We start from the raw sequence: 43,397 nt of genomic DNA, 5'->3' as shown, positions 1-43,397 counted from the left end.
AACCAGCGCCATGGTCAGCGAGCCATCGGGCGGCTCGATGGTCGACCATAATCCGTGTTCGTGCAGTCTCTTCCAACTCGCTGGCCACGAACGCGCCCAGCCGTCGTCGGGCAGATTGGGATACAGTGATCCAAGTAAGTCTCGCGTCGCCTGCCGCAATAGCGCGATTTCTTCGGCCAGCTGGTCAGTGCCCTGGTTTTGCGTCTCGCCGGGCACGCTCATAGTGTGATCGCGATCTTGATGCGTTGTGGCGTTGGGCGACAGGCTAGCTCGAACGCGGCTGCGACATCGCCGACTGCAAAGGTGTGGGTCAGGAAGTTGTGAAGAAGTTCGGGGTGTTCGCGGGCAAACTCGTCGGCGCGGCGCAGCACTCGCATCCGATCGAACGTAAGACCTGATTTCACGGTCAGATTGTTGCGCAGCATGGTGCGCATGCTGATTGGGTAGTACTCATCGTCGGCCACACCGAAGTAAAAAATCGTGCCACTGGGGGCCGCCGCTGCGACGGCGTGGCTGAGGGTCGCGACCTGATGGCCGACGGCTTCAATCACGATGTTGGGTCTGGCTCGGGTCTCGAGGGTACGCAGCCAGCGGTCGCTGGTGGCACGCACGATGGTGTCGACGCCGAACAAGGGTCCGATCTCCATGCGGTCGATCGGGTCGACGCCGGTGACCCGAGCCGCGCCCATAGCCTTGGCCGCGTATGAGAACAGCAAGCCGATTGGCCCCTGACCGATGACGGCGACGTGACTGCCCGCGATGTTAGGGATTTGTTCGAGTGCATACAGAACGCATGCCAGCGGTTGAAGTCCTACGGCCAGTGCGGGGCTGAGCACCGGGTCGTATTTAGCCAGCCCATTTCCGTCGGATACGACGTGGGCCATCAGGCCATCAAATCCCGATGCCCAGCCGACGACCTTATCTCCGGGCCGGTGTTCACTGTGACGACTCGCGACCACTTCGCCAACGATCTCGTGAATGGGATATCCGTCTATCTCGGCGGCGTTAACTCCGGTGTCGGCGGTGAGTTTGCTCGCGATGCCTTTGAATCCCGGTAGGTCGGTACCGCAGATGCCTGCGGCCAGGAACCTCATCAGCACCTGGTCGTCCGCAAGCGATTCGGGTGACTTCGTAGGGATCTCATTGCATTCGAAGGTGTAGGGCGCGACAAGCCGGTAGGACCACACGGTCAGACCTGCACGGGGATACTGTTCCAGCCCCATTGGAAGCTGGAAGGTGGCCGCGACGCGCACTCGGTGACAATCCTGAAGTCAGAGACTCGCTTAAGCCATTCCTGGATCATGATGGTGATTTCCAATCTGGCTAAGTGCACCCCAAGGCAAAAGTGCTGTCCTCGACCGAACGCCAGCAATCGCTGAATGGGCCGATTCCAGATGAAGTCGTCTGGGTGCTCGTACTCACGCTCGTCACGGGCCGCCGAGGCCAGCAATGTGATGACGCGCTGACCGGGCTGAAGGGTGGTGCCGTGAATCTCGAAGAGCTTCCGGACTGTTCGCGCGAACCATTGCGCGGGAGCGCAATAGCGAATGATCTCTTCCCGGGCTACCGGCACGGTGGTATCGAGATCGGCACGCACCGCGGCCATTTGGTCGGGCCGCAAACTGAGTTCCCATAGCCCTTGGGCAGTGATTTTCGGCACCGTCTCAGTACCGCCGATGAACACGCCGAGCATCTGGGTGGCCGCCTCAATGTCGGAGAACGTCGATCCGTCCGGCAGTTGGTAATCGATCAAAGCGTCAGGTATGGGCGCGGCCCCGTCCGCGCCTTGGGCGCGCCGACGTTCGATGACAGGGGCCAGGTAGGACAGATAACCCGGCCGGGCATTGCCTACCTCGACGCCGGCACCGGGTTGGGCGAGGCTACCGGCATTCACGGTGGCCAAAACGTCAGCCGCAAGGTCGGTTGGCAAACCAATCAACTCACAGACGATCGAGGCCGCAACGATGCCTCCGTAGTCCTGGGTAAGGTCAAAGCTGCCCCGCGGGATGAGCTCGTCGAGTCTCTCGTTGGCCAGAATTCGGATTCTCTCGGCGAGCTTGAGCACCGACTTGGGGCGCAGCGGCATGGAAGTGCACCGGCGGACGTCCTCGTACAGCGGCGAGTCGAAGTTGGCGTGGAACGGCATGGGGTGTAGCGGCGGATCGGGGACGGGTCCCTCATTTCGCTTCTCTAGGACGGCCGCTGCTGGCAGCGTCCCTTCCGATGCCACGAAGGTGCCGTCGTTGATTTGCAGCAGTTGCCAGATGTCCTCGAATCGCGACAGCGCATAGATGTCCCATTTCGCGATGTAGTAAAGCGGGTGTTCGTCGCGCAGAACCCGGTAGTAGGGCAAAGGGTTACTCATCACTTGCGGGTCGAACGGATCGTAGGTGAATTGTTGGGCCGTCACGCTTTTCAAGGGTGTGTTCCAATCGCGTTGCGCTGCTGCGCATGCACCAGGTGAAGCCTGTCATGACTGCACCGGTCGTTTCGCGGCGCTGGCCGGGCGGCGATCCTCACGGCTTCGCTACTCCTCGAGCCGCAACGCGGCAGCGGGACACTGGGTGACGGCTTGCCCCATGCGTCCACGATCGGACTCGGGCCGTTCGGCTGCGAGAATCTGTACACTTCCGTTGTCTTGCACCTCGAATACATCGTCGGCGATCGACTCGCAGATTCCGTGTCCGGTGCATTTGGCGAGATCAACTTCCACCCTCATGATGTCTCCAATCGGGCCGGGCTACTGGACGTGAGCGGGCAGGCGCTTCACGCCGTGGACAAAGTTGCTGTAGAGGAATTCGGGTTCGCCGAAATCAACGGTATTCAGCCGAGTCAACAACTCGCGGAACAGGTTTCGTAGCTCGGTTTTCGCCAGCTGATTGCCCAGGCAAAAGTGCGGCCCGCCGCCACCGAAGCCGAGGTGTGGATTTGGCGAGCGCTTCACATTGAAGCACTCGGGTTCGTCGAATACCGACTGATCACGGTTGGCTGAGCAGTAGAACAGGCCCACCTTCTCGCCGGCGTTGATGTGTTGGCCGGCGATCTCGACGTCTTCGGTGGCGAACCGCGCGAATTGCATCACCGGCGAGGCCCAACGCACAAACTCTTCGATAGCCACGCCGATTCGGTCTTCATAGTCTTCCATCAACCACGCGCGTTGACCCGGGTTCTGCGTCAGCGCCATCATCGCGTGTGTGGTCGTCTGCTTGGTGGTGTCGTTTCCCGCAGACGACAACAGAACAAGGAACGCACCCACCTCGTCATCGGTGAGCCGGTGCCCGTCCACTTCGGCGGCTACGATGCTGGTCATCAGGTCGTCTCCCGGGTGCGCGCGGCGGAATTTGGCCAATTCCACGCCAGTTCCACTGAGCAGTAGCATCTCGTTGATGGTGTCTTGAGCGCGCTCGTCCAATGAGCTGTACTCGTCATCGCTCATGCTGAAGAGCTTCTCTGCGGCCTTTGCCACCGCGGGCTGATCAGACGGCGGCACACCGAGCATGTCCATGATCGTCATCATCGGCAGCCGAGCCGAACAGGCGGCCACGAAATCCACGTCGCCCGCGCCCATCAGATCGTCGACGATTTTCACCGCATTGTCATGGATCTGTTGTTCGATTCTTCGGACGTTGCGCGGGGTGAACGCCGCGCTGATCAACCTGCGGTAGACCGTGTGCCGTGGCGGATCCATGGTCAAAAAGAATGTCGCCAATCGCTGCACTTCGGCGGGCATCGGATCCAGAGCAACGCCCTGGGCCGATGTGAACAGGTCCGGGCGCTGGCTGGCGAAGACGATATCTTCGCGTCGGGTCAACGCCCAGAATCCATTCTCCTCCATCGGGAACAGGGTGGACAGCGGCCGATGCCAGCTGATTCCCTCATTCGCGCGCAGGTGAGCAAACGTGTTATCGCGCTGGGCGAATGGTTGGCTCCAGAAGTCGTGTGACGTGATGTCGAGGCTGTTGTATTCGTGCTCGTATAGCGCGCTGTCAACCGTCGCCACCTTCGCCTCCCTCCCGGATTCCATACCACACGCTCTAATGATCCAGCGTGACACTTTATGCATAATTTGTAAAGCTCCCTAGTGGCAGCAACACGGTCCGGCGAGCAACGGCTCCAGGCGCACAGGTGCGCTCGGTCTTGCTGAGAAGTCCACCACTACACCGTGTTACGAAGACGCCGGTGCAACGCGGCCACCGGGCGAAGGGCGCGGGGCGGCAGCTCCGACACCACTGGGGCCGAATCGGTCGAGATGCTGCGCGCCGCAGCAGGCACCCTCAGCGCTTGGCGCCACCGTGAACACGGAACCGTGAAGGCCGTCAGCTCGCCTCCGATGCTGATGCGCCGCGATGACCCGGTACTTCTGGTCGCTCTTACCGACGTCACGGAATGGCACCTGGCCCGCCAAGGCCTGCCCGTCCCATCGACCTCCACGATTCGACGCATCCTCGACCACCACGGCCTAATCACCCCGCAGCCACGCAAACGCCCCAAAAGCTCCTACATCCGATTTGAGGCCGCCCAACCCAACCAATGCTGGCAATCCGACTTCACCCACTGGTCGCTGGCCGACGGCGCCGAGTTAGAGATCCTCAACTGGCTCGACGATCACTCTCGCTACCTGCTCGCCTGCACCGCCTACCCCGCCTTACCGGCCCCGACGTCGTGGCCAGCTTCACCACCACCGCCACGATCTACGGCCTGCCCGCAGCCACCCTGACCGACAACGCCGCGGTCTAGACCTCACGATTCACCCACGGCCACAACGACTTCGAACGCCTGCTAGCCAGCCTCGGAGTCACCCAAAAAAACGGCCACCCCGGCCACCCACAAACTCAAGGCAAAATCGAACGCTTCCACCAAACCCTCAAACGCTGGCTCACCGCACGACCACACCCCACCGACCTACAAACCCTGAACCGCCCCGGGATGTCCGGAGCCGACGGGCGGGGCTGATCGCCCTAGACTCGACAGCACGCACCGTGCGATCGGTTCCCGTGCCCAACACCGCCTTGTGCTCCGGCAGCCACGAGATCCAGTGCGTCAACGGCTACACAATTCAACGGGATGACGGTGGATAGTCGTCATCATCCGCGAAGCGTGGTCGCTTAACCCACTACCCTGACTCACTACGGCGTTGTGTCACCGACTTCCGTTCTTTGGGCTTTGAGCTGAAGACTGGGTTCTCCAGGCGCGGGTAGACGATGCCGCGAAGGCGGAAGTGCGGAAGCTTTTCGGTCGCCCCGGACGCAGCCCTTGCGGAAACCGAGTCGTTCGTATCCATTCGCCTGCTCGATCAGAAAAGCAAACCCCCGGAACCCGCACGTGAAAATCCACCCTCGAACTGAATTCGGCTCGCATCGCTAGCGAGCCTTCGCTGGTGCCGTCGTCTACCCCGCTTCGTCAATGCCGAGCGCTGGAAATGGGTAGGTATTCCAGGCATTCTCAAGAATAATGTTCGGTCTGTTGCCGTGCAGACGAACATCGTGAATGGGTAATGCGGTCCCGACAGTGTGGTCCCGAAGGACCTCGAGGAGACGATCTTCGATTGCGGCGCCATGTGTCACCCACGCTTCCAGATCGCGCGCGCTAATCGCCGCCACCGGCACGTTCCGCAGATGACCAGCCGACAGCGTGGCACCGTGCTTCTCGACGAGGTAAGCGTTCCCGCCATAGATTGGCTCGGCAGACACGATTATTGCGAGTATTGGCCTATCTGACGGAATGTGGCTGAACTCAGGAGTTTTGGTAGCCAATTGCTCGACTGAACGCCCAAGCTGGTCGTATGCCTTGCCCACCGCGCGGGTGAGTTCAGGAAACAGGGCGGAGCCGCCTGCGCGGGCTGCAAGACTGAGACGTTTGAGTTTGCACTCAATAATGAGCACCAGACCTGGCAAAACGACGAACCAGTCGACGCTCTTCTTGTCCCGACGCGGGCCGTAGGTGAGCTCGGGATGTACTTCGGCACCGTCGATCAAACGTAGATGCCGACCGACATAATGCTCGAACAGATGACCTAGGTCGGTCGTAAACGCCTCGTCGTAGCGCTCCAAACCTGGATAGTAAAGCCCGCCTGGCGTTACCGTCCTCATAATCAGGCGCGGCGCCGGCGCCACGGTGACGCCGTTTGCGAGCTCCACGAACGGCGTTCGCACCAGCGGGTTGTAGTCGAACTTCACGAGCTCCTTAATTCCGTGCGACCGCTTGGCGAAGTCGTCCCGAAACTCCGCCTGTGTCGCGGTAAGACGACCTGCTGCCGCCTCGATGTTGCCGCGCGGATAAAGCTCAAGCACATCCTTAAAGTTGTCCTGGTCAAGCCATGATCTGTTGTATAGCCCGCCGTTCTGGTTGGCACCCACCTGTAAGACGAACGTTGCGACGATGGCGTCCCCCAGCGGCACGCCACCGAGTACCTCCGCCAACGCGAACTCGGAAATCACCTTTGTGTCGACGTCGTTAAGTCCCTCAATCATGAGGGCATGGGACCGCGCCAGCTCTTCGAAAATGGACTCCTGCCATGGGAACTGCTCGTAGAGAATCGGGGTAACGAGAGATACCAGAACCCCTGGATCTCCTCGGGCGGGCTGTCGCGGAACGTCCGCATCGAAGAACTTCCGCAGGAGAACGACAATCCCATCGTCCGTGACAGGCTTATCCCGGTGCTCGTTGCCGTACAGAAGGGATTCGCGCGCAATTGCCGCGAGACCCCACGGCGGGCATCGGCGCTTCACGTCGTCGGCGTACGGTGGCTCCCCCAAGGCCGCGGAGATCCGTGCGATCGTCGGAACGAGCTGGCTCGGTCGATAAGCGCGACAAGATTGCACGAACTCGTTGAAGTTTCTACTCCACCGCGAAGGTGCCATCGAGTCAGAGTAATTAGCGATGCCGACGTATCGGACAACGAGCCGTCTCATACTGTTACTGAGCTCAGCAGTACCGGCTTTGATCCAAGGGGCGCTAAAGCTCAACGTCTAATCCGGAGACTCGCTTAATCGTGGATAACCGCTTGTTATTCATGCGGGTCAGGCAACGACTGCAGACGTCGGCGACGGTCGCTTGGAAAGCAATCTGAAGCGATCCTGTTAGCCGAGCGCCGATCCGATGGCGTCGGCGGCGGCTTGTGCGCTTCGCCGATCGAGGTGGCCGTACACACCAATTGTGGTCTGTATTGATTCGTGCCCGAGATGCTGCTGGATCACCGGCAGCGGCACCCCGGCGTGGATCATCCACGACGCGCAGGTGTGCCGGAGGTCGTGTACCCGTGGAGATTTCCTCAGTCCCGCCTTCATCGCCGCGTCGCGACCTGGCTTCCAGCCACCGTTGAAAAACTCCTGTGCACGAACCGGATTCCCGGCGCCGTTGGTGAACAGGAAGCCTGGCGCTGTGAGGTCGATGACCTCTAGCGCCGCCGGCGGCACGCTGATGGTGCGGATCGATTTCTTCGTCTTGGGCGGCCCGATCTCGGGCCGGTAATCACCGGAGTACTTCCATGCCTTGTTGATTCGGCACGTCTTCGCTTTGATGTCGATGTCCGCGGCGCTCAGCGCGGTCGCCTCCGAGAAGCGCATGCCGGTGGTCACTAGCCAGGTGGCCAGGTTCTTCCACCGCTCGCGTTCGATGTGGTCACGCAGCAGCCGGAACTCGTCCGGTGTGAGGAAGACCGTCTCCTCGACGCGCGTGTGCGGCAACCGTCGCCCCTGGCACGGATTGGACGGAACAACCCCAGCTCGCACCGCGGCGTTGAACGCCCCCGACAGGAACCCGTGTTTGTTCGCGATCGTCTTGCCGCTGCCGCCGAGCTGCTTGACCCACTTCGCGATGGTGGTTTCGGTGACCGCCGAGACCGGCATGGACCCAAACACCGGATCCACATCGCGGGTGACGTACGTGCGGTACCGCCCGAGGGTCGCGGGCTGGACCCCGGTCAAGTTGTCGATGTGAGTCTTGAGCCACTCGGTGACCGTCGGGACGTGACGACCGATCTCGTCGAGCTCAATAATGCGCAACGCCTCATCCGGCCCGTGGTCCTCCAACAGCGTCTTGAAACGCTCTGCGGCCGGGAGGTTTTCGAAAGTCAGCGAGCGCTGACGACCGTCCCGGCGCCACAGCACACGGTAGGTGTTCCCTGCGCGGTTTTTCTGGGCGTGGATGCTTGCCACAACCGTCGATGTTACGTGATCTGTTACGTCAATCCCGACGCAACTTCAGAAATGCCATCTGAACTGCCGGTTCTCAGTGGAGCTAAGGGGATTCGAACCCCTGACCTACTCGATGCGAACGAGTCGCGCTACCAACTGCGCCATAGCCCCTGATCGGTAGCAGGCTACCAGTCCTGGCACCAACCGCCGAACCAGAAGTGCTGCTGCCGAGGGCCAGAGCAGGTCCCAGTAGCCTCACGGCCATGACCGACAGTTCGACCGAGGCGCAGTGAGCGTCGCAGGGTTGGTACTTGGGATAATCGCCACGGCGCTGGCGGTGGCGTCGCTCACCTGGCAGGTGGTGTTGCGGCTACCGGGGCCACGTCCGCAGCTGACGCCCGTGGTCGGACTGCTGACACCCGGAGGCCTGGTAACCACCGACGGCAGCCGCGACGCCCGCGAGTTCCTGTTACCAGCCGCGGGGCAGTGGGTCGGTCAACTGATCGTCGGTGTCAAAGTCGTCAACGTCGCGCGTGCTCCCTTGCGCGTGGCCGACTGGGCCATCCGCACCGATCCCGAGAGCATGTCACTGGCGCCCGCACCGATCGGGGGCACCGAGATTCCCCGCGACATACCGCCGCGCGCGAGTGCGGTCTTCGTCACCAAGTTGGAGAACGCCCAACGCTTCGCAGAGGCCGCGGCACGCGTCGACGGTGCGCCGCCGCAGATTGTGCTAACCGTGTCGTCGGGCTCACGCAGCTACGTCACCAAACCCGTTGCACCTGAATTGCTTTCGCTGGAACCGCGATAGCGCCGGCTACTGGCCGACCGCCCGCGGAAGGTCCCGGGGCCAACTGTAATTACGCATCGGCATGGCGTAGTCGAGGTGCTCGAAGATCGGATCCTCGTCGTCGATCTCCAGGACCACCGCACCGGGACGCCGCAGCCGCGACGGGACCAGATCGTATTCGCGGTCGTAGGCGTTTTCCACGCCCAGCCGCGCCCGCGCCATCCGCTGCACCCGACGCCGCCGCACCCTCTCCTCGATCCGGGTCTGCCGGCGCAGGTAGGCGAGGTAGAGCATGGTCATCGCGGTGGCGCTACCGCAGACCCACCAGGCGGTGCGAGTCACCTCGAACGCGGCGGCGGCCGAACCAACCAAGACCACCGCCATCACCATCAGCACGCGCTTGCGGAAGGTGTATTTGCGGGCGCTGACCGCCACGGCCGTCTTCGTGTCGTAGCGACGCTTTCTTGAGCCTGGCGCGGGGACCGGTGCGGCAAACCCCTCTTCGTCGTCGTCGGCCTCGGGCTCCAAACCCGAAGAGTCCTCGACGTATCCGTACCGATCGTCGTCGACCTCGTCGACGTCCTCCGCCTCGGCTTCGGGCTCGTCGGCATCGTCCGCCGGCTCGGGTGCCAGGGCGCTCACACCCGCGGGGAGGGCGCCCGAATCCTCGACCACGTCGACATCCAGGTAGTCGGGCTCGGAGGACTCGGCGACCGGAATCCTCATCACCACCGGACGCGAGCCTTGCCCGTCGTCGGCCTCGACGCACTGCTCTTGCTCCTTGTCGTCCCGGGCGAGGTCCTGTTCGGCGTCCGCGTCGGCGAAATGACCGTCGGTCGGTTCGTCATCCCACTCCTCCTCCGGCCGCCAGTCCGGGTCGCTGCGGTGACCCGCGGCCGGACCGCCCCGCTTGAGCAGGCGCGCGCCGGCACTCCCGTTGAGCACCCGGGTCGCCAACGCCACATCGCTGGTGCGGCGGACCGCGTCACGTTTGCTGATGAGCATCGGAACCAGCACGAACAGCCAGAGCACCACGAGCGAGATCCACAACAACGACTGCGGGATGCTGGGCATGACGACCTGCTCTCTTCGGTTCCGCTTCCGCGAGGCCAATCGCTGGCCGACGCGGCCGGGTCACTGTGACCAGGGCAATTACACACCTGTAATTTGCCTCTTTCAAGCATCACACGCCACACATGTCACGTTAGCCACAGATTTATTGCGACTTCCTCAAGCTTGGCGAGCCGTAGCCCGCCGAGATTGCCGCCATGGTCGTGATTGGGCGCTGATCACAGCCCTGGCGGCAATCTCGACGCAGGCCACGACGCACGCCAGGCCGAGGCCGGCGCAGGCCGAGGCCGACCCCGGCGCGGCGGGCCTTCACATCCAACTGGCGTGTCCGGCGCGGACCAGCGCCGACGCGACGGAGCCGTACACCTCTTCGACGGTCAGGGCCACCAACAGGTGGTCCCGCCAGGCCCGGTCAACTTCGAGATAGCGGCGCAGCAGCCCCTCCTCGCGGAATCCGACCTTAGCCAGCACCGCGCGACTCGCCGCATTCTCCGGCCGCACGGTGGCCTCCACGCGATGCAGCCTGACCGGACCGAAGCAGTGGTCGAGCCCCAGCGCCAACGCTCCGGTGGCCACGCCGCCGCCGGTCGCCGAGCTCGCCACCCAATACCCGATCCAGGCCGACCGCAATGCGCCGTGCGTGACGTTGCCGATGGTCAACTGACCGCAGAACTCCCCGTCGAGTTCGATGACGTAGGGCAGCATTCGACCGTTGCGGGCCTCCGAACGCAGGCCCGAACACACCCCGGCCCACGCGGCAACGCTGTGCCGGACAGTCCAGTCGCCATCGGTGCTGGGCTCCCAAGGCTCAAGGTGCTGGCGGTCGGCCAACCGCGTGCGACTCCACTGGGCGCCGTCACGAATCCGCACCGCCCGCAGGCGCACCACGCCCGCGGCCACCCGTAGCGGCCCGGCGCCCTGTGGCCACCCCGGATGACGGGAACTGGAGCGCAGGAGTTTCACGAGAAGGTGCCGTAGTCGTGCTCAGCCGTGCTGGGCCAGGAACGCGACGTCGACGATCTCACCGGTACGAATCTGCTCGGCCCCGGTGGGAACCACGACCAGACAGTTCGCTTCGGCCAGCGTCGCCAACAAGTGCGAGGACGCCCCGGGGGCTCCGCCCAGGGCCTGCACCAAATATTCACCGGTCTCCTGATCGCGCATCAGCTGACCACGCAGATACCCCTTGCGGCCGGCCACCGAGGTGATCGGCGAGAGCGTGCGGGCCTGCACGATCCGGCGCATCGGCTGGCGCTTTCCCAGCGACAACCGGATCAGCGGCCGCACCATCACCTCGAAGACCACCAGGGCGCTCACCGGGTTGGCCGGCAGCAGAAACGTCGGCACGCCCTCGCGTCCCAGCTGGCCGAAACCCTGGACCGAACCGGGGTGCATGCCGACGCGAACGACCTCCATCTCGCCCAGGCTGGACAGCACCGAGCGAACCGCCTCGGCGGCGGCGCCCCCTACTCCCCCGGCGATGACCACGACCTCGGCGCGATTGATCTGGCCCTCGACGATTTCACCGAGCTCTTTGGGGTCATTGCTGACGATGCCCACACGGTTCACCTCCGCGCCGGCGTCACGACCGGCGGCCGCCAGGGCATAGGAGTTGACGTCATACACCTGACCGTTGCCCGGGCTGCGGGAGATGTCGACCAGCTCGCCACCGACGGCCATCACCGACAGTCGCGGGCGCGGGTGGACCAGCACCCGCTCGCGTCCGACCGCCGCCAGCAACCCCACCTGAGCAGCACCGATGATCGTCCCGGAGCGCACCGCGACGTCACCGGGCTGCACGTCGTCACCCGCACGGCGAACGTAGGCGCCCGAGGGCGCCCCACGCAGCACCCGCACCCGGGACATCCCGCCGTCGGTCCACCGCAGCGGCAGCACGGCATCGGCCAGCGTCGGTAGGGGGGCCCCGGTCTGCACCCGCGCGGCCTGCCGCGGCTGCAGCCTGCTGGGCGTGCGGGCACCGGCTTCGATGGTGCCCATCACCGGCAGGATCACCCCGCGCCCTTCGGCCCCCTCGGCCTCATCGGCTGGGACGACCGGGTCGGCTGGGTCGGCGACCGGCGGCTCGCCGACACCGGCCACATCCACGCTGCGCACCGCATACCCATCGATCGCAGCCTGGTCGAAACCGGGCAGGGGCCGCTCGGTCACCACTTCCTCGGCGCACATCAATCCCTGCGCCTCGGCTATGGCAACACGTATCGGCCGCGGGGCTACCGCAGCGGCCGATATCCGAGCTTGCTGTTCCTCCACAGAACGCACACGCGCGCCTTTCTGCCGTCAAGCCCGGCTTCTGGTCGCCCGGCTAATGCTCGGTCAGGCCCAATCGCGCCACCAACCACCGCCGCAATTCCGGGCCGTAGTCGTCACGATCCAATGCAAAGTCAACCGCAGCCTTGAGGTAGCCGCCGGGATTTCCCAAGTCGTGTCGAGATCCGCGGTGCACAACGACATGCACCGGGTGGCCCTCGGTGATCAGCAGCGCGATCGCATCGGTGAGCTGTATTTCGCCGCCGGCGCCGCGGTCGACGCGGCCCAGCGCGTCGAAGATGGCCCGGTCAAGCACGTAACGACCCGCCGCGGCGTACATCGACGGAGCGTCTTCCCGCTTGGGCTTTTCCACCATGCCGTTGACCCTGAGCACATCGGGATTCTCAATGCCCGGCACCGGCTCGACATCGAAGACGCCGTACGCGCTGATCTCCTCGGGCGCCACCTCGATGGCGCACAACACCGAGCCACCGTGCTGGGCCCGCACCTTCGACATCGTCTCCAGGACGCCCGTCGGCAGCACCAGGTCGTCCGGGAGCAACACCATGACGGCATCCTCGTCGGCCGCCAGCGTGGGCTCCACGCATCCGATGGCGTGCCCGAGGCCGAGCGGCTCGGCCTGCACGACCGACTCGACTTTGATCAGCGCCGGGGCGCGCCGCACCTTGGCCAGCATCGCTTGCTTGCCACGCGCCTCCAGCGTGCCCTCCAGGACCAGGTCCTCGACGAAGTGCGCGACGACGCCATCCTTGCCCTCGGAGGTGATGATCACCAGGCGTTCGGCGCCGGCCCCGGCGGCCTCGGCGGCCACCAGCTCGATGCCCGGTGTGTCGACCACGGGCAGCAGCTCCTTGGGCACCGTCTTGGTAGCGGGCAAAAAGCGCGTGCCCAGGCCGGCCGCGGGAACGATCGCCGTGAACGGGATCGGGACTTCCGGGCCTGCAGAGCTAACCGGGCTCGAGAGACTTGACATCGAACACAACCTTAACCTGCATCCGGTTTGGCCGAGTCGATCGAGGCGAGAAAGCCCGAGCTGTCATCGTGGAAGGCGTGGCCACCCCCGATAAGTCCGCGTTGCGGCGAGAACTGCTGGCCGCCCGCGCCCGCGTTGCCGACGACGTTCGGCGTGCCGAGGCCGAAATGCTCACCGCGCAGCTAGCCGCGCTGGTGAACCGTGACAGCACGATCTGCGCGTATGTGCCGGTGGGCACCGAACCCGGGTCCACCGGCATGCTCGACGTTTTGCTGCAGCGCGCCGGGCGGGTGCTGCTGCCGGTCGCGCGGACCTCGGCCGACGACACCCCGTTGCCGCTGCGCTGGGCCGAATACCGGCCGGGTGGCCTGGTCCGCGGGCGCTGGGGACTGCTCGAGCCGTCGGAGCCGTGGCTGCCGGAGTCCGCGCTGGCCGAGGCCAACTTCGTACTGGTGCCTGCCCTGGCGGTTGACCGCACGGGCGTGCGGCTGGGTCGGGGTCGCGGCTTCTACGACCGCTCGCTGGGCCAGCGGCACCCGCAGGCACGGTTGGTCGCGGTGGTGCGTGACGTCGAGTTGGTCGACGAGCTTCCGTTCGAGCCGCACGACGTGCGGATGACGCACGCCCTTACTTCACAGCGCGGCCTGGTGGCCCTGCCCAGGCGGGAATGAGTGAGCTCACCTGGCGGTTCTAGCACTTGAAACGGTAGAGTGCTAACGAGGCTGGCGTTCTTCAGTCGAGATCCGGAGGTTTTTGTGCCGACCTATAGCTACGAGTGCACCGACTGCGGCAATCGTTTCGACGCCGTGCAGTCGTTCACCGACGATGCGCTCACCACCTGCGAGAAGTGCTTCGGTCGACTGCGCAAGCTCTTCAATTCCGTGGGCGTCGTCTTCAAGGGCAGCGGCTTCTACCGCACCGACAGCCGCGCCGCGGACGACAAGTCGAAGAGCTCGACCAACGGCTCGTCGACGAGCGACTCGGCAAAAAGCTCGGAGGGCTCGGGCTCCAGCGACAGCAAGTCGCCGGCGTCGACCGAGAAGTCAAGCAGCTCCACGGCATCCACCGCCGCCGCTTCCAGCTAAGCGGGTTATCCACAGCCGGCTTTCCCACCGACACCGTCGGCAGCGTGCCGCGCCTACCGTTGCGGCGTGGGTGAATCATCGCTGAATCCAAGCCTTTTGAGCCGGTTGGCGACGTCGTTACGCCCAGACTGGACTCGGACGGTACTGGCTCGGCGCGTGGTCGCGGGCGCACTCGTCGTGCTGGCCGGCGTGGCGACGCTGCGGTCCAACCCGGACGGCGACCGCGCCGACGTGGTAGTGGCCACGCATGACCTGCACCCCGGCGCCGAGGTGAGCGCCGAGGACGTACGGATCGAAAGGCGTTCCACCGCAACGGTTCCCGACGGATCGCAAGCCGAGCTGAGCGCGGTCGTCGGAGCCACGTTGGCCAGCCCGACGCGGCGCGGTGAAGTGCTGACCGACGTCCGGTTGCTGGGTAGCCGGCTGGCCGAAGCGACCGCGGGGCCGGGCGCGCGGATTGTGCCGCTGCACCTGGCCGATAGCGCGCTTCTCGATCTCATCCGGGTCGGCGATGTGGTCGACGTGTTGGCCGCACCGGACACTGGCCCGGGCGGCGCGTCGCCGGTCGCCTCCCCCGTCTCCAAGGTGGTGGCCACGGACGCGGTGGTTGTGCTGGTGTCTGCCAAGCAGAAGATCCAGGCGGCCGACGACGACCGCGTAGTCTTGGTTGCGCTGCCGGGTCGGGTGGCGAACGCGGTGGCCGGCTCGGCGCTTGGTCAGACGGTGACCCTCACCCTGCACTGAGCGGAGATGTCGGGTGGAGAAAGGGAGGTCCACATGCTCAAAGGGTTCAAGGAATTTCTCTCGCGGGGCAATATCGTTGACCTGGCCGTCGCGGTCGTCATCGGCACGGCGTTCACCGCGCTGGTGAAAAGCTTTACCGACAGCATCATCCAACCGCTGATCGAGCGGATCGGCGTCAAGCCGGATTCGCACTTCAACAGTTTGAGTATCGATATCGGCGGTCCGAAGCCCATCGACCTGAATCTCCTGCTGTCGGCAGCGATCTACTTCGTCCTGGTCGCGGCGGTAGTGTACTTCTTTGTCGTGCTGCCGTATAACACGTTTCGCAAGAGGGGTGAGGTCGAGCAGGCCGACGACGCCCAGATCGTGCTACTCACCGAGATCCGCGACCTGCTCGCCCAGACCAATGGGGAGTCGTCGGGCAAACACGTCGGGAGCGCACCTACCCCGGATCACGGGCCGCGCGCGGAGGCCGAAGAAGCCCAACGCTAACCCGCCCTCGCTACTCGCGAGCGTGCGTGTCCGCACGCCGACACGCCGCGAAAGGTGTGCATCTGCGCACGCTCGCGCCAACGAAGCGGCTTAGATCTCCAAACTTGACAACTGGCCAATGATCTGGGCCGCCAACGGATTCAGCGTCGCCATGCCGTCGCGCACCGCGTAGCGCGAACCCGCGAGGTTCACCACCAAGGTGCTGCCGGACACGCCGGCCAGACCGCGTGACAAGCCGGCATCGGTGATGCCCGCGGACAGCCCCGAGGCGCGGATGGCTTCGGCGATGCCGAGGATCTCCCGGTCCAGGATGTCGCGGGTGGCCTCGGGGGTGACATCGCGCGGGGTCACGCCGGTGCCGCCAACCGACACCACCAGGTCCACCCCACCGATCACCGCGGTGTTCAGCGCGTTGCGGATCTCGACCTCGTCGGCCGCGACCGCCACCACGCCGTCGACCACGAACCCGGCCTCGGTCAACAGCTCGGTGACCAACGGCCCGCTGTGGTCCTCGTCGCCGTGCGCGGTGCGATCGTCGACAACGACGACCAGCGCCCGGCCAACTACCAACTCCGCGCCCTTTTCCATGGGTGCCACCGTATATCCGAGCTCATCGACTCTCATCACTAATCCGCCTTGCCGAGGGTGACTTGCACTGTGCGACTTCCACCGTTGTCCTGAAAGGTCAGCGAAACCTTGTCGCCGGGCGCCTTGGACCGCACGGCGGCTACCAAAGCGTCGGCACTGTTGATCGGGCGGTCGTCGACCTTGGTGACGATTACCCCTTTGGGCACACCGGCATTGGCTGCCGCGCCACCCTGGACCACATCCATGACCTTGGCGCCCGGTGTGCCCTTGTCCGTTGTCACCTGCACGCCCAGTGAGGCGTGCGTGGCCTTGCCGGAGCTGATCAACTCGTCGGCGATCCGCTTGGCCTGGTCGACCGGAATGGCGAAGCCCAGACCGATCGAGCCGCTCTGCGCATCCTGCGAATCCGCGCCCAGGGTCGCGATGGCGGAGTTGACCCCAACCAACTGCCCACTCATGTTGACCAGCGCGCCGCCGGAGTTACCCGGATTGATCGCGGCATCGGTCTGAATCGCGTCGAGGACGGTGTTCTGGTTGCCCGACTCCCCCGTCGTGGAGACCGGCCGGTTGAGCGCGCTGACGATGCCGGTGGTCACCGTGCCCGCCAAACCCAGCGGCGACCCGACCGCCACCACCGACTGGCCGACCCGCAGATCCGACGAGGACCCCATTGCGATCGGGGTGAGGCCAGAGACGCCCTGGACCCTCACCACGGCGATGTCGCTGGTGGGATCGGCGCCGACGACCGTGAACGTCGCGGTCCGACCGTCCGAGAACGTCACCGTCGTCTTTGGTGCCGCGGAGCCGGCAGGCGGTTTGGCGGCGGCGGCGATGACGTGGTTGTTGGTCAAGATCAGCCCGTCAGGCGAAAGGATGATGCCGGAGCCCTCCTCGGAGGCTCGGCCCAGGTCGGTCTCCAGCATGACCACGCTGGGCACCACTTTTGCTGCGACCTGCTCGACGGAGCCCTGCGGCATGTTCGCTGTCGGGACGCTGGACGCGGCCCCGGTCACCAGACCGCCGATGCCGCCGGCGCCGGAGTGGTGACCCAGCTCGACCACCGTCGCCGCCGCGCCACCGATACCGGCCGACACCACCGCGATCGTCAGCGCGCCGATGGCCAACATGCCTGCGCGAGGCCGCCTTTCGCGTACGACGGGGGGATAGGGAGACAGCGGCGGCAGCATTCCGGGAATCGGACGCGCTCCGGTGCCCGCGGGAATGGGTCCCGGTCCGGTGCCCCCGGGTATCCGACCGAGCCCCGCGCCTCCGGGCATCGGGCCGGGCGCGGTGCCACCCACCGTCTCGTACGACGGACGGTACGGGCTTTGCTGCGTATGTGGTTGCGGCGCCTGCTGCGGGTGCGGCTGTTGATACCGCCAGTCGAACTGGCTGTAAGTCGGCTGCCCGGCATAGGCAGGGGGCACGGGCTGATTAGGCGCGCGGTATCCCGGCTGCTGCGGCGGTGGCGAATACCCCGGGTGATTCGTCATGTCGCTAGGTCGCTCTTTCTCTACTTCTGCCTTTGGCTGGCTGCTTGTCAGCTCAGTTCCCCTAGGCAGTTAACAGTAACCGTCAACTACCTTGCCCGCGCGGACTGAGAATCCACTGAGATAACGTTCGTTGAAGCCCGAGAGTTCGAGCCGTCAACCGCCGCCTCGGCCGCGCCCCACGGATGTGGGGCGCTTGGCATCCGGCGACCGGGTAGCAGCACATAGATCGAGGTTCCCGGCGGCTGACCGCCGGGCACGGTGTCTTCGACGCGCAGCGAGCCGCCGTGGTTGAGCACCACCTGTTTGACGATCGCCAGCCCCAAGCCCGAACCCGGCATGGCCCGTGCCGCCGCCGCGCGGTAGAACCGTTCGAACACCAGCCGTCGATCCTGAGGCGGAATGCCAGGGCCCTGGTCGGAAACCACGAGCTCGGCGTGCGACGGATCCAGCTGTCTCAGGGTGACACCGACGTGACCGCCGGGCGGACTCCACTTGGCCGCGTTGTCCATGAGGTTCAGCGCGGCCCGCGACAACCCCGCGGCGTCGCCGTAGACCTGCCAGGGAGTTACCTCGACGTCGAAGCGAATGTCGTTGCGCCGCCGCCTAACCCGCTCGAGGCTGCGGTCGATGACCTCGGACATGTCCACCGGCTCATGCACCACCTGGCCCACGTCGTCGCGGGTGAGATCCACCAAATCGCCTACCAGCGTGGACAATTCCTCGATCTGGGCCAGCACGTCGGCCCGCAGGTCGACCATCTCCTGCTCCGGCAGCCGCGGGGCACCGGGCTCCATGGAGGCCATCAGCAATTCCACGTTGGTGCGCAGTGAGGTCAGCGGGGTGCGTAGTTCGTGTCCTGCATCGGTGACCAGCCGCGCTTGCCGTTCCCGCGACTCGGCCAGTGCCCGCAGCATCAAGTTGAAGGCCTCGGTGAGCCGGGCCAATTCGTCGCTGCCGAACACCGGGATGGGCCGCAGGTCGTCGGTGCGTGCCACCCGCTCAGCTGCCTCGGTGAGCCGACCCACCGGACGCAGGCCCGCCCGGGTGACCATGCCCCCGGCCACGGCGGCGACCGCGACCCCAATGCCGCCGACGATCAACAGGACCGCGCGCAGCTTGGTCATCACGGCCTCGGTCGGCCGCAGACTCTTGGAGATGATCAGCGAACAGCCGTTGGGCAAGTGGATGGCAAGTATCCGCTGGTCCGACGCGGTGCGCCGGGACATGAACAGATCGCCCCGGATCACCGCCTTTTCGGCCGAACCCACCGGAAGCGTCTGGCCGGGCTGTTGGGCGGTGTAGATCGAATGGCCAGGGTTCACCAGCATCGCGTTGACGTCCGAATAGGCGGTGCCCTCGATGGCCTTCCCTGGGTCGGCGGCCAGCGAGCCACTGGTGATCAGCAGCTGCGCGCGGCTTTGTAGCTGGTTGTCGATGTCGCTGTAGAGGGCCGCAGAGATCACCGCGTAGACGGCGAAGGCCATCAGTACCACGACCATCGCCACCATGGACATCGCCAGCAGCATCACCCGCCATCGCAGGGACAGCGAGCTGGTAGCCCGGAGCGGAGGTCGCCCCCGGCTACCGAACCGGCGAAACGAGACCATCAGGGTGGTGTCTCGCGTAGCACGTAGCCCACACCGCGCACCGTGTGAATCAGCCGCGGCTCGCCGTCCGCCTCGGTCTTGCGGCGCAGATACCCGACGTAGACCTCCAGCGCATTGCCCGAGGTCGGAAAGTCGAATCCCCACACCTCCTCGAGGATGCGGCTGCGGGTAAGGACCCGGCGTGGGTTGGCGATCAGCATCTCCAGCAACGCGAATTCGGTGCGGGTCAGGCTGATTCGGCGCTGCCCGCGGGTGACTTCGCGGGTCACCGGGTCCAGGGCCAGGTCGGAGAACGTCATGGCCACCGACTCGGCTTCGTCATCGGGCTTGGTGCGGCGCAGCAGCGCGCGCACTCGGGCGAGGAGCTCCTCGAGGGCAAACGGCTTCGGCAGATAGTCGTCAGCGCCCGCGTCCAGCCCCGCGACCCGTTCGGAGACGGAGTCGCGGGCGGTCAGCACCAGAATTGGTAGGTCATCGCCGGTGCTGCGGAGCTGACGGCACACCTCCAGGCCGTCCAGCCGCGGCATCATAACGTCCAGGACCAGCGCATCGGGCCGATCACCGGCAATCATCTGCAGCGCCTCGACCCCGTCGTGAGCCAATTCGACGGAGTAGCCGTTGAAGGAAAGTGACCTGCGCAGCGACTCGCGCACTGCGCGATCGTCGTCGACGACAAGTATTCGCACGCTGACTAGTTTCGTACCAGCGCCTGAGAGCGGCCTGAGAGGCGCGCCGTGTATTCGATTAGCGCTTGTCGAGGTCGATCAGGCCGAGGCGGGCCGCCTTGAGCAGCCGGCGCGGCACTTTGTGCTGCTGGCCGGCTACGGTCACGCCGACCAGCTCGGTTTTGCTGGCCTTCCACTGCGAGCGCCGGCTTCGGGTATTCGCGCGCGACATCCTGCGCTTGGGTGTGGCCATGGTCGGGCCTTACTCCTCGTTCGGGGTTCTCGTCCGGCGTGTCGCACAGCCTGCTGGGCCGGTCAGCGACTTGTTGTGGTCAAGGATAGTCGCTGACCTGCTGGTCACCAAAACGCGGCTGGTCCACCAGCGTAGCGGTACTGCGAGATCCGGCGGCGTCCCTTCACTGTGGCGTTACGCCCGCGACGCCCACCGGGGCGTTGCGCCCGCTACGCCCACCGAGGCCGGGTATTCACGCCGCTCTCGACATCCGACTATGCTGACCTACCGGTTGGTTGGTGCGCCGCCAGGAATCCCAGCGGAGGGAGGCTCGCTGTGTCCGATGCCGTCCTCATCGGCAACTGCTCGGGTTTCTACGGCGACCGGCTCTCGGCCATGCGGGAAATGCTGACCGGCGGTGAGCTGGACTACGTCACGGGCGACTACCTGGCCGAGCTGACCATGCTGATCCTCGGCCGCGACAAGATGAAACACCCCGACCGCGGTTATGCCAAGACTTTTCTGACCCAACTCGAAGACTGCCTGGGCCTGGCACTCGACCGGGGGGTGCGCATCGTCGCCAACGCCGGCGGCCTGAATCCCGCCGGGCTGGCCGACGCGGTACGAGCCTTGGCCGAGCGGCTGGATATCTCGGCGCGCATTGCCCACGTCGAGGGTGACGACGTGGCGCCCCGCGCCGCCGAACTCGGGCTCGGGACGCCGCTGACCGCGAACGCCTACCTGGGTGCCTGGGGCATCGTCGACTGCCTCAATGCCGGAGCCGACGTCGTGGTCACGGGCCGGGTCACCGATGCCTCGGTGATCGTGGGGTCCGCGGCTGCGCACTTCGGCTGGGGGCGCACCGATTACGACCAGCTGGCCGGCGCGGTGGTCGCCGGGCATGTCATCGAATGCGGGGTTCAGGCCAGCGGCGGCAACTACGCCTTCTTCACGGAAGTGCCGGACCTCAGCCACGCCGGTTTCCCGCTGGCCGAGGTCCACGCCGACGGCTCGTCGGTGATCACCAAGCACACCGGCACCGGCGGCCTGGTCAGCGTCGACACCGTCACCGCACAACTGCTCTATGAGATCACCGGCGCCCGGTACGCCAACCCCGACGTGACGGCCCGGATGGACACGATCGAACTGTCCTCCGACGGAGCGGACCGGGTGCGCGTCAGCGGCGTGCTCGGCGAGCCACCGCCGCCCACGCTCAAGGTGTCGCTGAATAGCATCGGCGGCTTCCGCAATGCCATGACCTTTGTGCTGACCGGGCTGGACATCGAGGCCAAGGCCGCCCTGGTGCGAGGTCAGCTGGAGTCCGCACTGACCGTCAAGCCCGCCGAACTCGAATGGACCCTGGCTCGCACCGACCACCCCGACGCCGACAGCGAGCAAGCCGCCAGCGCGCTGCTGACTTGCGTGGTCCGCGATCCCGACCCCGCCAACGTGGGTCGCCAATTCTCCTCGGCTGCAGTCGAATTGGCCCTGGCAAGCTATCCGGGCTTCCATCCGACCGCCCCGCCGGGCGACGGCCAGGTCTACGGTGTGTTCACTCCCGGCTATGTGGATGCCGCCCAGGTGCCACACATCGCGGTGCACGCCGACGGCACCCGCACCCAGATCCCCTCTGCCACCGAGACTTTAGCGCTGGCACCCGTCGAGTCCCCGGTCCTGCCCGATCCGTTACCGAAAGGCCCGACGCGACGAGTGCCGCTGGGTGTCATCGCCGGCGCCCGCAGCGGCGACAAGGGCGGCTCGGCCAACGTCGGGGTATGGGTGCGCACCGAGGAGCAATGGCGTTGGCTGGCCAACACGCTGACCGTCGAACTACTCAACGAACTGCTGCCCGAGACGGCCGACTTCGGGGTCACCCGCTATCTGCTGCCCAACCTGCGCGCGGTCAACTTCGTCATCCAAGGCATCCTCGGCCAGGGCGTGGCCTACCAGGCGCGCTTCGACCCGCAGGCCAAGGGGTTGGGCGAGTGGCTGCGCAGCCGCCACGTCGACATTCCGGAAAGGTTGCTGTGAACATCTGGACCACACCGGAGCGTGAACAATTGCGAAAGACGGTGCGCTCCTTCGCCGAACGCGAGATCCTGCCCCATATCGAGGAGTGGGAGCGCAGCGGGGACCTGCCCCGCGAATTGCACCGGCGCGCCGGGGCCGCCGGATTGCTGGGTGCCGGCTTTCCCGAGGCGGTCGGTGGTGGCGGCGGAGACGGCGCCGACGCCGTGGTGATCTGCGAGGAGATGCATCAGGCCGGCGCGCCGGGCGGGGTGTTCGCGTCGCTGTTCACCTGCGGCATCGCGGTGCCCCACATGATCGCATCGGGCGATCAGCGGTTGATCGGGGAGTTTGTGCGGCCGACGCTGGCGGGCGACAAGATCGGCGCGCTGGCCATCACCGAGCCCGGTGGCGGCTCGGACGTCGGGCACTTGAGGACCACAGCCGTGCGGGACGGCGATCACTACGTCGTCAACGGCGCCAAGACCTACATCACCTCCGGGGTGCGCGCGGACTTCGTCGTCACCGCCGTGCGCACCGGGGGGCCCGGCGCAGGCGGGGTTTCGCTGCTGGTAGTGGAGCGGGGCACTCCTGGCTTTGAAGTCACCCGCAAGCTGGACAAGATGGGGTGGCGCTCGTCGGACACCGCCGAACTGTCCTACACCGATGTGCGCGTACCGGCGGCGAACCTCGTCGGCGCCGAGCACAGCGGATTCGCCCAAATCGCCCAGGCGTTCGTCTCCGAGCGCATCGCCCTTGCCACGCAAGCGTATTCGAGTGCGCAGCGGTGTCTGGACATCACCGCGCAGTGGTGCCGCGACCGGGAGACCTTCGGCCGTGCATTGATTTCGCGGCAATCGGTGCAAAACACGCTCGCAGAAATGGCCCGCCGCATCGACGTCGCGCGGGTCTATGCGCGCAATGTCGTGGAGCGCCAGCTGGCCGGCGAAACCAACCTGATTCCGCAGGTGTGTTTCGCTAAGAACACCGCCGTCGAGGCCGGCGAATGGGTTGCCCATCAAGCGGTTCAGCTGTTCGGCGGCATGGGTTACATGGCCGAATCCGAAGTCGAACGTCAATATCGGGACATGAGGATACTGGGGATAGGCGGGGGAACCACCGAAATCCTGACCGCACTGGCCGCCAAACTCCTGGGGTACCAATCGTGATTACAGCGCCTGTTCCCGGTACGCGGGAGATACCGCCTCATCGCTGCGCTCTGCATCGTCGGCGGTGGTCATGACCGCGCTGCAATCGACGCTCGACCCGCACTCTGCCGCCTATGCCGAGGCGGCGTCGGCGGCGGCGACCAAGCTCGACGAGATTGCCGCTGAGCTCACCAAGGCGCTGCAAGGCGGCGGGCCCAAGTATGTTGAACGCCACCACGCGCGGGGCAAACTGACTGCGCGGGAGCGCCTCGAGTTGCTCGTCGACCCGGACTCGCCGTTCCTCGAGCTGAGTCCGCTGGCCGCATGGGGCAGCGCATTCACGGTCGGTGCCAGCACGGTCACCGGCATCGGTGCGGTCTGTGGCGTGGAATGCATGATCGTCGCCAACGATCCGACGGTCAAGGGCGGCACCAGCAATCCGTGGACCTTACGAAAGATCCTGCGGGCCAACCAGATAGCCCTGCAGAATCGGCTTCCGGTGATTTCGCTGGTGGAATCCGGCGGAGCGGACCTGCCCACCCAGAAGGAGATTTTCATCCCCGGCGGCCAGATGTTCCGCGACCTGACCCGGTTGTCGGCCGCTGGAATCCCCACCATCGCCTTGGTTTTCGGCAACTCCACCGCGGGCGGAGCCTACGTGCCGGGAATGTCCGATCACGTGGTGATGATCAAGGAACGGTCAAAGGTGTTTTTGGCCGGACCACCGCTGGTAAAGATGGCCACCGGCGAGGAGTCCGACGATGAATCGCTGGGCGGTGCCGAGATGCATGCCCGAATCTCGGGCTTGGCCGACTACTTCGCGCAGGACGAGCTCGACGCCATCCGGATCGGACGCCGTATAGTGGCCCGGCTGAACTGGGTCAAGGAAGGCCCCCGGCCCGGACCCGTCGTCGAGCCGCTGTTCGACGCCGAGGAGCTGATCGGGATTGTCCCCGCCGACCTGCGCATCCCGTTCGACCCTCGGGAGGTGATCGCCCGCATCGTCGACGGCTCCGAGTTCGACGAGTTCAAGCCGATGTACGGGTCGTCGCTGGTAACCGGCTGGGCCCGGCTGCACGGCTACCCGCTGGGTATCCTGGCCAACGCGCGCGGCGTGTTGTTCAGCGAGGAGTCGCAGAAGGCCACGCAATTCATTCAGCTGGCCAACCGGTCCGACACGCCACTGTTGTTCCTACACAACACCACCGGCTACATGGTGGGCAAGGACTACGAGGAAGGCGGCATGATCAAGCACGGCTCGATGATGATCAACGCCGTCTCCAACTCGGCCGTCCCGCACATCTCGGTGCTGATCGGCGCATCCTACGGCGCGGGCCATTACGGCATGTGCGGGCGGGCCTACGACCCGCGGTTCCTATTCGCCTGGCCCAGCGCCAAATCCGCGGTAATGGGCGGCGCCCAGCTGTCGGGCGTGCTGTCGATCGTGGCCCGCGCGGCCGCCGAAGCCCGCGGCCAGCACTACGACGAAGCCGCTGATGCTTCCATGCGCGCCGCGATTGAGGGCCAGATCGAAGCCGAGTCGCTGCCGCTGGTGTTGTCCGGGATGCTCTACGACGACGGGGTGATCGATCCACGAGACACCCGCACCGTGCTGGGAATGTGTCTGTCCGCCATCGCCAATGGCCCGATCAAGGGGACGTCGAACTTCGGCGTCTTCAGGATGTGAACCCGATGCCGATCACGCGAGTATTGGTCGCCAACCGGGGTGAGATCGCCCGGCGGGTCTTTGCCACCTGCCGGCTACTGGGCCTGGGCACCGTCGCCGTCTACACCGAGCCGGATGCCGCCGCGCCGCACGTCGCGGAGGCCGACTACCGCGTGCGGTTGGCCCGCACGAGCGACTACCTCAACACCGAGGCCCTCATCGCCTGCGCTCGTGCCGCCGGCGCCGACGCGGTCCACCCCGGCTACGGATTCCTCTCGGAGAACGCCGAATTCGCCGCGGCCGTGCAGGATGCGGGCCTGACCTGGGTCGGGCCGCCGGTGGAGGCGGTGCGGGCGATGGGCTCCAAGATCGAGTCCAAGAAGCTGATGGCCGCCGCCGGGGTGCCGGTGCTCGACGAGCTGGACCCCGACACCGTCACCGACGCCCAGCTGCCCGTGCTGGTCAAGGCTTCCGCGGGTGGGGGTGGTCGGGGCATGCGGGTCGTTCGCGAATTATCCACCCTGCCAGGCGAAGTCGAGGCCGCGCAGCGCGAGGCCCAGTCGGCGTTCGGCGATCCGACCGTGTTCTGCGAGCGTTATCTGCCGACCGGACACCATATCGAGGTTCAGGTCATGGCCGACACACATGGCACGGTGTGGGCGGTCGGTGAGCGGGAGTGCTCGATTCAGCGCCGCCACCAGAAAATCATCGAAGAGGCGCCGTCACCGCTGGTGGAGCGCACATCTGGGATGCGGGCCAAGCTTTTCCATGCCGCACGGCTGGCCGCGGGCGCGATCGGATACACCGGCGCCGGGACGGTCGAGTTCCTGGCCGATGACGACGGCGAATTCTACTTTCTGGAGATGAACACCCGGCTGCAGGTCGAGCACCCGGTCACCGAGGAAACCACCGGGCTCGACCTGGTGGAACTGCAACTCGAGGTCGCCGACGGGGCCCGTTTGGACGCCGAACCGCCCGCCGCGAAGGGGCATTCGATCGAGGCCCGACTCTATGCCGAGGACCCCGCACGCGGGTGGCAACCGCAGGCCGGCCGGGTGGACACGATCGACGTGCCCGGTGTCCGCGCCGAATTCAGCGCGCTCGGACGGCGTACCGGGATCCGGCTGGATTCGGGCATTGTCGACGGATCGGTGGTATCGATCCACTACGACCCGATGCTGGCGAAGGTCATTTCCTACGCCCCGACGCGCCGACAGTCCGCGCTGGTCCTCGCCGACGCGCTGGCGCGCTCTCGGCTGCACGGGCTGCGTACCAACCGTGAGCTGCTGGTCAATGTACTGCGTCATCCGGCATTCCTCGACGGCGCAACGGACACCGCGTTTTTCGACACGCACGGTCTGTCCGAGCTGGCCGCTCCGCTCGCCGACGCCGACGCCGTCGCGTTATCGGCGATCGCCGCCGCGCTGGCCGATGCCGCCCAGAACCGGGCCGCGGCAAAGGTTTTCGGCGCGGTCCCCAGCGGGTGGCGCAATGTGGCGTCGGGCTACCAGGTAAAGGTTTATCGCGATGATGCCGATACCGAGCACCGCGTCGAATACCGGTTTACCAGAACAGGATTGGCGCTGCCGGGAAACGAGTCGGTGCAACTGGTTTCGGCCTCGCCAGATACGGTTGTGCTGGCCGAAGAGGGTGTGGCGCAGAGCTTTAGGGTCAGCCGTTACGGCGAAGACGTCTACGTCGATTCCGTGCGTGGACCCGCGCACCTGGTCGCGCTGCCGCGCTTCCCGTTGCCGGGTTCGACCGTCGAAAAGGGCTCGCTGGTTGCGCCCATGCCCGGCAACGTCATCCGGCTCGGCGCGCAGGCCGGCGACACCGTGACTGCCGGTCAGCCATTGATCTGGCTGGAGGCCATGAAAATGGAACACACGATCACCGCGCCGGGCGACGGGGTACTCACCGAGCTCAACGTCACGCCCGGTCAACAAGTCGAAGTCGGCGCCGTCTTAGCGAGAGTCGAAGCGCCTGCAGCAGAGGGAGATCCGCAATGATCGATACCAGTTTCATCGAAAACGAGGAGCGTCAGGCGCTGCGCAAGGCGGTGGCCGGGTGGGTGTCGCACTACGGCCACGAGTACTACCTGGAGAGGGCGCGCGCCCACGAGCACACCACCGAGTTATGGTCCGAAGCAGGAAAACTGGGCTTCCTCGGGGTGAATCTGCCCGAGGAGTACGGCGGCGGCGGAGCCGGAATGTACGAGCTGTCACTGGTAATGGAGGAGATGGCGGCCGCCGGCAGCGCGCTGCTGCTGATGGTGGTATCGCCGGCCATCAACGGCACCATCATCAGCAAGTTCGGCACCGAGGAGCAGAAGAAGCGGTGGATCCCAGCTATCGCCGACGGCTCACTGACCATGGCGTTCGCGATCACCGAACCCGACGCCGGATCCAACTCCCACAAGATCACCACCACCGCCCGCCGCGACGGCAGCGACTGGATTTTGCAGGGCCAGAAGGTCTTTATCTCCGGCGTCGACCAGGCCCAGGCGGTGTTGGTGGTGGGGCGCACGTACAAAGACACAGGGGCTAAGCCCGAGTCGCTCCGTCCAGCTTTGTTCGTGGTGCCCACCGACACGCCCGGCTTCAGCTATACCCCGATCGACATGGAGCTGATCAGCCCCGAACGCCAGTTCCAAGTCTTCCTCGACGACGTGCGGCTGCCGGCCGATGCGCTCATCGGAGCCGAGGACGCCGCGATTGCACAGCTTTTCGCGGGCCTGAACCCAGAGCGCATTATGGGCGCTGCCAGCTCGGTGGGCATGGGCCGCTTCGCACTCGAGCGGGCCGTCGACTACGTCAAAACCCGCAAGGTCTGGTCCACCCCGATCGGCGCGCATCAGGGCCTGTCACATCCGCTGGCGCAGTGCCACATTGAGGTCGAGCTCGCCAAGCTGATGATGCAAAAGGCGGCGACGCTCTACGACAGCGGCGATGACGCGGGCGCGGCCCAGGCTGCCAACATGGCGAAATATGCTGCGGCCGAAGCGTCGACGCGCGCCGTCGACCAGGCGGTGCAGTCGATGGGCGGCAACGGTCTGACCAAGGAGTACGGTGTTGCCGCGATGATGACCTCCGCCCGGCTGGGCCGCATCGCCCCGATCAGCCGCGAGATGGTGCTCAACTTCGTCGCACAGACGTCCCTGGGCCTGCCCCGAAGCTACTGAAGCCCTACTGATGGACACGCTGGTCGAGTACGCCTGCGCTGGCCCGGTCGCGCGGTTGACGCTGAACTCTCCGCACAACCGCAACGCGCTGTCCAGCACGCTGGTCGGTCAACTGCATCAGGGTTTGCGGGACGCCGCGGCCGATCCGGCGGTGCGAGTGGTGGTGCTGGGTCACACGGGTGGCACCTTTTGCGCCGGGGCCGACCTAAGCGAGGCCGGCGGCGGTGATCCATTCGACACGGCCGTGGCACGGGCCCGCGAGATGACGGACCTGCTGCGCGCCATCGTCACGTCTCCGCTGCCGGTGATCGGCGCCATCGACGGGCACGTCCGGGCGGGCGGGTTCGGTCTGCTCGGTGCGTGCGACCTGGTGGTCGCCGGTCCGCGTAGCACCTTCGCGCTGACCGAGGCCCGGATCGGCGTCGCCCCGGCCATCATCTCGCTGACGCTGCTGCCGAAACTCTCCGCGCGAGCCGCCGCGCGCTTTTATCTGACCGGCGAGACGTTCGACGCGGGGGTGGCCGCCGAGATCGGCCTGGTCACGGTCGCGGCCGACGACGTGGAGACCGCGGTGGCCGCGCTGGTCGCCGATGTGGGCCGCGGCTCCCCGCAGGGTCTTGCGGCGTCCAAAGCGCTGACCACCGCGGCGGTGCTCGAAGGATTCGACCGCGACGCCGAACGTCTCACCGAGGAGTCGGCGCGGTTGTTCGTCTCCGACGAGGCCCGCGAGGGCATGCTGGCATTCCTGCAAAAACGCACACCCAATTGGGCCGCTGGTGATGCCGCGCCAAGAGACAAGTTCAATTAGACCCGTGCTCAGTAAGAGCGTCCAATCCCGTTACCAAGATTGCAGTTTAGCCAACACCTCTTGCAGCAAAATTGTGAAGTCGTACGCTCGTCAGTGATGAGCAACCCAGCACAGCGCGCAACCAGGGAGACACGCGACGAAGCGTCGCGTGCGGCGGACACTGATCGCATCCAGATTGCGCAGTTGCTGGCCTACGCCGCCGAGCAGGGTCGGTTGGAACTCAACGAGTACGAAGAGCGTCTTACCAAGGCCTATACGGCGACCACCTACCAGGAACTGGATCAGCTTCGGGCCGACCTGGCGGTGTCGCCGGTCAACCCGCGTCGGGGCGGCAAATGCAATCCGGCGCCGTCCACGCTGCTGCTCGCCCTGCTGAGCGGATTCGAGCGGCGCGGCCGGTGGAACGTGCCGAGGAAGTTGACCACTTTCACGTTCTGGGGCAGCGGTGTGGTCGACCTGCGCTACGCCGACTTCACCTCGACCGAGGTCGAGATCCACGCGTACTCGATCATGGGTGCGCAGACCTTCCTGGTGCCACCCGAGGTGAACGTCGAGATCTACGGCCACGGGGTGATGGGCAATTTCGACCGCCAAGTACTCGGTGAGGGTGTTCCGGGAGCGCCAACGGTCAGGGTGAGCGGCTTCTCGCTATGGGGCGGCGTCGGTATCAAGCGCAAAGCCCGCAAACCGCGCAAGTAGCGGGTCGCCACCACCCTTATCTCAGCGCCGCCGCGAGCGCAGATAGTCGCCCACCACCGCGGCGCCCAGCCCGTCGAGATCGGGCACCACGACACGGCCCTCGACACGTCGCGCGACCTGGTCGATGAAGCGCGCCAGGCCGGGATCGCTGCCCAGCCGGAAGATGGTGATCTGAGCGCCCAGGCGGGCCATGTCGTCAAACCCGCGCACGGTGTGTCCGATGGTCCGGGGGTGCGGCGGATAGTCAAAAAACACCGACGATCCGTCGCCGTCGAAGTCCTCCAGGTGGGCGGTCGGTTCGCCATCGGTCACCACCAGCACTACCGGTTGCGCGTTGGGGTGCCTCTTGAGATGCCGCCCCGCCAGCGCGAGCGCGTGGTGCAGGTTGGTGCCCTGCTCGTAGACACCCTCCAAGCCGGTCAGCTCGGCGGCGGTCACCGTCCGCGCGTAGCGACCAAATGCGATGATCTGCAACGCATCTGACCGGAACCGCGTGCACACCAGGTGGTTGAGCGCGAGCGCCGTCCGCTTCATCGGCAGCCAGCGATTCTCCATCACCATCGAGAACGAGGTGTCAACCAGCAGCGCAACCGCGGCCTGGGTTCGCGTTTCGGTCTCGGAGACCTCGACGTCGTCGACGGTGATGTGCAAGGCCGGCGGCGAGCCGACGGGCCCCTGTAGCGTCGCCGTGCCGGCTTGCCGCAGCACCGCGTTGGTCAACGTGCGCGAGATGTTCCACGGCTCGGTGTCGCCGAACTGCCATGGCCGGGTCGCGCCGGTGAGCTCGCCGGCGGCGCCCGCGCGTCGGTGGTCACGCTCGCCGCGTCGGCCCGAAAGCTGTTGGACCACATCACGTAACGCCGTCTCACCGAGACGTCGCATGGCCTTGGGCGACAGGCGCCACTTGCCGTCGGAGCCCCTGTCCAGGAAGCCTTGATTGACCAGCGCGCGCTCCAGTTCGGCCAGGGTGCGCGCATCGATCGCGGCCTGGTCGCCCAGCTGACGGGCCAACGCGTCGAGGTCCACATCGTCCATGGTGGCGCCCGGATAGCTTTGCGACAGCTGATCGGCCAGCTGCTCCAGCTCGCCGATGTCGGCCAGCGCCTGGGCGCCCTCGCCCATGCCCAGCGGGTTGTCGCCGGAGAATTCCTGCGACCCGGTCCAATCCTCACCCGGCCGCGCCGCCTGCAGATGCGCGTCCAGCCGGTTCAGCGCGTTCATCAGCGATGGAGAGCCAAATGCCTGCTGCGCCAAGGCATCCAGTTCGTCCCGCTGCTCCTGGCTCAGGCTGTTACGGAAGCGCTGCGCGGCGGCCGCGCGCTTGGCCAGCGAGTCCAGCAGCTCGTCGACGTTTTGCGGGTTCTCCGGGAAGAACTCGCCGTGCTTGTCCATGAAGTCTTGAAAATCCTGCTGTGTGTCCTCACCGCGAGAGTGCTTGTCCAAGAGGTCATTCAGGTCGTCCAGCATCTGGTTGACCCGCTGCCGGTCCTCGTCGGTGGCGCCCTGAAGCGCCTGCTTCATTCCGGCGAAGCGTTGGTCGAGCATCTCGCGGCCGAGCAGATCCTTGATCTGGTCGTACTTTTCGCGAGCTTCGGCACTGCGCCAGTTGTAGTCGGACAGCTCCTGGACGGCCTTGGCCGGCGACGGCGACAGGGCGTCGAGTTGCAGCTCACCGAACCGGGCATCGTCGTCGAGGGCGCGTGCCAACTCCTTGCGTTCTGCCAGCACGGCCTCGTCCAGCAATTTCTTGATTTCCTGCAGGGTGCCGTCTAAGTTGTTGCGCCGCAGTAACTCCCGACGGCGTCGGTTCGCTTCGGCGGCCAGCCGATCGGCGCCGGGCAGGTTCTTGGTGCCGCGCCGCAGCAGCTCGGAGAGCGCGCGGCGCGGTGACGAGCCCTCCATGACATCGCGGCCGATCTGCTCGAGCGCCTCACGCAGATCCACCGGCGGTGCCAGCGGGTCGGGTCCGCCGGTATACGCCGAGTACCGCGTCGAATGTCGGTCAGACATAAATTGTTTGGCCCTCACCGGATACCTTGTCGACCCGCTTGGCGAGGTACAGCGCCTCGAGCGCCAGCTCCAGCGCGGCGGCGCGCTCCCCTTCGGAGTCGGCGCCCAGCTTTCGGGCGATAGTGTCCACGACCGGCAATCCGGAGACCGCGGCGAGCACGTCCTTAGCCGACACCCGCTCGCCCGTCGTCACCGCGGAGCCGCCCTCGACGGCGGCCACCAGCGAGCCGACGTCGATGCCGCCCAGCACTTTCGCGGCGGTGTCGGCGGTGGCGCGGCGCAACAGGTGCTCGAGCACCGCCTGTTCGCGGCCCTCCTCGCCGGACTCGAATTCCAGCTTGCCGCGCAGAACGTCGATCACCGTGCCCAAGTCCACCACGCGGGCAACGGGATCCGTCTCCCCCAGCACCGCGCCACGATGGCGGGCGGCGGCGGCGACGGTCTCTGCCGCGGCGATCGCGAACCGGGCCGATACCCCGGACCGCTGGTCGACGGAGTTGGATTCCCGCAGGTAGCGAGCGAACCGGGCGATCACCTGCGTCAGGTAGTCGGGCACCTGTGCGCTCAGGTGCGCCTCCTGAGCGATGACACCCATCTCCGCCTCCAACTCGAGCGGGTAGTGGGTGCGGATCTCCGCCCCGAAACGGTCTTTGAGCGGAGTGATGATGCGGCCGCGGTTGGTGTAGTCCTCGGGGTTGGCGCTGGCGACCACCAAGACGTCCAGCGGCAGCCGCAGCGTGTACCCACGGACCTGGATGTCGCGTTCCTCCATGACGTTGAGCATGGACACCTGAATGCGCTCGGCGAGGTCGGGCAGCTCGTTGACCGCGACGATGCCGCGATGCGCGCGCGGGATCAGTCCGTAGGCGATGGTCTCGGGATCACCCAGGCTGCGGCCCTCGGCCACCTTGATGGGGTCGATGTCGCCGACCAAGTCGGCGACGCTGGTGTCCGGCGTGGCCAGCTTCTCGGTGTAGCGCTCGCTGCGGTGCTTCCAGGCCACCGGCAGATCGTCGCCAAGCTGGGCGACCCGCCGGATCGACTCCGGCGTGATGGGCGTGTACGGGTGCTCGCCCAGCTCGGCTCCGCTGATCACCGGCGTCCACTCGTCGAGCAGACCTGTCAACGCCCGCAGCAGCCGGGTCTTGCCCTGGCCGCGCTCGCCCAGCAGGACGAAGTCGTGGCCCGCGATCAGCGCCCGCTCCAGTTGAGGCAGCACGGTGTCTTCGAAGCCCAGGATCCCCGGCCATACCTCGCCGGCGTCTGGGCCTTCGGCTAACGCGGTCAGCAGATTCTCCCGGATTTCCTGCTTGACTCCCCGTTCGCGATGACCGGCAGCACGTAGTTCGCCGACGGTACGGGGGAGGTTTCTCGGTGACGTCACCACTCCACGCTACGACGCGCCACCGACTAGTGCCGATCAGTGTCTCCCTCAATGGGCAAAATGCCGTGCTCCGGTGAGGTACAACGCGACTCCGGCCTTGGTCGCGGCTTCGGTCACCTCGTCGTCGCGCACCGACCCGCCGGGGTGCACGATCGCTTTGACACCGGCCGCGGCCAGCGTCTCCAGCCCGTCGGGGAACGGGAAGAAGGCATCTGAGGCCGCAACCGCACCGTTGACCCGCTCACCGCCGCGTTCGACGGCCAGCCGGGCGGCGTCGACCCGGTTGACCTGACCCATCCCGACACCGATGGTCGCGCCGCCCGCGGCTATCACGATCGCATTGGATTTGACCGCGCGGCACGACCGCCAGGCAAAGACCAGGTCGGCCAAGGTGGCCGGGTCGGCCGGCGATCCGCTTGCCAGGGTCCAGCTCGACGGGTTGTCGCCGGACGCGTCGAGTTCGTCGCGCTGCTGAATCAGCGCTCCCCCGCTGATCGGCCGGAGCTCGTTGCCGCCGGGGAGTGGCTCCGAGGCCAGCAGTACCCGAATGTTTTTCTTGCGGGTCAGCAGATCGACCGCGCCGGCTGCGTAGGCGGGCGCGACGATCACCTCGGTGAAGATGGTGCTCACATATTCCGCCATCTCGACACTGACTTCGGTGTTGGCCGCGATTACGCCGCCATAGGCACTCAGCGGGTCGCATTCATGGGCCTTGCGGTGCGCGTCGGCGACCGAAATCTCCGAGATCGCAATGCCGCAGGGGTTGGCGTGCTTGATGATTGCCACGCAGATCTGTTCGTGGTCGAAGGCGGCGCGCCAGGCCGCGTCGGCATCGGTGAAGTTGTTATAGGACATCTCTTTACCGTGCAGCTGCTCGGCCTGCGCCAGGCCCGGCCAGGCGGCGGGGTCGGTGTACAGCGAAGCCTGCTGATGCGGGTTTTCGCCGTAGCGCAACGTCGTCTCACGACGCCAACTTCGGGCGAACCACTGCGGGAACGGTGTCTTCGGCTCCTCGGGCGCCAGGGTGGACTGCATCCAACTCGCCACGGCGATGTCGTAGTCGGCAGTGTGCTGAAAGGCCAGCGATGCCAGCCTTTTGCGCTCGGCAAGGGTGAAGCCGCCGTCGCGCACCGCGGCCAGCACGCCGTCATAGCCGCGCGGGTCGGTGACCACCGCGACGCTGGGATGGTTCTTCGCCGCGGCGCGAACCATCGAGGGCCCGCCGATATCGATCTGCTCGACACATTCGTCGGCGCTGGCGCCGGAGTCGACGGTCTCGCTGAACGGGTACAGGTTGACCACCACCAGTTCAAAGGCGGCGATGCCGAGTTCGGCCAGAGCGGCCTGATGCTCGGGCTTGCGAAGGTCGGCCAGCAGCCCGGCGTGCACGTGCGGATGCAGGGTCTTCACCCGGCCGTCCAGCACCTCCGGGAAGCCGGTGACCTCTTCCACCGGCGTCACCGGAATGCCTTTTGCGGCAATGGTTTTCGCGGTAGATCCGGTCGAGACGATATCGACGCCGGCCGCTGCCAGGCCCGTGGCCAGGTCGACCAGCCCCGTCTTGTCGTACACGCTGATCAACGCGCGGCGGATAGGCCTTTTGTCGGTGCTCATCCTGTGGTCACCTTTCGTCCGATCCACGCTTTTCGTCCGATCCAGGTAACGCCACGCGTGGCGATTGCGGCCACCACGTCCACCAGCAATTGGCGTTCGATCACCTTGATGCGTTCATGCAAAGTCGCTTCGTCGTCATCGTCGAGTACCGAAACGGCTTGCTGCGCCAGTATCGGCCCGGTGTCCATGCCGGCATCAACAAGGTGCACCGTACAACCGGTGATTTTCACGCCGTAGGTCAGTGCTTCGGCCACGGCGTGGGCACCAGGGAACGCTGGCAGCAGCGCCGGATGCGTGTTGAGGATGCGGCCTTGAAATTGCGAAAGGAACTGTGGCCCAAGGATTTTCATGAAACCGGCGGACACGATGAGGTCGGGCTGATGTGCTGTGGTGGCTTCGGTGATGGCGGCGTCCCAGGCCTCGCGCGTGGGGTGGTCAGCGAGCCGTGCCATGAATGCGGGTATTGATGCCCGCGCGGCGATCTCCGTGGCGGGGCAGGCGCGGTCCACGCCCACGGCGACTACCCGCGCCGGGTAGTCGTCCACGGCGGCGCCCAGCAGCGAATTCAGCAGCGAACCGGTGCCCGATGCCAGGACAACGAGCCGAGCCGGTGCGCTTGGGGGCACACGGAGCGGTTCCTGCACACCGGCAGCCTAGTCAAAATCGGCATCTTCGCGTCGAGACTGCATCCAGGGCCTCATCGCTGGCGTGTCGACACCGTCACCGCAGACTCGACGCCGGGCCTTCAGACTCGGCGGCGTAAATCTCGCGCGCCCACGGCCCTTAGGTAGTAGGTGGTGCGCCTGCGCCTGACGGATCGTCGGGATCATCGGGGAGTTCGTCAGGCTCCCCGGGCTCCCCGGGCTCCCCGGGTTCCCCGGGTTCCCGGTGTTCCTGGTCTTCCGTGGGTTCCTCGGGTTCCTGACGCGCCGGCCCGTCGTCGTCGGACACGTCGGGGCCGATGCCGATCTCCTCGTCACTCAACAGCAGATCGCCATCGCCCGGCGGCTCGTCGACCCGCGGCGCGGGCCGGCGTTTGGGGCGTCGGCGAGGGCGCCTGATGCCGCCGGCCATCACCACGGTGACGCAACCGACCACCGTGAACCAGAAGAACACACCGACCACAAGGGCACGCTGGTCCACGCCGACGTCGCCGAAGTTGCCCAGCCGGCCGCCCCCGGCGAACCCGAGCAGCGACATGGCCAGCGCGCCCAGGGCCGCTGCGATCAGCAGCTTGGCCACCGCCGGAAAAAACGGCAGGGCATGGCGAGCGCATTGCTGTCCGACGGCCACGCCGGATGATGCGCCGACGATGAGCAGGGCCACCCACACCGGCCCGAGCGGCGGCGTGGGAACCGCGGCCAGCATCGGCAGGGCGGGAACGTCACCGCCGAAAACGGTGAATGGACTGAAAGTGGCGAAACCGATATGCGCACTGGACCCGACCGCGACGGCGGAGGTGCCCACGATGACGTTGGGCGCATACAGCACCGACAGCACCGTGAGGCTGAACTGACCGAAGATCGACTCGGTGATCCCGAAGAGTTCTTGCATGGTCGCCCAGTGCACAATCAGCGATCCCGCCGTCACCAGCCCGGACAGTCCCAGCAACGCCAGCACGCCCGCCGCGGCGGCACGCATCGAATCACCCAGCCAATTGGGCAGTGGCGACGCGGCCAGGGCCCGTCGACCGATGCGTGACCATACTCCTATCGCGGCACCGACGGCGTGCACCACCAGGACGCTGACGAACGCACGCAGCGCGCTCGGCGTCTGCAGTTCGGTAATGACCGACGACGCGTCGTGGATCACGGCCAGCGCGATGGCTGCTATCAGCAACGGCCCGCCCAGCGCCGACGCGACTACCCAACGGACGACGAGCCACGACGCGCGCCCGGACGTGGCGCGCGCGGTGGCACGCGCGGTACCCCACACCATCATCAGGACCGGCAGCAACGGCATTACGCCCAGTTCGCGACCGCCGATCGAGATCGGCACGGCGTGCACGCCGAGCCACATGCTGGCGATGGCGCCCAATGCGCCGGTCATGTCGCTGTTGGCGATCAACAATTGCAGCAGCGTGACCGCGGCAATGACGACCACCGCCACCACGGCCGGGCCGAACGCGACCCGGACCAGGTCACGCGCCTGGCGTGCGCCCGCTGTCCGGTTGTCCTCGACCACCCGTGTGCCCGACTAGGCGCGCGAGCGCGCGGTTAGGCCGGCGCCGGCCCCGCCGGTGACGACGGCGATTGTTGACCCTGTCCGTAGGACGGCTGATTGCCCGCGGGGTTTCCGTAATTGACCGGCGCGGCGGCACCCTCGGAACCCGCGCCGGCGCCCACCTGCGGCGGCGGGCCGAAGCTTGGGAAGCCGGTCGGCGGCGTCGATGGCCCTGGCTGCGCTGCTGGCTGGGGTCCCGACTGAGCCGCGGGCTGGGCGCCGAATCCGCCGGAGGTCGGGATCGCCTGCTGGGTCGCGGCCTGGCTCTGGTTGTAGCCGCCGAACTGCGCGCCGTATCCGCCGGCCTGCTGCTGCGCGCCGGGCTGCTGCTGCGCGCCGGGCTGCTGCTGTGCGCCTGGCTGGCCCCCTGGCTGGCCGTAGTAACCCGGCTGAGCCCCGAACTGCCCGTACTGCCCGTATTGGCCGTATTGCGCGTACGGGTCGAACTTGGGCCGCGGGGTGGGCGGGGTGATGACGCCCGCGTCCAGCAGGACGGCGACCAGGGCGGCAACGGCCTGCAGGACGCTGGCGGCCAGCACGGGCCACACCGCCCAGCCGATCGTGTAGGCGCTGGGTACGTTCAGCGTGTCCGAGACCAACCAGAGCGCACCGAGCAGCGAAAAGGCGGCAACCAACTTCACCCGGCCCTTCGCCTTGGGTAACAGGCTCAAGCCGGCGAGCAACGCGGCGAACAGGGCGATGAAGACCGCTGTGCCGCCGTCACGGGCGAATATGTTCGCGGCGGGCCCAAAGTCGGAGTTGTTGGTGATGGTGTACATCGGACCGAAATTGAGGAAATACACCAGCGCCCCGAGCACCGCGACCGCGATGGTCAGGTATAGCGGAAGCTTGCTTTCACCGCTGTCGGTCTTGGCGAACGACGGCGTGGCCGGCGCATAGCCCGCGGCGGGCGGCTGCGTGGGTGGGTAGCCGGGACTGCCGGGCGGGTAGGTCATGAATCCTCCTGTTGCTTCCAATACCGACTCGGTGCCACGGGCGCGCTGCTTTCCGGCACGCAGGCGCGGCGCGATTCGATCCCCCACGCTAGCGCAACGTTTGCGCGCCTTCGACCGCCACCGTCGCGGCGAGCGCCATGTTCAGAAGCGGCCAGCTTGCTCAGCGTAGGTAGAACACGTTCTAATTCTGGGCATGGATTACGGGCTTGTACTTTTCACCAGCGATCGGGGCATCGCCCCCGCGGCAGCCGCCAAGCTGGCCGACGACCACGGTTTCACGACGTTCTACGTGCCGGAACACACGCATATCCCGATCAAGCGCGAGGCGGCCCACCCCACGACGGGTGATGAGTCACTGCCCGACGACCGTTACATGCGCACGCTTGACCCCTGGGTGAGCCTCGGCGCGGCCAGTGCCGTGACGTCCCGGGTCCGGTTGTCCACCGCGGTGGCGCTGCCCGTCGAGCATGACCCGATCACGTTGGCGAAAAGCATCGCCACCCTGGACCATCTGTCCGGCGGCCGGGTAAGCCTTGGGGTTGGCTTCGGCTGGAATACCGACGAACTCGCCGACCACAACGTGCCGCCCGGGCGCCGTCGCACCATGCTGCGCGAATACATCGAGGCGATGCGGGCGCTGTGGACGCAGGAAGAAGCCGCCTACGACGGCGAATTCGTCAAGTTCGGGCCCAGCTGGGCGTGGCCCAAGCCGGTGCAGCCACACATTCCGGTGCTGGTGGGTGCCGCGGGCAACGAGAAGAACTTCAAGTGGATCACCCGCAGCGCCGACGGCTGGATCACCACCCCACGCGACTTCGACATCGACGAGCCGGTGAAGTTGCTGCAGGATACCTGGGCAGCCGCCGGCCGCGACGGGGCCCCACAGATCGTGGCCCTGGACTTCAAACCGGTGCCCGACAAGCTCGCGCGCTGGGCGGAGCTGGGCGTGACCGAGGTGTTGTTCGGCGTGCCGGACAAATCCGAAGACGAAGTCGCCGCCTACGTGGAGCGGTTGGCTGGCAAGCTGGCCAGCTTCGTTTAAGCGTTAGGGAGAGCAGCGGTTGCCATGCTCGAACGAGCGCACGCGGACCGGTTTACCCACGGGATCGCCATCGGTCAGTAGCGCGATCAGCTCGTTGTCCTCGGTGGTCGCCAGGAAACGACTGTCGTCGGCGTCCAGCCGGCCGACGATGATCCCGGTCAGCCGGCCGCCGTCGCGACGCACGGTGTAGGTCTCGACAATTCCGGGGCCGTCGGCGTTTTCGGTGACCGGCACGGTCGGCCCGCTGTCGATCTGCGCCTGCAGTTTCGCGCCGCGGTCCGGCCGCCATTGCGCCGGCGCGGTCGAGTAGACGCCGACCGAGTACTTGCTCAGCACGCCGCCATTGGCACCGACCAGACCGAATTGCCCTGGCGCGCTTCGCATCCTGGCTACGGTCTCGGCGACGGCGTGCATCGAGTAATTGTTGCCGGCGCCCCCGAAGAACGGCAGCCCACCGGTCAGGGTCAGGCCACGCGGGTCGTCAGGCGCCAGTCCCATGCCGTCGCAGATGTTGAACACCGGCACCGGGAAGCAGCTGTAGAGGTCGAAGGTGGCGACGTCGTCGACGCCGATTCCGGCCATGTTCAGCGCGTCGCGCACCGCCATGACGGCCGACGGGGCATGCCCCAGATCCGGGCGCTCCAGCATGCTCTGCTCCTGCAGGTCGGCGTGTCCGTGCAGGTACACCCACTTTTCCTCGGGCACCCGGAGGCGGCGCGCCGCCTCGATAGACATCAGCACGGCCGCGGCACCCTGGTTCACCTGGTCGCGGGCGACCATCAGGCGCGGGTAGGGCTCGTTGATCATCCGGTTGCTTTCGGTGACGGTGATCAGTTCGTCGACGGAGCGCACGACCGGCGCCGCGGCGAACGGATTGCCGGCGGCGACCTTGGTGAACGGTGCAAACAGCTCGCCCATGCTGCGCAGGTATTCGGCCGGCCCGAGCCCGGTACCCGCGCGCCGCGCGTTCTCGAACAGCGCGTACTGCGTCGGCGCGTCCACCAGGCCGTGGATCACGGTGTACCGCGAGATGAGCGGCTCGACACCGTGGCCACGGTCCTCCAAGTCGCCGTCCACGCTCTCGGTGAAGTCGGGCTTGTCGTCCTGGTTGACGTCCGCCGCGAAGTGCCGCAGGGTCGACGTGGTGTCCGAGCCGAAGATCACCGCGATCTCCGAGCGGCCCTCGGCGATAGCGCCGGCCAGTTCGTTGATCAAATGCTGCGGCCCTTGACCGCCGACGATTTCCAGGATGGCACGCGCCGGCGCGGCACCGAGCCGCTTGGCCACTGATCGCGGGTAGTTGTTGGACCGCCCCAGCGGTGCATTGATCACGCCGGAGATCTCGAATTGTCGAACACCGGCCACGGTGTCGATGGCCGCCGCCACCGCGGAAGCACCGCAATCATCGAGGGCAGCTTGGGCAGCGGCGGCGGCCATTTCGACGGGCGACATCGCCTGGTATCCGGGATCGTCGATCCGCTCCGCCATCTGCCCGACGCCGACGAGCACAGGGGTACGCCGATCGAGATTCATAGAGTAACTATCTACAGTACGGCCCGGGAGGGTTGAGAGGCCGGGGTTTCATCTGCGGTAACGGCGGCGGCGGGGCTGGCCTCGGGGCTGGCCTGTTGGGAAGCGGTCCCGGCGGAATCGGCGGCCTGGGTGGCACGTTGTTCGGCGCGCGCGGGGCCAACGGGTAACCGCAAGGCGCTGCCTGCGCCGTTTCTGACTGCTCGAAAAAGCGAGTCTGCCGGGCGAACCCGCGATACGCTCGGCTCCTCATCATTGATCAACTGGCGAACGGGGTTTGGGATGTCATTTGTTGTGGCGGCTCCAGAGGTTGCGGCGGCCGCGGCGTCGGATTTGGCGAGCATCGGCACAACGATCGGCCAAGCCAACGCGGCGGCCTCCGCACCCACCACGGGGCTGCTGGCCGCAGGCGCCGACGAGGTCTCGGCGGCCGTCGCTGCGTTGTTCGGTGCGCATGGCCAGGCCTACCAGGCGCTCAGCGGCCAGGCGTCACAGTTCCACCAGCAGTTCGTCCAACTGATGAACGCGGGCGCGGGTGCGTATGCCAGCGCCGAGAGCACCAATGCGAACCCCCTGCAGACCATCGCCGACGATTTGCTCGGCGGGATCAACGCACCGAGCCAGGCGCTGGTCGGACGCCCATTGATCGGCGACGGCGCGAATGCCGCCGCGGGTAGCGGAGCAAACGGCGGGGACGCCGGGATATTGGTCGGCAACGGCGGGAACGGCGGGTCCGGCGCACCCAACCAGAACGGCGGGAACGGCGGGTCTGCTGGGCTGTTGTTCGGCACCGGCGGCAAGGGCGGGGACGGCGGGGCGGGCGGCAGTCCCGGTAACGGCGGGGTCGGCGGCCAGGGCGGCCAGTTGATCGGCTTCGGCGGCACCGGCGGTGCCGGGGGCTCCAACGTCGCAGGCCCGGGTGGCGCAGGTGGAGCGGGCGGATCGGCCGCCGGATTCCTCTACGGCGTCGGCGGCACCGGCGGGGCCGGCGGGTTTGGCGGCGGCTCCAGCGGCGGAACTGGGGGCGTCGGCGGCACCGGGGGTGCCCTGCTGCAACTCATCGGCACGGGTGGCACCGGCGGTGCCGGCGGCGGCGGCTCCGTCGGCGGGGGCGGCGGCAACGGCGGCAACACCCCCGACATCTTCACGCTCCTGTTGTTCCCCGAACTCGGCAACGGCCATCTGCTCGGGATGGGCGGCGACGGCGGCGCCGGCGGGATCGGCGCCATCACCGGCGGCCTGGGCGGCTCCGGCGGCGAGGGCGGCATCCTGTTCGGCGTTGGCGGCCACGGCGGCGCGGGCGGATTTGGCGCCACGGACGGTGGCGACGGCGGGCTCGGCGGGATCGGTGGCGTCATCTCCGGCATCGGCGGCGACGGCGGCGCGGGCGGGGGCGGCATCAACCCCGGCACCGGCGGGGTCGGCGGCATCGGCGCATTCCTGTTCGGCATCAACGGCAAGCACGGGTAACCACGAATCATCGGCTGGGGGTCGGGATGTCCTTCGTAGTTGCGGCGCCCGAATTTGTGACGAGCGCGGCGTCGGATTTGGCGAGCATCGGCACAACGATCAGCCAGGCCAACGCGGCGGCCTCAGCACCCACAACGGGGCTGCTGGCCGCCGGCGCCGACGAGGTCTCGGCGGCCGTCGCCGCGCTGTTCGGTGCGCATGCCCAGGCCTACCAGGCGCTCGGCGGCCAGGCGTCACAGTTCCACCAGCAGTTCGTCCAACTCATGAACGCGGGCGCGGGTGCGTATGCCACCGCCGAGAGCGCCAACGCGAACCCGCTGCAGGCCGTCGTGCAGGATCTCGTCGGTGTCATCAACGCGCCCACCGAGGGGCTGATGGGGCGCGCGCTGATCGGTGATGGCGCCGACGGCGCTGCTGGAACCGGGGCCAACGGCAGCGACGGTGGGATATTGATCGGTAACGGTGGTAACGGCGGGTCCGGCGCACCCGGCAAAAACGGTGGAAACGGCGGGTCGGCCGGGTTGTTGTTCGGCACCGGCGGCCTGGGCGGATCGGGCGGAGCCGACGTCGGGGGTGGCCCCGGCAACGGGGGCATCGGCGGCAACGGTGGCCAGGTCATCGGCTTCGGCGGTTACGGCGGTGTCGGTGGGGCCAGCGGGGGTGGCGGCACGGGCGGCGCGGGTGGACCGGGCGGTGGCGCCGGCGGCTTCCTTTTCGGAGTCGGCGGCCACGGCGGCACGGGAGGGACCGGCACCAACGGAGGTATCGGAGGGCCTGGCGGCACAGCGGTCGACCTCTTCAACTTGGTTGGCACCGGCGCCACGGGCGGCGATGGCGGCAACGGCAGCAACTCCGGCGGCAACGGTGGCCCGGGCGGCCATACCCCTACCATCTGGCAACTCCTGCTGACTCCCGAAGTCGCCAACGGGCATCTATTCGGCTCCGGCGGCGATGGGGGTGCCGGCGGGGTCGGCGGCAATTACGGCGGCGCCGGCGGCTGGGGCGGTGAGGGCGGCATCGTGTTCGGCGTCGGCGGCAACGGCGGCAACGGCGGGGCCGGCATCTCCAGCTTCGGCGGGAACGGCGGATTCGGTGGATTCGGCGGCTATCTGTCCGGTATCGGTGGCAATGGCGGAAACGGCGGTCCCGGTATGCCCCCGGGCTTCGGCGGCCTTCCCGGCCTCGGCAGCTTCAACTTCAGCTTCGGCGCGATCGGCAAGCCCGGGTCTAGGGGCTAGGGCCACCCGCTGGGCCGCCACAGGCTAGGGCCACCGCTGGGCCGCCACAGGCTGGGTCGCGGTCGACATCGGCTGATTGCGGGTCGGGCGTGCGCGCACCCGCCAGCAATCGCTACAGGCCCTGCAAAATCTCGCGGGCCAACGCGGCCGTCTCGGACGGCGTCTTGCCGACCTTCACACCGGCCGCTTCCAAGGCTTCCTTCTTGGCGGCCGCGGTCCCCGACGAGCCGGACACGATCGCGCCGGCGTGGCCCATC

General features: G+C 66.7%; 38 protein-coding genes, 1 tRNA gene and 3 pseudogenes. 17 read left to right on the top strand and 25 right to left on the bottom strand.

Features of this window, described 5'->3' with window-relative positions; all coding sequences use genetic code 11:
- The 5 genes from JO236_RS12425 to JO236_RS12405 form a co-directional block, all read right to left on the bottom strand.
- The coding region (locus tag JO236_RS12425) for a hypothetical protein (RefSeq protein WP_293330129.1) at positions 1-216 on the bottom strand (216 nt) is incomplete at its 3' end.
- Between the two features lie 2 nt (positions 217-218).
- Positions 219-1,187 (bottom strand): zinc-binding dehydrogenase, encoded by a 969-nt coding sequence (locus tag JO236_RS12420; RefSeq protein WP_293330135.1) that lies wholly within the window; start codon positions 1,185-1,187, stop codon positions 219-221.
- 2 nt (positions 1,188-1,189) lie between these two features.
- Positions 1,190-2,365, bottom strand: coding sequence for a cytochrome P450 (locus JO236_RS12415; RefSeq protein ID WP_293330132.1), 1,176 nt, complete (start codon positions 2,363-2,365; stop codon positions 1,190-1,192).
- A gap of 162 nt (positions 2,366-2,527) precedes the next feature.
- Complete coding sequence (locus tag JO236_RS12410; RefSeq protein WP_293330126.1) at positions 2,528-2,719, bottom strand: ferredoxin; 192 nt, start codon at positions 2,717-2,719, stop codon at positions 2,528-2,530.
- A gap of 21 nt (positions 2,720-2,740) precedes the next feature.
- Complete coding sequence (locus tag JO236_RS12405) at positions 2,741-4,000, bottom strand: cytochrome P450 (protein WP_293330123.1); 1,260 nt, start codon at positions 3,998-4,000, stop codon at positions 2,741-2,743.
- Positions 4,001-4,306: 306 nt separating this feature from the next.
- On the opposite strand from JO236_RS12405, the gene JO236_RS12400 reads away from it, so the two are divergent.
- On the top strand, positions 4,307-4,717 hold the full coding sequence (locus tag JO236_RS12400; protein WP_293330120.1) for a hypothetical protein: 411 nt from the start codon (positions 4,307-4,309) through the stop codon (positions 4,715-4,717).
- A gap of 59 nt (positions 4,718-4,776) precedes the next feature.
- Positions 4,777-4,953, top strand: a complete 177-nt coding sequence (locus JO236_RS22530) for an integrase core domain-containing protein (RefSeq protein ID WP_416362230.1) — start codon at positions 4,777-4,779, stop codon at positions 4,951-4,953.
- Between the two features lie 434 nt (positions 4,954-5,387).
- On the opposite strand, the gene JO236_RS12390 is transcribed toward JO236_RS22530, so the two are convergent.
- From JO236_RS12390 to JO236_RS12380, 3 genes are all read right to left on the bottom strand, one after another.
- Positions 5,388-6,860 (bottom strand): hypothetical protein, encoded by a 1,473-nt coding sequence (locus JO236_RS12390; RefSeq protein WP_293330118.1) that lies wholly within the window; start codon positions 6,858-6,860, stop codon positions 5,388-5,390.
- 219 nt (positions 6,861-7,079) lie between these two features.
- The gene (locus tag JO236_RS12385; protein ID WP_293330115.1) at positions 7,080-8,156 is read right to left on the bottom strand and encodes a tyrosine-type recombinase/integrase; all 1,077 of its coding nucleotides are present in this window, start codon (positions 8,154-8,156) and stop codon (positions 7,080-7,082) included.
- Positions 8,157-8,233: 77 nt separating this feature from the next.
- Positions 8,234-8,306: transfer RNA gene (locus JO236_RS12380), tRNA-Ala, on the bottom strand.
- Positions 8,307-8,424: 118 nt separating this feature from the next.
- Here JO236_RS12380 and JO236_RS12375 point away from each other — a divergent pair.
- Positions 8,425-8,946, top strand: a complete 522-nt coding sequence (locus JO236_RS12375) for a hypothetical protein (RefSeq protein WP_293330112.1) — start codon at positions 8,425-8,427, stop codon at positions 8,944-8,946.
- Positions 8,947-8,952: 6 nt separating this feature from the next.
- Here the strand turns inward: JO236_RS12375 and glpR are convergent, their stop codons facing one another.
- The 4 genes from glpR to JO236_RS12355 form a co-directional block, all read right to left on the bottom strand.
- On the bottom strand, positions 8,953-9,999 hold the full coding sequence (gene glpR / locus JO236_RS12370; protein ID WP_293330109.1) for a gephyrin-like molybdotransferase receptor GlpR: 1,047 nt from the start codon (positions 9,997-9,999) through the stop codon (positions 8,953-8,955).
- Between the two features lie 306 nt (positions 10,000-10,305).
- Entirely contained in the window at positions 10,306-10,959 is a 654-nt protein-coding gene (locus tag JO236_RS12365) for a GNAT family N-acetyltransferase (RefSeq protein WP_293330106.1), read from the bottom strand.
- Positions 10,960-10,980: 21 nt separating this feature from the next.
- Positions 10,981-12,276, bottom strand: a complete 1,296-nt coding sequence (gene glp, locus JO236_RS12360) for a gephyrin-like molybdotransferase Glp (RefSeq protein WP_293330103.1) — start codon at positions 12,274-12,276, stop codon at positions 10,981-10,983.
- A 43-nt stretch (positions 12,277-12,319) separates the two neighbouring features.
- Positions 12,320-13,258, bottom strand: coding sequence for a UTP--glucose-1-phosphate uridylyltransferase (locus JO236_RS12355; protein ID WP_293330100.1), 939 nt, complete (start codon positions 13,256-13,258; stop codon positions 12,320-12,322).
- Between the two features lie 77 nt (positions 13,259-13,335).
- Here JO236_RS12355 and JO236_RS12350 point away from each other — a divergent pair, with 77 nt between their 5' ends.
- From JO236_RS12350 to mscL, 4 genes are all read left to right on the top strand, one after another.
- Positions 13,336-13,929 (top strand): 5-formyltetrahydrofolate cyclo-ligase, encoded by a 594-nt coding sequence (locus JO236_RS12350; protein ID WP_293330097.1) that lies wholly within the window; start codon positions 13,336-13,338, stop codon positions 13,927-13,929.
- 84 nt (positions 13,930-14,013) lie between these two features.
- On the top strand, positions 14,014-14,343 hold the full coding sequence (locus JO236_RS12345) for an FmdB family zinc ribbon protein (RefSeq protein WP_293330095.1): 330 nt from the start codon (positions 14,014-14,016) through the stop codon (positions 14,341-14,343).
- A gap of 66 nt (positions 14,344-14,409) precedes the next feature.
- Entirely contained in the window at positions 14,410-15,087 is a 678-nt protein-coding gene (locus tag JO236_RS12340) for an SAF domain-containing protein (protein ID WP_293330093.1), read from the top strand.
- Between the two features lie 33 nt (positions 15,088-15,120).
- Complete coding sequence (gene mscL / locus JO236_RS12335; protein WP_293330091.1) at positions 15,121-15,579, top strand: large-conductance mechanosensitive channel protein MscL; 459 nt, start codon at positions 15,121-15,123, stop codon at positions 15,577-15,579.
- 90 nt (positions 15,580-15,669) lie between these two features.
- On the opposite strand, the gene JO236_RS12330 is transcribed toward mscL, so the two are convergent.
- The 5 genes from JO236_RS12330 to rpmF all read right to left on the bottom strand — a co-directional run bounded on the left by JO236_RS12330 (position 15,670) and on the right by rpmF (position 20,185).
- Positions 15,670-16,203: a MogA/MoaB family molybdenum cofactor biosynthesis protein gene (locus JO236_RS12330; protein WP_293330089.1), complete on the bottom strand. Its 534-nt coding sequence runs from the start codon at positions 16,201-16,203 to the stop codon at positions 15,670-15,672.
- Positions 16,204-16,205: 2 nt separating this feature from the next.
- Positions 16,206-17,660: a S1C family serine protease gene (locus JO236_RS12325; protein WP_293330087.1), complete on the bottom strand. Its 1,455-nt coding sequence runs from the start codon at positions 17,658-17,660 to the stop codon at positions 16,206-16,208.
- An 86-nt stretch (positions 17,661-17,746) separates the two neighbouring features.
- The gene (locus JO236_RS12320) at positions 17,747-19,267 is read right to left on the bottom strand and encodes a HAMP domain-containing sensor histidine kinase (protein ID WP_293330085.1); all 1,521 of its coding nucleotides are present in this window, start codon (positions 19,265-19,267) and stop codon (positions 17,747-17,749) included.
- Positions 19,267-19,953, bottom strand: coding sequence for a two-component system response regulator MprA (mprA, locus tag JO236_RS12315; RefSeq protein ID WP_293330083.1), 687 nt, complete (start codon positions 19,951-19,953; stop codon positions 19,267-19,269). Before mprA ends, JO236_RS12320 begins: the two co-directional genes overlap by 1 nt.
- A gap of 58 nt (positions 19,954-20,011) precedes the next feature.
- On the bottom strand, positions 20,012-20,185 hold the full coding sequence (rpmF, locus tag JO236_RS12310; RefSeq protein WP_293330081.1) for a 50S ribosomal protein L32: 174 nt from the start codon (positions 20,183-20,185) through the stop codon (positions 20,012-20,014).
- A 333-nt stretch (positions 20,186-20,518) separates the two neighbouring features.
- Here rpmF and JO236_RS12305 point away from each other — a divergent pair, with 333 nt between their 5' ends.
- The 7 genes from JO236_RS12305 to JO236_RS12275 all read left to right on the top strand — a co-directional run bounded on the left by JO236_RS12305 (position 20,519) and on the right by JO236_RS12275 (position 29,673).
- Complete coding sequence (locus tag JO236_RS12305) at positions 20,519-22,195, top strand: acyclic terpene utilization AtuA family protein (protein ID WP_416362229.1); 1,677 nt, start codon at positions 20,519-20,521, stop codon at positions 22,193-22,195.
- Positions 22,192-23,340 carry an acyl-CoA dehydrogenase family protein gene (locus JO236_RS12300; RefSeq protein WP_293330077.1) on the top strand — a complete coding sequence of 383 codons (1,149 nt, stop codon included), beginning with the start codon at positions 22,192-22,194 and terminating at the stop codon, positions 23,338-23,340. The genes JO236_RS12305 and JO236_RS12300 overlap by 4 nt, the downstream gene beginning before the upstream one ends.
- Positions 23,341-23,410: 70 nt before the next feature.
- Positions 23,411-25,006 (top strand): acyl-CoA carboxylase subunit beta, encoded by a 1,596-nt coding sequence (locus JO236_RS12295; RefSeq protein WP_293330075.1) that lies wholly within the window; start codon positions 23,411-23,413, stop codon positions 25,004-25,006.
- Positions 25,007-25,011: 5 nt separating this feature from the next.
- Positions 25,012-26,994 (top strand): biotin carboxylase N-terminal domain-containing protein, encoded by a 1,983-nt coding sequence (locus tag JO236_RS12290; RefSeq protein WP_293330073.1) that lies wholly within the window; start codon positions 25,012-25,014, stop codon positions 26,992-26,994.
- Complete coding sequence (locus tag JO236_RS12285; protein ID WP_293330071.1) at positions 26,991-28,166, top strand: acyl-CoA dehydrogenase family protein; 1,176 nt, start codon at positions 26,991-26,993, stop codon at positions 28,164-28,166. The genes JO236_RS12290 and JO236_RS12285 overlap by 4 nt, the downstream gene beginning before the upstream one ends.
- Before the next feature lie 10 nt (positions 28,167-28,176).
- A complete protein-coding gene (locus JO236_RS12280; protein ID WP_293330069.1) occupies positions 28,177-28,974 on the top strand; it encodes an enoyl-CoA hydratase family protein in 798 nt (265 codons plus the stop codon).
- Positions 28,975-29,070: 96 nt separating this feature from the next.
- Entirely contained in the window at positions 29,071-29,673 is a 603-nt protein-coding gene (locus JO236_RS12275; protein WP_293330067.1) for a DUF1707 SHOCT-like domain-containing protein, read from the top strand.
- A 21-nt stretch (positions 29,674-29,694) separates the two neighbouring features.
- On the opposite strand, the gene JO236_RS12270 is transcribed toward JO236_RS12275, so the two are convergent.
- The 6 genes from JO236_RS12270 to JO236_RS12245 all read right to left on the bottom strand — a co-directional run bounded on the left by JO236_RS12270 (position 29,695) and on the right by JO236_RS12245 (position 37,860).
- The gene (locus JO236_RS12270) at positions 29,695-31,683 is read right to left on the bottom strand and encodes a vWA domain-containing protein (protein ID WP_293330065.1); all 1,989 of its coding nucleotides are present in this window, start codon (positions 31,681-31,683) and stop codon (positions 29,695-29,697) included.
- On the bottom strand, positions 31,676-33,070 hold the full coding sequence (locus JO236_RS12265) for an ATP-binding protein (RefSeq protein WP_293330063.1): 1,395 nt from the start codon (positions 33,068-33,070) through the stop codon (positions 31,676-31,678). The genes JO236_RS12270 and JO236_RS12265 overlap by 8 nt, the downstream gene beginning before the upstream one ends.
- A gap of 45 nt (positions 33,071-33,115) precedes the next feature.
- Complete coding sequence (gene purH, locus JO236_RS12260; RefSeq protein WP_293330061.1) at positions 33,116-34,681, bottom strand: bifunctional phosphoribosylaminoimidazolecarboxamide formyltransferase/IMP cyclohydrolase; 1,566 nt, start codon at positions 34,679-34,681, stop codon at positions 33,116-33,118.
- Positions 34,678-35,325, bottom strand: coding sequence for a phosphoribosylglycinamide formyltransferase (gene purN / locus JO236_RS12255; RefSeq protein ID WP_293330059.1), 648 nt, complete (start codon positions 35,323-35,325; stop codon positions 34,678-34,680). The genes purH and purN overlap by 4 nt, the downstream gene beginning before the upstream one ends.
- 139 nt (positions 35,326-35,464) lie before the next feature.
- Positions 35,465-36,865 carry a DUF6350 family protein gene (locus JO236_RS12250; RefSeq protein WP_293330057.1) on the bottom strand — a complete coding sequence of 467 codons (1,401 nt, stop codon included), beginning with the start codon at positions 36,863-36,865 and terminating at the stop codon, positions 35,465-35,467.
- Between the two features lie 32 nt (positions 36,866-36,897).
- Entirely contained in the window at positions 36,898-37,860 is a 963-nt protein-coding gene (locus JO236_RS12245; protein ID WP_293330055.1) for a DUF5336 domain-containing protein, read from the bottom strand.
- A 193-nt stretch (positions 37,861-38,053) separates the two neighbouring features.
- Here JO236_RS12245 and JO236_RS12240 point away from each other — a divergent pair, with 193 nt between their 5' ends.
- Entirely contained in the window at positions 38,054-38,902 is an 849-nt protein-coding gene (locus tag JO236_RS12240) for an LLM class F420-dependent oxidoreductase (protein WP_293330054.1), read from the top strand.
- 3 nt (positions 38,903-38,905) lie between these two features.
- Here the strand turns inward: JO236_RS12240 and JO236_RS12235 are convergent, their stop codons facing one another.
- Positions 38,906-40,435: an acetyl-CoA acetyltransferase gene (locus JO236_RS12235; RefSeq protein WP_293330052.1), complete on the bottom strand. Its 1,530-nt coding sequence runs from the start codon at positions 40,433-40,435 to the stop codon at positions 38,906-38,908.
- A gap of 279 nt (positions 40,436-40,714) precedes the next feature.
- On the opposite strand from JO236_RS12235, the pseudogene JO236_RS12230 reads away from it, so the two are divergent.
- A pseudogene (locus JO236_RS12230) lies at positions 40,715-41,899 on the top strand (PE family protein); the annotation flags it as partial.
- Positions 41,900-41,928: 29 nt separating this feature from the next.
- Positions 41,929-43,137: pseudogene (locus JO236_RS12225) on the top strand (PE family protein); the annotation flags it as partial.
- 115 nt (positions 43,138-43,252) lie between these two features.
- Here the strand turns inward: JO236_RS12225 and JO236_RS12220 are convergent.
- A pseudogene (locus tag JO236_RS12220) lies at positions 43,253-43,397 on the bottom strand (succinate--CoA ligase subunit alpha); the annotation flags it as partial.

Source organism: Mycobacterium sp. (genome assembly GCF_019247635.1).
Classification (GTDB): domain Bacteria; phylum Actinomycetota; class Actinomycetes; order Mycobacteriales; family Mycobacteriaceae; genus Mycobacterium.
This window is presented reverse-complemented; position numbering and strand designations above follow the sequence as displayed.

Coding starts and splice junctions, on each gene's coding strand:
- JO236_RS12415 (WP_293330132.1), bottom strand. CDS start 2,365: ATGAGTAACCCTTTGCCCTACTACCGGGTTCTGCGCGACGAACACCCG.
- JO236_RS12410 (WP_293330126.1), bottom strand. CDS start 2,719: ATGAGGGTGGAAGTTGATCTCGCCAAATGCACCGGACACGGAATCTGC.
- JO236_RS12390 (WP_293330118.1), bottom strand. CDS start 6,860: ATGGCACCTTCGCGGTGGAGTAGAAACTTCAACGAGTTCGTGCAATCT.
- glpR (WP_293330109.1), bottom strand. CDS start 9,999: ATGCCCAGCATCCCGCAGTCGTTGTTGTGGATCTCGCTCGTGGTGCTC.
- JO236_RS12355 (WP_293330100.1), bottom strand. CDS start 13,258: ATGTCAAGTCTCTCGAGCCCGGTTAGCTCTGCAGGCCCGGAAGTCCCG.
- mscL (WP_293330091.1), top strand. CDS start 15,121: ATGCTCAAAGGGTTCAAGGAATTTCTCTCGCGGGGCAATATCGTTGAC.
- JO236_RS12330 (WP_293330089.1), bottom strand. CDS start 16,203: ATGAGAGTCGATGAGCTCGGATATACGGTGGCACCCATGGAAAAGGGC.
- JO236_RS12325 (WP_293330087.1), bottom strand. CDS start 17,660: ATGACGAATCACCCGGGGTATTCGCCACCGCCGCAGCAGCCGGGATAC.
- JO236_RS12320 (WP_293330085.1), bottom strand. CDS start 19,267: ATGGTCTCGTTTCGCCGGTTCGGTAGCCGGGGGCGACCTCCGCTCCGG.
- rpmF (WP_293330081.1), bottom strand. CDS start 20,185: ATGGCCACACCCAAGCGCAGGATGTCGCGCGCGAATACCCGAAGCCGG.
- JO236_RS12295 (WP_293330075.1), top strand. CDS start 23,411: ATGACCGCGCTGCAATCGACGCTCGACCCGCACTCTGCCGCCTATGCC.
- JO236_RS12290 (WP_293330073.1), top strand. CDS start 25,012: ATGCCGATCACGCGAGTATTGGTCGCCAACCGGGGTGAGATCGCCCGG.
- JO236_RS12285 (WP_293330071.1), top strand. CDS start 26,991: ATGATCGATACCAGTTTCATCGAAAACGAGGAGCGTCAGGCGCTGCGC.
- JO236_RS12280 (WP_293330069.1), top strand. CDS start 28,177: ATGGACACGCTGGTCGAGTACGCCTGCGCTGGCCCGGTCGCGCGGTTG.
- JO236_RS12275 (WP_293330067.1), top strand. CDS start 29,071: ATGAGCAACCCAGCACAGCGCGCAACCAGGGAGACACGCGACGAAGCG.
- JO236_RS12270 (WP_293330065.1), bottom strand. CDS start 31,683: ATGTCTGACCGACATTCGACGCGGTACTCGGCGTATACCGGCGGACCC.
- purH (WP_293330061.1), bottom strand. CDS start 34,681: ATGAGCACCGACAAAAGGCCTATCCGCCGCGCGTTGATCAGCGTGTAC.
- JO236_RS12245 (WP_293330055.1), bottom strand. CDS start 37,860: ATGACCTACCCGCCCGGCAGTCCCGGCTACCCACCCACGCAGCCGCCC.
- JO236_RS12240 (WP_293330054.1), top strand. CDS start 38,054: ATGGATTACGGGCTTGTACTTTTCACCAGCGATCGGGGCATCGCCCCC.
- JO236_RS12235 (WP_293330052.1), bottom strand. CDS start 40,435: ATGAATCTCGATCGGCGTACCCCTGTGCTCGTCGGCGTCGGGCAGATG.